This window comes from Pseudonocardia sulfidoxydans NBRC 16205 (assembly GCF_007989085.1).
In the GTDB taxonomy this organism is placed as follows: domain Bacteria; phylum Actinomycetota; class Actinomycetes; order Mycobacteriales; family Pseudonocardiaceae; genus Pseudonocardia; species Pseudonocardia sulfidoxydans.
The window spans coordinates 1-55,747 of the sequence record NZ_BJVJ01000021.1; the positions used below are offsets into that span (position 1 = coordinate 1).

The following is a 55,747-nucleotide window of genomic DNA, read 5'->3' on the forward strand; positions in this document are numbered from 1 at the left end:
ATCGGGCCGGTGACGGCGAGTCGATGCCGTACCCGGGAACGATCCGCGCCGCCCCGCCGCCCTCTCACTCAGGGGCGGCGGCCTTCCGCACCGCCGCGGCGAACACGTCCGGCGCCTCGACCGGCACGAAATGCCCCACACCGTCGACGGGCCGGACCTCGACCGCAGCGAACCACTCGCCGACCCGGTCCGACCACGCCCGCGGGAACAGCGGATCGTGCTCGGGCCACAGGACCGTCGTCGGGGTCGCGACCCGGACCTCCGGCGGCTGCTCCACCAGCGCCCGCGCCGCCGTCCCCGACCCGCCGCGGTACCAGCCGATCGACGCCGTGAACGCGCCCGGCACCGCATACCGGCCGGTCAGATGGTCGAGCCGGTCCGGGGTGGGGGTGAACGCCGGCCCGCTCCAGTGGTTCCAGAAGTGCGCGAGGTAGGCGCGGACCGCGTCGGGGCTCCCGTCGACGAGGCGCTCCGCCAGGTCGAGCTGATGGAACGCCTGGTACCAGAACTCGCGCTGGGCCTCCGGTTCCAGGACGCGCCGCCCCGCCCCGGGCAACGGCGGCGTCACGACGAGCGCGCGCACCCGCTCGGGATGCTCCACCGCGAGCTGTTGCGCCACACGGCTCCCCACGTCGTAGCCGCCGACCACGGCATCGGCGAGCCCGAGCTCGTCCATCAGCTCGACGACCGCGCGCACCTGCGAGGCCATCGCGTGGTCGCCGCCCGGGTCGCGATCGGACTCCCCGAACCCGCGCAGGTCGGGCACCACCACGTCCGCCGTGTCCGCGAGCAGCGGGACGACGTCGGCGTAGTCGGTGCGGTCGCCCGGCCAGCCGTGCAGCAGGAACGCAGGGGTGCCGGTTCCGGCGCGGTCGTGGGCCAGCATCATCGCCCTCTCGTCAGCAGAGCCTTCTGGACCTTGCCCATCGCGTTGCGCGGCAACGACTCCACGACCCGCACCTCGCGCGGGCGCTTGTGCGTCGACAACCCGCCCGCGACGTGCCCGATCAGCTCGGCGGGCACGACGTCGTCGCCGACGACGTAGGCGACGATCCGCTGCCCGAGGTCGTCGTCGGGCTCCCCGACGACCGCGCACTCCCGCACCGACGGATGGTCGAGCAGTGCGGCCTCGATCTCCCCGGCGCCCACGCGGTAGCCGCCGGTCTTGATCAGGTCGACGGAGATGCGGCCGACGATGCGGTGCCGCCCGTCCTCGGTGATCACGGCCGCGTCGCCGGTGCGGAACCAGCCGTCGTCGGTCCACGACGCGGCCGTCGCCTCCGGCAGGCCGAGGTAGCCGTCGAACATCGTGGCGCCACGAACCTGCAGGTCACCGACCGTGAGACCGTCGTGCGGGACCGGGTCGCCGTGCTCGGTGCGCAGCCGCGACTCGACGCCCGCCACCGGCGTCCCGACCCACCCGGTGTGGACGGGCGCGTCCGCCCGCGCGGCCACGGTGATCAGCGTTTCGGTCATCCCGTAGCGCTCGACGGGCGACTTCCCGCTCAGCGCCGTCAGGGTCTCGGCGACCCGGTCGGGCAGCCCGGCGCTGCCGGACACGAGCAGCCGTGCGCCGGAGAGCGCGCGGGCGGCATCGGGGGAGTCGGCGACGCGGGACCAGACCGTCGGGACGCCGAAGTAGAGGGTGCCGCCCGCGGCCGCGTAGGCCTCGGGCCTGGGGCGCACCGTGTGCACGAGCGGGGAGCCGTGCCGCAACGCCCCCACCATGCCCAGGACCAGCCCGTGCACGTGGAACAGCGGCAGGCCGTGGACCAGGGTGTCGTCGGCCGTCCAGGCCCAGGCGTCGGCGAGGGCGTCGAGGTCGGCCGCGATGGCGCGCCGCGACATCACGACGCCCTTCGGCTTCCCGGTCGTCCCCGACGTGTACATGATCAACGCGGTGGTGTCGGGGTCGGGTTCGGCCTCCTGAACACTGCCGCTCGCGGTGACGTCGACCGCGACGCGCTCCAGCGTGACGCCCTCGGTCGGGGGCCCGAGCCACAGCGTCGCGCCCGAGTCCGAGAGCACGTGCGCGCGTTCGAGTGTCCCGGAATCGGACGGCACCGGAACGACCGGCACACCCGCCAACAACCCGCCCACGACGGAGACGATCGTCGCCAGGCTCGCGTCGCCGTGCACCGCGACCGCCGGCGCCCCCGCGATCCGCTCGGCGACCGCACCCGCCGCCGCCCACAGCTCCTCACGGCGCAACGACGTGTCGCCGACGGTGACGGCGGGCCGGGCGTCGTCACGGGCCGTTCCGAGGAGGGGCGGGTGGGCGGCATCGTCGCGTGCAGGCACGGAACCAGCATGCACCCCGCGCTAGGGTCGGCCGGTGGCCACCACCGACACGCAACCGCGCTGTTCCTTCTGCGGCAAGGGTGCCGACGAGGTGCACCGGCTCGTCGTGGGTGTCGACGTCGCGATCTGCGACGACTGCGTGCGCCTCGCCTCCGACGCGGTCGACGAGGCCGACGCCAACCCCTGTGAGTGGCGATAGTCGCTATAGCGACTATCGCCACTCACAAGGTCTGAGCTGCTGCGCCGCCGGTCCGGCCCGAGGTCGGTCAGCGGCGGCCGGCGGGCTTCACAGCGGTCATGCGCGGGCCGGGGTCTCGTTGCCGACGCGGCTCATGTCCGGGTACCGCTGGCCCGCCGGGCGGATCGCGTCGAGGCGGGCGAGGTCGTCGTCGGTCAGCGTGACGTCGACCGAGGCGGCGTTCTCCTCCAGATAGGAGATCCGCTTGGTGCCGGGGATGGGGACGACGTCGTCACCCTTGGCCAGCAGCCACGCCAGCGCGACCTGCCCCGCCGTCGCACCGTGCGCCTGTGCGACGTGTGTGACCGTCTCGACGGCGGCGAGGTTCTGCGTCAGGTTGTCGCCCTGGAACCGGGGCATCGTGCGCCGCATGTCCTTGTCGCCCAACGCCGTGTCGCCGGAGACGCGGCCGGTGAGGATCGCGCGGCCCAGCGGGCTGAAGGGGACGATTCCGACGCCCAGCTCGCGGGCGGTGGGCACGACGTCGTCCTCGAGCTCGCGGGTGAACAGCGACCATTCCGACTGCAGGGCCGCGATCGGGTGTTCGGCGACGGCGCGGCGCAGCGTGGGCGCCGTGGCCTCCGACAGTCCGAGGTGGCGGACCAGGCCGGCCTGTACGAGCTCGGCCATGGCGCCGACGCTGTCCTCGATCGGGACCCGCGGGTCGGGGCGGTGCAGGTAGTAGAGGTCGACGTGGTCGACGCCGAGGCGACGCAGCGACGCCTCGCAGGCCTCGCGGACCCGCTCGGGGCGGCCGTCGATCCCGCCGGGCCGACCGTCGGCCCCGGCGACGAGGCCGAACTTGGTGGCGAGGACGACCTCGTCGCGACGGGTGCGCAGGACCTCGGAGAGCAGCTCCTCGTTGTGGCCGCTGCCGTAGACGTCGGCGGTGTCGATGAAGGTCACCCCGATGTCGATGGCGCGGTTGACGGTGGCGAGGGAGGTGTCGCGGTCGGCGTCGCCGTAGGCCGTGCTCATGCCCATGCAGCCGAGGCCGAGGGCGCTGACGGTCAGAGGGCCGAGTTTGCGGGTGGGAAGGGCCACGTCCCACGACGTTAGACCCGAGCACCCGGCGCGCACCCTCGGCCGCCCCGGAGCCGGTTACGCTTACCCATGCTCGTCGACCGGCCGGCGGAGGACGCTGCGTGACACCGACCGTCCCCTCCGACGACGGTGAGCCCGGCGGTCGCCGGATCGTGCTCAGGCTCGATCGTGCGCAGGTCCGCGGGCACGTCGTCGACGCGAACGACGGCATCATCGCCACCGCGGGGGTCGTGGAGGGTCTGCTCGGGGCCGGGGCTGCCGGCAGCACGGTCGTCCTCGGGTCACTCGCCGCGATGGTCGGCGGCGCCATCGCGCTGGGCGGCATGAAGTACTCCGAGGCGGCCGACGAACGCGACGCCCGATCGGCCACCATCGAGGCCGAACGCCACCAGCTCGACAGCGCGCCCGAGGAAGAGCTCGCCGAGCTCACCGGCATCTACGAAGCCAAAGGACTCTCGCCCGACCTCGCCCGAGCGGTCGCCGAGCAGCTCAGCGAACACGATGCCCTGGCCGCGCACGCCGAGATGGAGCACGGTATCGACGTCGGTGGCCGTGACCTCACCCCGCTGTTCACCGCGACCCTCGCCGGGGTGGCGTTCGTCATCGGCTCGGCCGTGCCGCTGCTCATGATCCTGGTGGCGCCCGCGGGGGTGCGGATCCCGGCGACATTCGTCGCCGTGGTCCTCGCGCTGGGCATCACCGCGACGATCGTCGCCACCCTCGGCGGCGCCAGGATGTGGCGCACCATCGTGCGCACCGTCTCCCTCGGACTGGTCACGATGCTGCTGACGCTCGTCGGCGGCACTCTGATCGGTCTGTGACCGGCGCCGACGCACGGTACGGACGGCCCGGCGTCCTCGAACGGTTGCACCGACCGGCCGGTCGGGGGTCAGAATTGGACACAGCCGAGGTTCGAGGAGGAGCCACACATGGGGCTGACCACGTTCGACATGCCGCGCATCGACCGGGTCGTGCAGGGCCCCGGCGCCGTGCACGCGATCGGCGAGGAGCTGCGACGCCGCGGGCTGTCGCGGGCCTACCTGGTCACCGGACGGTCCGTCGGGTCGAGCGCGCACTTCCGCGACCTCGTCGACGAGCTGGGCGACTCCGTGGCCGGCGTCTACGACCGCGTCCTCGCGCACAACCCCGTCGACAGGGTCGTCGAACTGATCGGTGAGGCCCGCACGTCCGGCGCCGACGTCCTCATCGCCGTCGGCGGCGGATCGCCCATCGACGCCGCGAAGCTCGCCGCACTCGGTGTGGCGCACGGGATCACGACGACCGCGGGCCTCGCCGAGTTCGCCGTCGTCTTCGAGTACCCCGACACCGTGAGGATCCGCCCGCTCGACACTGCGCCGCTGCCGACGTTCGCCGTCCCCACCACGCTCTCGGCCGCCGAGTGGGACGGCTTCTGCGGCTCGGTCGACCACGCCCGCGACACCAAGGACCTCACCGCCTACCTGGAGCTCACCCCGCAGGTCGTGTTCCTCGACCCCGAGTTCGCCGCCCACACCCCGCGCGACCTCTGGGCCCAGACCGGCGTCCGGGCCCTCGACCACGCCATCGAGATCGGCTACGCCAAGAACGCGCACCCGTTCTTCTCCGCACTCACGACGGGCGCGCTGCGGCTCCTCGCCGCGAACCTGCCCCGCTCCGTGAAGGACCCGCAGGACCTCGACGCTGCGCTCAACTGCCAGATCGCGGCCTGGATGTCGATCATCGGCGTGCACAACGTGTCGCTCGGCCTCTCGCACGCCATCGGTCACCAGCTCGGCGCGCTCGGCATCCCGCACGGCGTGACCTCGTGCATCATGCTGCCGCACGTCATGCGCTTCCTCGAGCCCGTCACGAAGGACGCTCAGGCCCGCATGGCGACGACCCTCGTCGAAGCCGGCGTCGCCGGCCCCGGCGAACCCGCCGCCGACGCCATGGACCGGCTCCTCGACGACCTCGGCGTGCCCCGGCGCGTCTCCGACTTCGACATCCCGAAGGAGAAGATCCCCGTCGTCGCGGCCTCGTCGATGGGCGACATCGTCGTCCGCGAGTCGCCGCGCCCCGTCGACGAGGCCACGATCACCCGGCTGCTCGAGACGGTGTGGTGAGCGCTCCTGCGTCCAGTTCCAACGCGCGCTCCAGGGCGTCGAGAGCCTGCTGCTCGCCCGTCACCTTGATCGCGAGCATGCCCAACGCGGCCGCGGGCTTGCAGTTGATCCCCAGGTCGTCGAGGTAGACGCACTCGTCGGGCCGGACCCCCAACGCGGCACACGCCAACGTGTAGACGCGGGGGTCCGGCTTCCGGACGCCCACCTTGCTGCTCTCGACGACGTGGTCGAACCGCGCCATCACCGCGGCGATCGCGTCGGCCTTCTGCGCGGTCGGCGACATCTGCGCGCCGTGGCCCGCCGGGACGTTGTTGGTGATGCAGCCCAGCCGGTAACCCAAGGCGCGCAGGCGGTCCAGGGCCTCGACCATCCGCGGGCGCAGATCGCCCGACAGCAACGCCAGCACGTCGCGACCCGGAAGGTCGTACCCCAACTCGCGGGCCTCCTCGGCGAACAACGTGTCGAACCGCGCCTCGTCGATCTCCGCCCGCTCGAACAACGCCCACGCGTTGCCGTCCGGGTTCACGGTGTTGATGCGGCGCACCAGATCGTGGGGCAGCCCGCGTTCGGCCTCCATCCGGTTGAACGCGTCGAACGGGGACGACGTGATCACCCCGCCGAAGTCGAAGACGACGGTCGTGCGGTTCAACCCTGCTCCTTCGCTGCCTGCTCGCGCGCGCGTTTGCGCCGCTTGCCCTCGTGCATCGCCTGCACCCGCGGCACCGGGATCGTGTGCCCCTGCTCGACCAGGTCGGCCGGCAACGGCTGCGGCTCCGGCATCGCATCACGCCACGGGTCCCTCTCACCCAACAGCTCTGCGACGTTGCGCACCGTGAAATCCCGCGGATGCACGTCGTCGAGATCCGACCAGGCCACCGGGAACGACACCGGCAACCCCGGCCGCGCCCGCGGACTGTAGGCCGCGACGATCGTCGCCCCACCCACCCGCGTCGGATCCAGGAACACCCTGCCGCCACGGTCGTCCTTGATGAACGCCGTCGTCGCCGCGCCCGGGTCGACCGCCTCCGCCCGCACAGCCAGCGCCCGCGTCGCCGCGGCCGTGTCGTCGAACTCAGGCTCGCCCGACAGCGGGACGACGACGTGGATCCCCTTGGCCCCGCTCGTCTTCACCGCCGCCGCCAGCCCCGCGTCGGCCAACGCCTGCTCGACGAGCCGCGCCGCCCGCACCACCGCCGCGAAGTCGTCGCCCTCCGGGGGGTCCAGGTCCAGCACCAGCTCCCGGGCCCGCGTGTCCCCGATCCGCATCAGCGTCGGGTGGTACTCCACCGCCCGCTGGTTCGCGAACCACAACAGGCCGCGCCTGTCGTCGACCAGCGCGTACGACACCTCCCGGTGCGACGTCTGCGCCCACACCGTCGTCGACCGCATCCACTCCGGCGCGTACTTCGGCAGGTTCTTCTGCATGAACGGCGGCGACCCCGGCCGCGCGCGGATCACCGACAACGGGCGATCGCGGAGCTCGGGAAGGATGCGGTCTGCGACGGCATCCAGGTGGTCGACGAGGTCGCGCTTCGTCGCCTCCGCCCCGTCGAACAACGGCTGGTCGAGGTTGCTGAGCTCGACGCCCTCGCGCGTCTCCGTCGTGCCCCGGGGCATCGCCGCTCCTCCTGTCTCGGACAGGACTGTCCTACCAGGCGGCCGCCGTCGGGCCGCAGACCTGCCCCGAACAGCGCTCGATCGGGCCGAATCCCGGGTCGGATCCGAACGATTGGGTGCCAGCCCCGATTGTCGACCCTGACGATGAAATGCCTGATCAAGTCTGCACGCTGCCGGCTCCCTTTCCGGGTCCAACGACCCGCCGCCATTCGGATGCTCCACACCGACTGATCGGAGTCTTGGCTGGTCAGGGCGGTCCAGAATGGAGCAGACGTGTGACCGCTGCCGAGGTTGCGACAACTTCCGATGAATCTGTGCAGCCGTACGGCCGAACTTTTCACAGGCTCGTAACAGCTGATTCCCAGGAAACGACCGGCTGGGAACGGAGCAACGCGACTCCTCTCGACTTCCCCGAATCTCATTCGACCCCGGCCCCCGACCGGGCGTCACCTCCGGAAGGAACACCGGTGAACAAGAACCTTCGCCGCGGCGCGTACGTCGTCGCGCTCTCCAGCAGCCTCCTGTTGATGGGTGGCGCGGTCGCTCAGGCCGCCGGCCCCGGCGGACAGGGCGGTGGCGGCAACCAGGGCGGTGGCGGCAACCAGGGCGGTGGCGGCAACCAGGGCGGTTCAGGGCGGTGGCTCGCAGACGCCCGCCCGCACGGGCGGTCAGCACGGGCACGGTCAGCACGGGCACGGTCAGCACGGGCACGGTCAGCACGGGCACGGTCAGCACGGGCACGGTCAGCACGGGCACGGCCAGCACGGTGGCGGTTCGCAGAACCCGACCCGCACGGGCGGGCAGCAGACCCGCCACGTCGTCGACATCAACCACCTCGTCGACGGCATCTTCGGGCACGTCACGAAGGCGGCGGGCAACTTCCGCTTCTGAGCTGTTCCGGTGACGCCCGCGGCCCCCGTCTTCTCGAGGCGGGGGTCGCGGTCATCGCTGGACCGTTGCGGGGCGGGGCGTCATCCTGGGGCGAGCCGACACGGAGGAGCGACGTTGACCCTCGCCGAGAAGCCCACGCCGTCCGATGCCGCCGCGCTCGGCCGTTCCGCCGCCGACCACCTGTGGATGCATTTCTCGCGGATGGGTCGGTACGCGGACTCGCCGGTCCCGGTGATCGTTCGCGGGGAGGGCGCGTACGTCTACGACGACCGTGGTCGTCGGATCCTGGACGGGCTGTCGGGCCTGTTCGTGGTGCAGGTGGGGCACGGTCGTCGCGAGCTGGCGGAGGTGGCAGCCCGGCAGGCGGAGACGTTGGCGTTCTTCCCGGTGTGGGGGTATGCGCATCCGTCGGCGATCCAGCTGGCGGAGCGTCTGGCGGATCTGACGCCCGGCGACCTGAACCGCGTCTTCTTCACGACGGGTGGTGGTGAGGCGGTCGAGACGGCGTGGAAGGTCGCGAAGCAGTATTTCAAGCTGCGGGGCAAGCCGGCGAAGCACAAGGTGATCAGCCGGATGTCGGCGTACCACGGGACGACGCAGGGGGCGTTGTCGATCACGGGGCTGCCGGCGATGAAGCAGGATTTCGAGCCGTTGACGCCGGGCGGGCACCGGGCGCCGAACACGAACATCTTCCGCGCCTCGGTGCACCGTGACGACCCGGAGGCGTTCGGCCGCTGGGCCGCGGACCGGATCGAGGAGGCGATCGTGTTCGAGGGGCCGTCGACGGTGGCGGCGGTGGTGATCGAGCCGGTGCAGAACTCGGGCGGGTGTTTCACGGCGCCGCAGTCGTACTTCGCGCGGGTCCGGGAGATCTGCGACCGGCACGACGTGTTGCTGGTGTCGGACGAGGTGATCACCGGGTTCGGCCGCCACGGCACGACGTTCGCGTGCGAGAAGTTCGGGTTCGTGCCCGATCTGATCACGTGCGCGAAGGGCATGACGTCGGGGTACAGCCCGATCGGCGCGATGATCGCGACGGACCGGGTGATGGAGCCGTTCCTGGCCGACAAGGTGACGTTCCCGCACGGCTACACGTTCGGCGGGCACCCGGTGTCGTCGGCGGTGGCGCTGGCGAACCTGGACATCATGGAGCGCGAGGGGCTGAACCGGCGGGTTCTCGACAACGAGGGCGCGTTCGGGGCGACCCTCGACGGGTTGCGCGATCTGCCGATCGTCGGTGACGTCCGTGGTGACGGGTACTTCTGGGCGGTGGAGCTGGTCGCGGACGCGTCGGGGACGACGCTGGACGCCGACCAGCGGGAGCGGATCGTGCGTGGTTTCCTGCCGTCGGCGCTGTTCGAGGCGGGTCTGTACTGCCGCCCGGACGATCGTCAGGACCCGGTGGTGCAGCTGGCGCCGCCGTTGACGTGCGGGCAGGCGGAGTTCGACGAGATCGAGCAGGTCCTGCGGGGTGTGCTCGCGGAGGCGTGGTCGCTGCTGTGACTCGCGATCCGTTGTTCGACGATCTCGACCTCGCCGACCTGGCCCGCCGGCCGGGCATCAAGTGGCGTCATGCCGGGCCGGGGAACGTGGCGGCGTGGGTGGCGGACATGGACTTCGCGCCGCCGCAGCCGGTGACCGACGCGATGGTGAGGTTGATCGAGGGCGGGGACCTCGGCTATCCGGAGTGGCTGCTGGTGGGGACACCGTTGCGGGAGGCGTTCGCGGCGCGGATGGGGGCCCGGTACGGCTGGGACGTCCCGGCCGGCGAGGTCCGCGAGCACACCGACCTCATCCAGGGCGTGCAGATGGTGCTGCACCTCGCGACGTCGCCGGGGGACGGTGTCGCCGTCCACACCCCGTGCTATCCGCCGTTCCTGGCGACGGTGGAGGAGATGGGGCGCAAGCGTGTCGACGTCCCGGTCCGCCGCACGGCCGATGGCTGGGATCCGAACCTCGCCGCGCTCGACGACGCCGCGTCCGGCTGTCGGGTGCTGCTGCTGGTCAACCCGCACAACCCGACCGGGCGCGTCCTGACCCGCGACGAGCTGGCCGCGGTCGCGGACATCGCGCACCGGCACGACCTGCTGGTGATCTCCGACGAGATCCACGCCGAGCTGGTCCATGCGCCGCACCTGCACGTGCCGTTCGCGTCGCTCGGCGCCCACGTCGCGGCACGGACGGTCACGCTGAACTCGGCGAGCAAGGCGTTCAACCTGGCGGGGCTGCACTGCGCGGTGGGGCACTGGGGTCCGCCGCAGCTGCGGGCGAGGTTGGATGCGCACCCGTCGGAGCTGTTCGGTGGGGTGTCGTCGCTGTCGGTGGTGGCGACGTTGGCGGCGTGGGAGCACGGTGACGAGTGGCAGCGCAGGCTGCGGGAGGTGTTGCGGCGCAACCGGGACCGGGTCGCCGCGTGGCTGGCCCGTCGTGGTGGCGACGATCCATTGCCCGAGGCCACCTACCTGTACTGGTTCGCCGCGCGCACCCTCGAGCTGCGGGCCGACGACGTCGTGGGGGTGGTGACGCGTGACGCCCGGGTCCGGCTCGACGGCGGTCCCGGGTTCGGGTCCGGGCACGAGGGGATGCTGCGGCTGAACCTGGCGACGGCCGAGCCGGTCCTCGACGAGCTCTTGCGCCGCCTCGACACCCTGCGTGGCTGACGAGAGGTCGTGAGCGGCAATAGTCGCTATAGCGACTATTGCCGCTCACAGGGTTTCGGCACCTGCGAGGAACTGGGCGTTGTAGAGGCGGAAGTACGCGCCCTGGGCGGCGAGCAGCTCCTCGTGGGTGCCCTGCTCCACGATGTGGCCCGCCTCCATGACCAGGATCAGGTCGGCGTCGCGGATCGTCGAGAGGCGGTGCGCGATGACGAAGCTGGTCCGGTCGCTGCGCAGGGCGGCCATGGCCCGCTGCACCAGCACCTCGGTGCGGGTGTCGACGGAGCTGGTGGCCTCGTCGAGGATCAGCAGGGACGGGTCGGCGAGGAAGGCGCGCGCGATCGTCACGAGCTGCTTCTCGCCCGCGCTGATGTTGCTGCCCTCCTCGTCGATGACGGTGTCGTAGCCGTCGGGCAGGCTGCGCACGAAGCGGTCGACGTAGGTCGCGGTGGCGGCGGCGAGGATCTCGTCCTCGGTGGCGCCCGGGCGGCCGTAGGCGATGTTGTCGCGGATCGTGCCGTTGAACAGCCAGGTGTCCTGCAGGACCATGCCGATGCCGGAGCGCAGGTCGGCGCGTTCCATTTTCGCGATGTCGACGCCGTCGAGGGTGATGCGGCCGCCGTCGAGCTCGTAGAAGCGCAGTACGAGGTTGACGAGCGTGGTCTTGCCGGCACCGGTCGGGCCGACGATGGCGACGGTCTGCCCGGGCTCGGCGACGAGGGACAGGTCGTCGATCAGCGGGGCGTCGGAGACGTAGCGGAACGACACGTCCTCGAACGCCACCCGGCCGCGACGCTCGGTGCGCCGCAACGGGTTCGCCGGGTCGGGGGACTGCTCGTCGGCGTCGAGGAGCTCGAACACCCGCTCCGCCGACGCCACACCCGACTGCAGCAGGTTGGCCATCGAGGCGACCTGCGTGAGTGGCTGGGTGAACTGGCGCGAGTACTGGATGAAGGCCTGGACGTCGCCGAGGCTCATCGCGCCCGACGCGACCCGCAGTCCGCCGATGACGGCGACCAGCACGTAGTTCAGGTTCCCGATGAACATCATCGACGGCATGATGATCCCGGACATGAACTGCGCCCGGAAGCTCGCCTGGTAGAGCTCCTCGTTCTTGGCGCTGAACGAGCCCTCGACCTCGCGGCGGCGCCCGAAGACCCGCACGAGCTCCTGGCCGGTGAAGGCCTCCTCGATCTGCCCATTGAGCGCGCCGGTGTGTTTCCACTGGGCGACGAACTGCGACTGCGAGCGCTTCGCGATGACCTTGGTGAGCCACAGCGAGACGGGGATCGTGATGAGCGCGATCACCGACAGCAGCGGCGAGACCAGGAACATCATGATCAGCACGCCGACGACCGACAGCAGCGACACGAGCAGCTGGCTCATCGTCTGCTGCAGGGACTGGGAGATGTTGTCGATGTCGTTGGTGACGCGCGAGAGCACCTCGCCGCGCTGCTGGCGGTCGAAGTAGCTCAGCGGCAGCCGGTTGAGCTTGTCCTCGACCTCGCGACGCAACACGAACACGGTGCGCTGGACGATCGTGTTGAGCAGGTAGCCCTGGACGTAGCCGAACACCGACGAGCCCAGGTAGATTGCGATGACGCCGAGCAGCACGAGGCCGAGGGCGTGGAAGTCGATACCCACGCCCGGGATGACGTTCTGTGCCTCGATAACGTTGGCGACGGTGCCGTTGCCCCGCTCGCGCGCGGCGGCCGCGGCCTGCTCGGTGGTGAGACCGGCGGGGAGCTGGCGGCCGATGACGCCGGCGAAGATCAGGTCGGTGGCGTGACCCAGGATCTTGGGGCCGATCACGTTGAGTGCGACGCTGATCACGCCGAGGGCGACGACGACGGCGACGCCGACCCGGTGCGGCACGAGCAGCCCGGCGAGGCGTTTGGCCGACGGCCCGAAGTTCGACGCCTTCTCCGCGGGCATGCCGGCGCCCATCCACGGCGGACCGCCGCCGCGGCGTGCGTTGGCCATGCCGCGGGCGGCCTTCCCGGTCTCGGCGTCCTGCTTCGGCTTGCCCCCGGGGGCGCCCGGGGTGGGGGTCGTGGTGGTCATGCGGCCGCCTCCGCGGACAGCTGCGACTCGACGATCTCGACGAACGTCGGACAGGTCTGCAGCAACTCGTCGTGGGTCCCGCTCCCGACGACGACGCCGTCCTCGAGGACGAGGATCTGGTCGGCGTCGGCGATCGTCGACACCCGCTGGGCGACGATGACGACGGTCGCGTCGGCCGTGACCGGGCGCAGCGCGGTGCGGAGCCGGGCGTCGGTGGTGAGGTCGAGGGCGGAGAAGGAGTCGTCGAACAGGTAGATCTCGGGTCTGCGGATGAGGGCGCGGGCGATGGCGAGGCGTTGCCGCTGACCACCGGAGACGTTGGTGCCGCCCTGCGAGATCGGCGACTCGAGCTGCTCGGGCATGGCGCGGACGAAGTCCTCGGCCTGCGCGATCGCCAGGGCGTCCCAGAGCTCGTCGTCGCTCGCGTCGGGGTTGCCGTAGCGCAGGTTGGTCGCGACGGTGCCGGTGAACAGGTAGGGGCGCTGCGGGACGATCCCGATGCGTCCCCAGAGGTCCTCGGGTTCCATCTCGCGGACGTCGACGCCGTCAACACGGACGACGCCACCGGTCGCGTCGAACAGCCTGGGCACCATGGAGATCAGCGTGGTCTTGCCGGCGCCGGTGCTGCCGATGATCGCCGTGGTGCGGCCCGGCCGCGCGGTGAACGTGATGTCGCGCAGGACGGGGGAGGCGGCACCGGGGTAGGCGAACGTCGCGTGGTCGAACTCGAGGACGCCGGCCCGGTTGTCGGGGGTGACCGGTGCGGACGGCGGGGCGACGGACGACTCGGTGTCGAGGACCTCGGTGATGCGCTCCGCGCAGACCGACGCGCGCGGGATCATGATCGCCATGAACGTCGCCATCATGACGGCCATGAGGATCTGCAGCAGGTAGGCGAGGAACGCGGTGAGCGCGCCGATCTGCATCTCGCCGGCGTCGATGCGCCCGGCGCCGAACCACATGACGGCGACGCTCGACAGGTTCAGCACGAGCATGACGATCGGGAAGATCAACGCCTGCAGCCGGCCCGCGGCGATGGCGACGTCGGTGACGTCGGTGTTGGCCCGGCCGAACCGTTCGGTCTCGACGGGCTCGCGCACGAAGGCCCGCACGACGCGGATGCCGGTGATCTGCTCGCGCAGCACACGGTTGACGGTGTCGATGCGGGTCTGCATCACGCGGAACTTCGGGACCATCCGGACGATGACCAGCCCGATCGCGACGATCAGGACCGGCACGCACACCGCCATCAGCCACGACAGGCCGACGTCCTCGTTGAGCGCCATGATCACGCCGCCGACGCACATGATCGGCGCGGCGACCATCATCGTGCAGGACATCAGGACCAGCATCTGGACCTGCTGCACGTCGTTCGTGTTGCGCGTGATCAGCGACGGCGCGCCGAACCGGTTGACCTCGCGCGCGGAGAACTCCCCGACGCGATGGAACACGGCGGTGCGCACGTCGCGGCCGAAGCCCATCGCGGTGCGCGAGCCGTACCAGACGGCCGCGATCGAGCAGGCGATCTGCACGAGCGTGACCAGCAGCATCCAGCCGCCGGTGCTGAGGATGTAGCCGGTGTCGCCGAGGGCGATGCCCTTGTCGATGATGTCGGCGTTGAGGCTCGGCAGGTACAGCGAGGCCATGGTCCCGATCAGCTGGAACAGCAGGACGAGCAGCAGCGGCCGGGAGTAGGGGCGCAGGTGCGTGCGCAGGAGGCGGACGAGCATCTTGTCAGACCTCGATCGTTCGGGCGTGGTGGTCCGCGGCAGGGGTGCCGGCCGGGTCGTCGTCGGGGTTCGCGGGGTGGCGTGGGCTGCGCATGCCGTCGAGGACGACCGCGACGATCGCCTCCGGTGTCATCGGCATGCCGTCGGAGATGCGTGGGTGGGTCGCCGAGAAGGTGAGCAGCCGCAGGACGCGGGCGAACTCGGCCGCGTCGACGCGCAGGAGATCGGCGTCGGGCGCGACGATGTCGGCGATCGCCGCCCGGAACGCGTCGTTCATCTGCTCGTTGCGGCGCTTGTGGTCGTCGGTCGGTTCCGGCGGCTGCTGCAGGCCGAGCGCGCCGATCAGGCCGAACGCGCCGCGCAGCCGGTCCTGGAGCACGGCGACGACCGCGACGAGCCGCGCCCGCAGCGGCAGCTCACGGTCGACGGCGGCGAGGGCGTCGAGGGTGGCCTGCGGGTCGAAGCCCTTCTCCAGGACGGCGCGCATGAGCGCGTCCTTGTCTCCGAAGACGCGGAAGATCGTCCCTTCGGCCACACCGGCGGCCTCGGCGATCTGCCGGGTGCTCACCGAGGGGCCGTCGCGCAGGACCAGGGGCAGCGTCGCCGCGACGATCGCCGCGCGGCGGTCGTCGGGTGCCATTCGGCCGGCGCGGCCGGACCTCGTCACGGCGCCGGACACTAACTGAGTGGCGACTCATTAACAAACGAGTTTGCGTGCGGCGGAACCCGCCCAGGTCAGGCCGTGGACACCGCCAGACGTCGCGGCTTCTCCGCCGGGATCAGCTCCTTGGAGCCGACGACCGGCAGCCGGTCGAGCAGGCCGTCGACATCGTGCGGCAGCAGCGCGCGACGGCCCTCGAGCCTCGTCAGGCACAGGCCGACCCCGGCGGAGCGCGCCCGGCCGTGCGCCCGGCGCAGTGCCTCCACCCCGTCGGTGTCGAAGGACCGGATCTGTGCCAGATCGATGACGAGCGCCCGCGGGCCCGCCGGGCGCGGCGTGCCGTCGACCAGCTTGTCGACGAGCCGGACCAGTCGTCCGCCGGTACGTGCGCTCAGCTCCCCGGCGGCCCGCACGACATGTCCGCGCGGTGACCGCTCGACGGCGAGCTGGATCGTGAACGTCGAGTGCATGCCTCCCCCGTCTCGGGTGGCCGCCCCCGATGGCGGTCTCCCGGGGCATCGTCGCCCGCTCGGGTGAACGCCTCGACGCTAAGAAGTGAGCGGTGCGCACGAGGGCCGAAGGTCCCGCCGTCCGGCCCGGATCGCCCCCTCGGTGACCCGGACCGCACGTGCTCGGGAGCCGGCGACGACGGACCGGGTGCGGGCCCGACCTCCCGCACCCGGACCCCCCGGATCACGCCGCAGGTCCCGAGTCCCGTGCGGTGCCGCACGACTGGGTCGACCATACCCCACTCACTTCGCGTGACCGGCCGCTCGTCCTGGGGTCTGCGTCCGATCAGTCGCGGGCCGGCTGCTCCTGCACGGCCCAGGAGTTGCCGTCCGGGTCGTCGAAGAAGCAGAAGGAGTTCCACGGACCGCCCTTCCCGGACGCCCACGTGCCCGTCTCGTCGACGTGACGGACCTCGGTGACGTCGACCCCGCGCTCGACGAGGAACGCATGCGCCTCCTCGATGTCGGCGACGACGAGCTGCAGGCCCTTCACCGAACCGGGCTCCGACTCGCTCAGACCGGTACCGAACGTCACCGAGCACGCCGACCCGGGCGGGGTCACCTGCACGATGTGCGTGCCCTCGCGGACCTCCCGGTCGACGTCGACGGTGAAGCCCAGCCCGTCGGCGTAGAACTTCCGGCTGCGGACGACGTCGGCCACCGGCAGCACGATGACCTCCAGTTTCCAGTCCATGACGGGTCCCTCCTGGTCTCGGCGCCGCACCGCGCGACACACACAGGAGAACGACGGCGGCGGCCGGAACTCATCGATGCCCGCGAAGTCCTTCTGAGCGGGGCGTGAACCCCGGGTCGCGGCCGATCGCGCCGAGGAGACGGTCCTGCAGCGACGCGTCGGCGGGCACGAGCACCTGCGGCCCGAACACGACGATCCCCGGCCCGAAGGCGCCGGGCGTGCGCATCGCCTCGGGCATCGTCGACACCTCCGGCCACAGGCGCGCCACCTCGTCGGGGTCGATCGTGTCGTCCTGGCCGGTCGCGCGGGCGAGGTCCCAGCGGTGCAGCACCATGTCCTGGCTGACCACCCCGTCGACGTGCGCGGCGGCCGTCGACCTCCCCATCGGGGTGTCGACGACCCGCTCGGCCACGTCGTGGTCGGCGAGCATCGCCTCGACGTCGGCGCGGGCGGCACGGAACGCGGCGAGCGGGTCCTCGCCGACCGACGGGGCGGGGGACAGCGCACGACCGACCGGCCGGAGGACGGCCTGATGCATGTCGACGACGTGCCCGACGACGTCGCGCGCCGTCCACTCCGCACACGGCGACGGATCGGCCCAGCGGCCCGGCGGCACCCCGGCGACAGTGGTGTCGAACGCGTCGGCGCGGCGCCGGAAGCGGGCCGCGATCTCGTCGACCTCGATCACGTCGTACACCTCGCTCGTCGGTCTCCTCGGATCGACGCGCATGGTGCCACCTCCCGGCCGCTGCGCGGAACGGGTCGGACGGCCCGGGGCGACCCGCCGCCCCGCCCGCGGACTCGGGCACCATGGATCGCGACGGCCCCGTCCCGCGGGCCGATCCGTCGAGACGAACCGGGAGCGCGAGTGCGGAAGGGCCCGGCGGTCCTGCTGGTCGTCGTCCTGGTGATCGTCGTGGGGATCGGTGTCGTGGTCTGGCAGGCGGTGAACAAGCCGAAGCCCGGCTGCATCGTCTCGGGCGACCGGGAGATCACGCTGTCGATCGAGCAGGCGGAGAACGCGGCGACGATCGCGGCCGTCGGCTACGCGGAGGGCCTGCCCGAGCACGCGGTGACGGTCGCGCTCGCGACGGCGTTGCAGGAGTCGGGCCTGCGCAACCTGCAGGGCGGCGACCGCGACTCGGCGGGCCTGTTCCAGCAGCGGCCCAGCCAGGGCTGGGGCACGCACGCGCAGGTCACCGATCCCGTGTACGCGGCGACCGCGTTCTACCGGGTGCTGCACGAGCAGCCCGACTGGCAGGACATCAGCGTCACCGAGGCCGCGCAGGTGGTGCAGCGGTCGGCGTTTCCCGAGGCGTACGCGCAGTGGGAGCCGCAGGCGCGGTCGATCGCGATGGCGCTGACGGGCCAGTCGCAGGCCGCGCTGCGCTGCCAGGACGTGCCGCTGCGGGTCCCCGGCGACGACGTCGCGACCGTCGCGGCCCGCGAGCTCGGCACCGCGAAACTGTCGGGACCGCAGCCGCAGCAGCGGGGCTGGGCGATCGCGTCGTGGCTGGTGGCGCACTCGGCGCGGTTCGGGCTCGACACCGTGACCTACGACGGCCGCACCTGGACCGCGGACTCGGGGGAGTGGAAGTCGACCGGTACCCCCGACGGCCGGCTGGCCCTGCGCCGCGCGACGAGCACCGAGTAACCCTGTGAGTGGCAATAGTCGCTATAGCGACTATTGCCACTCACGAGGTCTCGGTCGGCCACATCCCGACGGTCAGCGCCAACCGGCGCGGGGCGCCGACCCAGGGGCGGAACCCGGGAGGATTCCGGGTGGAGGCGCTCAGTGCCGGATCAGCGTCGTCACCCGCACGACCGACGGTCCCGGCGGGGTGGAGCCGAACCCGAACCGCACCGGCGGGTCGACGGGGGCGAGCGCGCCCTGGCCGGCGCCGTCCCAGCGGACGTCGCCGCTGCTCACCCGGTGTATGTCGCGGGCACAGTAGAACTCGTCGCGGCCGTTGCCGGCGCTGCCGCGGGTCCGGACCGCGGGCAGCACGCGGCGGGCGACGACGTCGATCGCCGAGACCCAGGGGATCGACGTCGCGACCCGGCCGGGGACGGCGGCGAGCAGCAGACCGAGCGGGGGGCGGCCCCCGGTGCGGAAGGTCGCCTCCAGCGGGCCCGCGCGCACGGTCCAGCGCGGCCCGTCGACGGCGGCGAACACCGGCAGGATCCGCACCTCGTCGAACGTGTACGTGGCGGAGACGAACTCGGCGACCGCGGGTGTGGGCGCGAGCAGCAGGCGGTGGCCGTCGGGGCGTTCGGCCATGACGTCGGTGAAGGTGCCCAGCGGGGAGCGTTCCCAGCGGCCCACCACGACGCGCAGTCCCGCGGCGGTGCCGAGACCGGCGATGTGGCCGTCGAACCGGTCGATCACGTGTCTCCGTCCGTCAGGCGTTCGACGCCGTCGAGCAGCAGTCCCAGTCCGAATTCCCAGGCCTCGTCGGAGTACTCCTCGTCGAAGCCGCCCTGCTCCCAGATGCGCGTCATCGTCGGGAAGCGTTCCGGGGAGTAGTAGGTGCCCCAGAAGCCGGCCCGGGACTCCCAGTAGTCGTCGTAGCCGACGCCGGTGCGGGCGGAGACACTGGTGTCGGTGACGGCGGAGCGGGCGGCGCCGAACACGTGGGACTCGACGAGCCCGGCGACCCGGCTGACGGTCCCCGCGGGCAGCCCGGTGAGGGCGACGGCGCGGTAGAGGTCTTCCTGGGCGTCGAGGACGTGCGGGCCCAGCGGCATCCGCCACAGGTTGGAGCGAATCAGCCACGGGTGGGCCTGGTACATCCGCCAGGCCTCGCGGGCGTGGTACTCGACCTGCGCGCGCCACGGGAGGTCGGGGTCGGGCATGGCCCGGCCGGCCCAGGCGCGGTCGATCATCAGCTCGAACAGTTCGTCCTTGCCGGGGACGTAGGTGTAGAGGCTCATCGCGCCGACGCCGAGGTGTTGGGCGACCTTGCGCATCGACAGCTCGTCGACGCCCTGGGTCGCGGCGACCTCGATCGCGCCCGTCACGACCTGGTCGAGCGTGAGCTTCTGCCGTGGGCCGCGCGTGGGTGGCGGGGGTGGGTCCCACAGCAGCCGGATCATGGCGCGGCCCTCGGCCGTGCCCCACTCGGCGCCCGGCTCGCCGCCTGGTCCGCCGCCTGGTTCGTCCATTTCGCCGCCTTCCTGGCGAGACTCTCTCCGTACGGTGTACTGTATCGCTCGCCAACGTGGTACGCCGTACGGAATTCGGAGGACGGATGATCCACACCGAGTCGCTCGCCAGGACCTTCACGGTGGGCAAGGAAAGGATCGAGGCGGTGCGCGGCATCGACCTCGACGTGGCCGAGGGTGAGCTGGTCGCCTTCCTCGGCCCCAACGGCGCCGGCAAGTCGACGACGCTGCGGATGCTCACCAGCCTGCTGCCGCCCACCTCCGGCTCCGCGAGCGTCGCGGGTATCGACGTCCTGGCCCGGCCGGCCGAGGTCCGCAGGCGCATCGGCTACATCGGCCAGAAGGACGGCGCCGGCCACAACTACCGGGTCTGGGACGAGCTGCTCATGCAGGGCCGCTTCTACGGCATGAGCAAGGCCGACGCCGCCGAGAGCGGGGAGGAGCTGTTGCGCACGCTCGACCTCGACGCGTTGCGCATGCGCAAGGTCAGCTCCCTGTCGGGCGGACAGAAGCGCCGGCTCGACATCGCGCTCGGCCTCATCCACGCCCCCGGCCTGCTGTTCCTCGACGAGCCGTCCACCGGGATGGACCCGCAGAACCGGGCCAACCTGTGGGAGCACATCATGCGGATCCGCGAGCAGCGCGTCACCACGATCGTGCTCACCACCCACTACCTCGACGAGGCCGACGCGATGGCCGAACGGGTCGTGATCATCGACCACGGCACGATCATCGCCGACGACACCGCCGAGACCCTCAAGGCCAAGCAGGCCGGCGACAGGCTGACCGTCGTCGTCCGCCCCGCCGACGCCGCGGCCGCGCGCACCCTGCTCGGCACCGAGGGCAGCGAGCTGTCCGAGCGCCCGGACGACGACGGCACCGCCCTGTCGATCCGCGTCGACGCCGCCTCCCACGCCATGCCCGGCGTCCTCGCCCGGTTGCGCGACGCGGGTGTCGACGTCGTCGCCGCGGCCGCCCGCCGCCCCACCCTCGACGACGTGTTCCTCAACCTGACCGGTCGCTCGTTGCGCGAAGGAGAGTCCTGATGGCGGTCCTGACCCTTCCGGCACCGGCGCGGACCAACGTGGTCACCGACGTCGGCCACGTGTGGTGGCGCGAGACGCTGACCATCCTGCGCGACCCGTTCTCGCTGATCTTCTCGCTGCTCCAGCCCCTGGTCTTCCTGGGACTGTTCGGGCCCCTGCTCTCGGGTCTCGCGGGCAACGGCGAGCTGTTCGGCGGGTCGTCGCTGCAGTGGTTCCTGCCCGGTGTCGTCGTGATGATCACGATGTTCGGGACGTCGATGACCGGGTCGACGCTGCAGTTCGAGATCATGACCGGCGCGTTCGAACGCATCCTGGCGACGCCGCTGTCGCGGTCGGCGCTGATGATCGGGCGGGCGCTCAAGGAGCTCACCCCGCTGGTGGTGCAGGCGGCGATCATCACGCTCGTCGCGATCCCGTTCGGGTTCGTGCTGTACCCGCTGCACGTGCTGGTGGGGCTGCTGATCCTGGGGGTCTTCGGCGTCGGGGTCGGGGCGCTGTCCTACGCGCTGGCGATCGCGGCCCGCAAGAGCGAGTGGATCTTCTGGGCGGTGCAGCAGGCGTTGCTGTTCCCGCTGCTGATCCTGTCCGGGATGATGCTGCCGCTCGAGACGGGTCCGGGCTGGATGCAGGTGGTGTCGAAGTTCAACCCGCTCACCTACATCGTCGACGCGGAGCGGGTCCTGTTCGCCGGTTCGTTCGGCGACGTGACGATCCTCCGGGGCCTGGTCGCGGCGCTGGTCACCGCGGCGATCGGCCTGTGGGTCGGCATCCGGTCGATCCGCCGCGCCACCCTGTGAGTGGCGATGGTCGCTATAGCGACCATCGCCACTCACGACCGCTCACAGCGCCAGCGCCGCCCGTGCTGCGACGGACGTGAGACCGGATCGGGCGGCGCGGGCGGTCGTCCAGCCGCGCGCGTCCCACTCCGGTCCGGCCAGCGAATCGGCGGCCAGCAGCAGCTGGGCGAGGCGGATACCGCGGAACCGCGCGACCGCGATGAACGCCGACGCCTCCATGTCGACGGTCACGCATCCCTCCTCGCGGCGCCGCGCCACCCGGGCGCGGGTCTCGCGGTAGACGGCGTCGGTGGTCCAGGTCCGGCCGGTGACGTGCGGCAACCCCGCGGCGTCGAGCGTCCGCCGCAGGACCTCGGCGCCCTGCGGGTCGGCGTCGACGACCCGGCCCGGACGCAGGTAGTGCGCCGACGTGCCCTCGTCGCGCAGCGCGCTGCCGACGACGACCGCGTGCCCCATCACCAGGTCCGGCACGAGCACCCCCGCCCCGCCGACGGCGACGACCTGCGTCACGCCCATCGCGATCAGCTCCTCCAGGGTCATCGCCGCGAGCGGAGCGCCGATCCCGGGGTGGACGATCGCGAGCGGCCGGCCGTCGACCTCGATCTCCCACACCACGGACTCGCGTTCCGACGACAGCCGTGCGAGCCGCCGGGCCCCGGCCTCGACGAACGCGGCCACGACCTCGGGGAAGAAGCACAACACCGCGGCCTCGGGCAGCCGTGCGCGGCGGGCGTGCAGCGCCGGGTCGAGGACGCCGGGATCGGCGAGGTCGTCCTCGTGCAGGGGTTCCACGGAATCGTGCAGGGGGTCCACGGGGTCGATCATGCACACAGTCACTCGAACGTGTTCCACGTGGAACCACCGCGGTCGTACGGTGGGTGCCCCGGGTGCCGCCCGGGACGTCGAGGCAAGGAGCCGACCGTGCCACAGCCCACCGGAGCCGAACTGGACGCCGTCCGCGAGCGGCGGAAGAAGCTGCGCGACACGTACCTGCGGCCCGCGGCCGACCGGCCGCCGACGACCGTCCGCGGCGTCCACCACCTCGCGCTCGTCTGCAGCGACGTCGAACAGACCATCCGGTTCTACCAGGACACCCTGGGGTTCCCGCTGGTCGAGCTCGTGGAGAACCGCGACTACGCCGGCTCCGGCCACTTCTTCTTCGACATCGGGAACGGCAACCTGCTGGGGTTCTTCGACTTCCCGGGCCACGACCACCGCGACTGGGAGGAGACGATCGGCGCCGTCCAGCACCTGGCGCTCTCCACGTCGCCGGAGGAGTTCGACGCGGCCAGGGCCCGGCTCGACGCCGAGGGCATCGACTACCTCGGTCCCGACCGCGGCGTCGACAACAGCCTCTACATCCGCGACCCCAACGGCGTCGGTATCGAGTTCTACCGCGAAGAGCTCGGCAAGTTCGAGGGCGAGCCTCTGTTGTAGACGCGGGGGGCTGCCCCTACCGACCTCTTCGCCCGGCCCGTGGCACTCTGGTCCGAGGTCTGCAGGGCCGTACGGAGCACGCGTCGACGGGGTGAGAGCACAGCATGGACGGTGGGTACCAGGGGCCGACGCGTCCTGTCGGCCGGGGCGGCCCACCCCCGCCGCAGCAGCAACGTCGTGGTCCCGCCCAGGGGCCCGGCTGGGGCCAACCCCAGCGGCCCCGGCAGAACGTGCCGCCGCGCCCGCCGCAGGGAGGTCGTCGACCACCGCCCGCACGCACCTCGGTACTCCCGACGACGCCCGCGGGCGACCGGCCGCCGGTCCGGTTCGACCCGCCGGGCGGCGGTCCGCCCCGGCGGAGCCCACGTCCGCGCCGCAGGGGCAGCTGGCGGCGTCGGATCCTGGCCTTCGTCGCCGTCCTGCTCCTGCTGGTCATCGGCTTCGCGGTCTACCTCGACGTCAACCTCCAGCGTGTCGACGCCCTGCCCGCCGACAGCGCCACGACGTCCGACGGCACCAACTGGCTGATCGTCGGCTCCGACAGCCGCGCAGGCCTCACCGACGAACAGCAGCAGGAGCTGGCGACGGGCGGTGACGTCGGCCAGCGCACCGACACGATCATGCTGCTGCACAGCGGCAGCTCGGGCCCCGTGCTCGTGAGCATCCCGCGCGACTCCTACGTGCCCATCCAGGGCCACGGCAGCGGCAAGATCAACGCCTCGTACGCGATCGGCGGCCCACAGCTGCTGATCGAGACCGTCGAGGCCGCCACCGGCCTGCACATCGACCACTACGCCGAGATCGGCTTCGGCGGGTTCGTCGGCGCCGTCGACGCGGTGGGTGGCGTCGACATGTGCATCCCGCAGGCCATCAAGGACCCGAAGGCGGGCCTCGACATCAAGGCCGGCTGCCAGGAGCTCGACGGCGGCACCGCGCTCGGCTACGTCCGCACCCGCGCCACGGCCGGGTCGGACTTCGACCGCGTCGCCCGCCAGCGCGCGTTCCTGTCCGCGCTGATCAGCAAGGCCACCAGCCCGGCGACGCTGCTCAACCCGTTCCGCATCGTGCCGCTCGGCACCGCCATGACCGGGACGATCACCGTCGACAGTTCCGACCACATCTGGAACCTGGCGAGCCTGGGCCTGTCGATGCGCGGGGTGTCGGGTGGCGACGGCGTCGCCACCACCGTGCCGGTCGGGGGCACGCCGACGATCGGCGGCGAGTCCGTCGTCCGCTGGGACAGGACGCGGGCGCAGGCACTCTTCGGCGCGCTGGCCAAGGACGAGGCACCGCCCAAGAACGCCCTCGGGCCCTGATCCGTCAGGCGGGCTTTCGGGTCCGCCTGCGTGGGGCCGCGGCCTCCTCGGGCGAGTCGTCCTTCGCGGCGTCCTTCTTCGTGGTGCGACGGCGGGTCTTCGGCTTCTCGGCCTTCTCCTCGGCAGGCTTCTCCGGCGCCTTCTCGGCCGCCGTGCCCGAGGACCCGCGCGCCGCCTCGACGCTGCGCTGCAACGCCGTCAGCAGGTCGGTCATGCTGTCGCCGTCGTCGGACGGCTTCTCCGGCGCCGGGGCCGGGCGGCTGTCGCCGCTGGTGCGCTTGCGCTCGATCATGTCGGCGACGGCGTCGCGGTACTCGTCGTGGAAGTCCGACGGGTCGAAGTCGGCCCCCAGGCTCTCCACCAGCGACGCCGCCATCTGCAGCTCCTGCGGACGCAGCTCGACGTCGAGGTCGAGGATGTCGAACTCGGGCTCGCGGACCTCGTCGGGCCACAGCATCGTCTGCAGCACGATCGCCTTGCCGCGGACACGCAGCAGCGCGATGCTCTCCCGCTGCCGCAACGCCACCTTGACCACGGCCATCCGGTCGGTGTCGGTCAGCGCCTCCCGGAGCAGGGCGTAGGGCTTGGCGGCCTTCGTCTCCGGCTCGAGGTAGTAGCTCTTGTCGAACAGCAGCGGGTCGATCTGGTCGGACGGCACGAACTCGATGACGTCGATCTCGTGGCCCGTCGCGACCGGCAACGAGTCGAGGTCGCCCTCGTCGAGCGTGATGAGCTCGCCGTCCTCGGTCTCGTAGCCCTTGACGATGTCGGCGTACTCGACCTCCTCGCCGTCGATCGAACACGTCCGCTTGTAGCGGATCCGGCCACCGTCCGTGGCGTGCACCTGATGGAACCGGATGTCGTGGTTGGTCGTCGCGGAGTACAGCTTGACGGGCACGCTGACCAGCCCGAACGAGACCGCACCGCTCCACATCGCTCGCATGGTGCTCTTGTACCCAGCCTTCCCCGTCTGCCGTCCGGTTCGCGCCGACCCGCCCCGTACGGCGCAGCGTGACGACTTCTGGTGACAGCATGGCGGCGTGCAGCCCATGCTCGCCACCCCCGGCGCGCTCCCGACCGGCCCCGGATGGGTGTTCGAGGTCAAGTGGGACGGCATGCGGCTGCTCGCCGACGTCCGCGACGGCGCCGTCCGGCTGCACACCCGCAGCGGCCGCGACGTCACCGGCAGTTTCCCCGAGCTCGCCGGTCTCGACGCTGTCGCGCCCGACCTGCTCCTCGACGGCGAGGTGGTGATCGTCGACCGCGGCGTCCCCAGTTTCGCCGCCCTCGCCGAGCGCATCCACGGCACCGTCAGCGCCGCCCGCGCGGCCGCGCGACCCGTCACCTTCATGACGTTCGACGTCCTGCGCCTCTACGGCGTCGACCTCACGGCGCGGCCCCTGCTCGAACGCCGCGCCACCCTCGAACGCCTCGACCTGTCCGGGGTGCCGGCACTGTCGCTGTCGCCGTCCTACACAGACGGCGCGGCCCTGCTCACCGCGACGGCCGAACAGGGCATGGAGGGTGTCGTCGCCAAACGGGCCGACGGCCCGTACACACCGGGGCGCCGCGGCGCGTGGATCGAGGTGACGCACCGGACGTCGACGCCGTGCCTCATCGCCGGCCGCCGGGCCGAACGGTCGACGGCCTCGCGGATCGCGGCGCTGCTCGTCGGTCTCCCCGGGCCCGGCGGGCTGCGGTTCGCCGGGCGGGTCACCGCGGGCCTCTCCGGAGACGCCGTCCAACGCGTCCTGCACAGCGCACTCGACGGCCTGACCCGGATCGCCCCTCCGTTCGGGGAGGACATCCCGCGCGTCGACAGCGCAGGCGCCCAGTGGTGCGAGCCGGTCGTCGTCGCCGAGATCGCGCACGCCGGCTGGTCCGACGACGGCCGGATGCTGCGCCCCGAGTTCCGCGGCCTGCGCGACGACCTCGCTCCCGGCGACCTCGATCCCGCCCCGGTGACCCGCCCCGGCGGGGGTTGAGCCCACCCGGGTGCTGACACCTGATCGTGTCACGGGCCAGGATGTCTCCCGACAGCTCGAGAAGGGGGCTCAACATGGTGGACTTCGACGCACTCAAGGGCAAGGCCGAGGAACTGCTCAATGAGCACGGCGACAAGATCGAGGACGGCGCCGAGAAGCTCGGGGAGGTCGTCAAGGACAAGTTCGGCCACGACGAGCAGGTCGACATGGTCGTCGGGAAGATCAAGGACTTCGTGCCCGACCCCGAACAGCCCGCGCCCGGTCGGTGACCAGGCGTGATGACGTGACGGTGACCGCTCCTGCCGGGTTCCCCTCGGCAGGAGCGGCCGCTCCTCACCGACTACCGTGTTCACGATGAGCGAGCCTCGGCGAGCGATCTCCCGACACAGCGCCTGCGCGCAGCGCCGACCGAGCTCAGGCGAGGGAGTGCGAGTGCGATGAGCGGCATGGTGACGTGGCAGGCCGAGGACGAGGTCGGCCTGGAGGGTGCCCGGGTCCTGATCGGACAGACCGGTTTCCGCGCCCTCGGCCGGATCGTGCGGACCGGCCCGAACGGTGAGCTCACCTCGTCGTACCGGTTGGCCGTCAACGAGGACCGGGTCGTGGAGCGGCTGTCGGTCACGGCGGCGACGGCCGACCGGGAGCGGCACCTCACGATGAACCGCACCGAGGACGGCTACTGGCTGCTCGACGACGGCTCGGGCAGCACCCGGTCGGACTACGACGGCGCGGTGGACGTCGACCTCCAGCGCAGCCCGCTGTTCAACACGCTGCCGATCCGCCGGCTGAACCTGCACCTGGAACCGGGCGACCACGTGATCCCCGTGCTGTTCGTGTCGTTGCCGTCGTTGTCGGTGGAGCTGGTCGACAGGCGCTACCGGACGGTCTCGGTGTCCGACGGGACGTCACCCGCTGTGGTGAACGTCAGCTCGGGTGACTTCAGCGCCGATCTCACGGTCGACGCCGACGGCATCGTGGCGCACTACCCGGGGCTGGCCCGCCGGGTCGGGGCGATCGAGCCGGTCGCCTGAGAGATCAGGCCCAGCCGACGATCACGTCGCCGCGCCGGCCGAGCTCCCGCAGCTCGGGAAGGATGCCGGGGCGCAGCGTCACGTGCTCGGTGAGCGGCTCGCGCGTGGCCGACCAGCGCTGCCGCGCGAGGTAGCCGGCCTGCACGGTGGCGGCGAGCCCACCCGTCGACGCCAGTGCCCCGCGCATGGCGCCGAGCCGGCCGAGGGCCTCGTCGACCGCGGCGAGCAGGGCGTCGCGGTTGCCCTCGCACATGGCGAGCACCAGCTCGGGCCGGGTGCCGGCGACGCGGGTGCCGTCGGCGAACGAGCTGGCCGACAGCGCGAGGGGCAGGTCGTCGTCGGGTTCACCGGCGCCGACGGCCGCCAGCACCGCGGCGAGCAGGTGCGGCAGGTGGCTGATCCGGGCGACGGCGAGATCGTGCTCGTCGGCCGCCGCGGGGACGACGTGCGATCCACACGCCCAGGCGAGCTCGGCGACGTCGGCCCACACGTCGAGGTCGGCGCCGTCGTCGGAGACGACGACCCACGGGGCACCGGTGAACAACCCGGCCGTGCCGGCGGCCCAGCCCGACTCGGCGGTGCCGGCCATGGGGTGGCCGCCGACGTAGCGGGCCCGCGGCGCGTACCGCGCGACCTCGTCGGCGACCGCGACCTTGACGCTGACGGCGTCGGTCAGCCGCACCGTCGGAGCGACCTCACCGACGCGGCGCAGCACGTCGGGAAGGGCGGGCAGCGGGGTCGCGAGCACGACGAGCGCATCGGCCTCGGCGGCCCGGCGAAGGGCGGCGTCGAGGTCGGTGGTGACGTCGTAGCCGTCGGCGCGGGCCTGCTCGGCCGTACCCTCCGACGCGCTCGTGCCCCACACCGTCCGCCCGGCCTTGTCGGCGGCCCGGATCAGCGAGCCGCCGATGAGCCCGGTCCCGATGACGCACAGCGCACGCTCACCCATGCGGCGGAACGGTACGCGGGGGGTCAGGCGCGCTCGATCGCGGCCGCCACCCGCAGCACGCCGCGCTCCTCCAGCCGGACGCCGACGACCTGGACGCCCACGGGCAGGCCCGCGAACTGCCCGTCGGTGGCCGGCGACGGGCCGGGGACCGACACCGCGGGCCAGCCGGTCACGTTGAACGGCAGCGTCAGTTCGAGCAGCCCCATCCGGACGGGCGCGTTCTTCCCCTCGATCTCCACGGTGGTGGCGTGCAGCGGGGTGGCGGGCTGGCGGGTCGTCGCCAGGACGAGGACGTCGACGGCGTCGCACGCCTGCCGCATCGCGGTGGTGAGCCGCAGCCGGGCGCGCTGCGCGTCGACGTACTCCGACGCGGTGATGTGGTCGTTCGGCTCGAGCCGCTCCAACGTGGCGGGCTGGTAGTCGCCGCGGCGCGTCGCGAGCCAGGCGCGGTGCGTCGCGTAGGCCTCTGCGTTGCAGATGTCGAAGTAGGTCTTGGGGATCCGGTCGATCATGGGCGTCGAGATCTCGGTGACCTGGGCGCCCTGCTTCTCCAGCAGCGCCACCGCCTCGGCGACGTTGGCGCGGGTGTCGGGGTCGGCCGCCTGCCAGTACGGGTCGGTCAGGACGCCGACCCGCACACCCGACACGCCGGGCAGCTGGATGCCGCCACCCGTCCCGCCGGAGCGGCTCAGCACGTCCCACGCGACGCTCGTCGAGTGCGTGTCGCCCGCGAGGAGCCCGACGTGGTCGTAGGTGTCCGACAGCGGGAACACGCCCTCCGTGGGCAGCACCCCGCGGGTCGGCTTGAGGCCGACGACCCCGCACAGCGCCGCCGGGGTGCGGACGCTCGCGCCCGTGTCGGTCCCGACCGTCAACGCCAGGTGTCCGGCCGCGACGGCCGCCGCCGGGCCCGACGACGACCCGCCGGTGATGCGGGTCGGGTCGTGCGGGTTGAGCGCCGGGCCGGACGCCGAGGTGTCGCCGGTGGGCCCGTAGGCGAACTCCTGCGTGTGCAGCTTCGCGACGACGATCGCACCGGCCTCGCGCAGCCGCGTCACGATCGGCGCGTCGGCCGCGGCGGGCGGCGAGTCGGCCATGACGTCGGACCCGCACAGCGTCTGCAGGCCCTCCACGTCGACCAGGTCCTTCACCCCGACGGCGACGCCGTGCAGCGGGCCGCGCCACTCGCCGCGGGCGATCTCGTCGGTGGCCGTGGCGGCGTCGGCCAGCGCGCGCTCCTCGTCGAGGGTGACCACCGAGTTCGTGGTGTCGCCGCGGAGCCGCTCCAGCGTGTCGCGCAGGTGCTCGGTCGGGGAGAGCTCACCGGATCGCAGGGCGAGCGACAGGTCACGGATCGAGAGGGCCACCCCGCAAGCTTGCTACTCGGGCCCGCAGGACCCGAGCGGGGGTAGCGCGGGTCACGCGCGGGCCAGCGTCTCCAGCGCGAGGCCGGCGTAGAGCGCGACGCCGGTGGCCATCGCCGCCTCGTCGAACACCACGCGGTTGGAGTGGTTCGACGCCGCCTCCGACGGGTCGATCCCCGGCGGGCAGGCCCCCAGGAACGCCAGCGCGCCCGGCACCTCGCGCAGCACGTAGGAGAAGTCCTCGGCGCCCATGATCGGGTCCGGCATCTCGACGCTCCGCCGCGCCCCCACGAGCCGTCGGCCCAGGTCGGACACCTTCGCCGCCGCCTGCCGGTCGTTCGACGTGACCGGATAGCCCGAGCCGATCCGCACCTCGGCCTCACAGCCGTGCGCCATCGCCGTGTAGCGGCAGACCCGACGGACCTCCTCGTGCAGCATCCGGCGGACGGGCTCGGACATCGTCCGCAGCGTGCCCTCCATCTCGGCGGTCTCCGGGATGACGTTGTTCGTCGTGCCCGCGGTGATCCGCGCGATCGTCAGCACCGCGGGCTGGTGGGTGTCGACGCGACGGGTCAGCATCGTCTGCAACGCCCCCACCATCGCCGCCGCCGCCGGTACCGGGTCGACCGCGTCGTGCGGCGCCGACGCGTGCCCGCCACGCCCCGTCACCGTCACGTGCAGCGTGTCGGCCGCCGCCATGATCGGCCCCGGCCGCGTGTGCACGTCGCCGCTCGGCACCGTCGCGCTCACGTGCAGCGCGAACGCCGACTCCGGCATCCCCGCCGGCCCACCCGGACCCAGCAGCCCCTCGTCGATCATGTGCCGGGCGCCGTGGAAGCCCTCCTCGCCCGGCTGGAACATGAACAGCACACGACCCGCCAGCTCGTCGCGCGACTCCGCCAGCAGCCGCGCCGCCGACGCCAGCATCGCGACGTGCACGTCGTGCCCGCACGCGTGCATCGCCCCCTCGATCGTCGACGCGAACTCCACCCCGGAGTCCTCGTGCAGCGGCAGGGCGTCCATGTCGCCGCGCAGCAGCACCGTCGGCCCCGACCGCGCACCCTCCAGCACCGCGACGACCGACGACACCTCCCGCCCCAGGTGGACCCGCACCGGGAGGTCGGCCAGCGCACCCAGGACGGCCTCCTGCGTCCGCGGCAACCGCAGCCCGATCTCGGGGTGCCGGTGCAGTGCGCGGCGCAACGTCACCGTCCGCGGCTGCACCGCCCGGGCACGCCGGTGCAGCTCGGCGAGACGCGCGTCGGCCGGGGACATGCGCCGATCCTCGCACTGCCGGGACCTGATCGGGTGCACTTCCACCGGGTGACGGAACGGCGAAGATATGGCTGTGGCGTGGACCACACAGGGTGACGCGCCTACCGTAGAGGGATGGCGGTGCAGAGCGTCCAGTCGCGCGACGACACGCGTGACCAGGCACTTCCCGGATACGCGGTCGCCGCGATCCGGGAGGAGGGCCGCTGGCGCTGCGCCCGGCTCGACGCTGCCGCCCTCGTCGACCTCGACGCCGCCATCACCGAGCTGCGCGCCCAGCGCTCCACCGGTGCCGTCGTCGGCCTCCTCGACGTCGACGACGAGTTCTTCGTCCTGCTGCGCCCCGCCCCGGGCGGGGTGTCGCTGCTGGTGTCCGACGCCGTCGCCGCCCTCGACTACGACGTCGCCGCCGACGTCCTCGACCTGCTGCGGATCGACCTGCCCGCCGAGGGCGAGGACGCGCTGTGGCCCGAGGGCGACCTCGGCATCCTCGCCGACCTCGGCCTCCCGGCCGAGGAGCTCGAGGTCCTCGTCGGCGAGCTCGAGCTCTACCCCGACGAGCAGCTCGCCACCATCGCCCGCCGCTGCGGCTTCGCCGATGCGCTCGACGAGGTCGTCGGCGGCCGCTGAGCCCTCCCGGTGATCCCCGCCCCTTCCGACGAGCAGCTCGTCCGACGCGCCCTCGACGTGGCCCGTGGTGCCCTCGCGACCGGTGACGTCCCCATCGGTGCGGTCGTCGTCGACGCCTCCGGTGCCGAGGTCGCGGCGGCCTGCAACGCCCGCGAGGCACTCGGCGACCCCACCGCGCACGCCGAGGTCCTCGCCCTGCGCGCCGCCGCCGCGGCCGTGGGGGAGTGGCGGCTGGAGCAGTGCACCCTCATCGTGACCCTGGAGCCCTGCACCATGTGCGCCGGCGCGATCTGGCTCTCCCGCGTCCCCCGCGTCGTGTTCGGGGCGTGGGAGCCGAAGACGGGCGCCGTCGGATCCCTGTGGGACGTCCTGCGCGATCGTCGGCTCAACCACCGCCCCGAGGTCGTCGCCGGGATCCTGGCCGACGAGTGCGCCGCGTTGCTGCAGGATTTCTTCACCGAACACCGTCGATAGGGTTGCGGGGTGCCCGCCACCCGCGTGCAGCGAGCCGCTGCCTACGTCGTCTGCGTCGAGGACGGGCAGGTCCTGCTCAGCAGGCTGACGCCCCGCCTCGGATCGCGCTGGACCCTCCCCGGCGGCGGTATCGAACACGGCGAACACCCCGCCGACACCGCCGTCCGCGAGGCCGAGGAGGAGACCGGCCTCGATGTGCGCGTCGACGACCTCCTCACCGTCGACTCCCTCCACCTCGTCCGCGACCACGTCACCGGCGCCGAGCTGGACCACCACGCGATCCGGATCGTCTACTCCGGAACCGTCGTCGGCGGGACGCTGCGCAACGAGGTCGGCGGCTCCAGCGACGCCGCCGCCTGGGTCCCGATCGCGGCCCTCGACACCCTCGACCAGGTCAGCCTCGTCAAGATCGGTATGGACGCCTGGCGTGCCACGCAACGGGACCTCCCCGGCGCCGGGGTCGTGGAGGGGGCCGGGTAAGCTCGTCGGCGGTAGCGTGTCCGAGCGGCCGAAGGAGCACGCCTCGAAAGCGTGTGAGGGTTCACGCCCTCCGTGGGTTCAAATCCCACCGCTACCGCCAGCCTGAACAGGCGAAACGCCGGGCCTCCCGCACAGGGAGCGCCCGGCGTTTCTGCGTGCGCCGTCGGCTGCCGCACGCCTTGTGTACGCGCCGCACCCGTTGCAGCCGGTGCGGCGCGTACGAAAGATGTGCGCCGATAGCGTGGGCCGGTGCCGCAGACGCGCCTCGACACCGACCGCATCCGGGCCGCACGCCGGGTGATCGACCCGGTCTTCCTCGACAGCCCGCTCTACCGGTGCGACGCCCTCGAACCCGAACTCGGCTGCGCGGTGAGCATCAAGCTGGAGACGGCGAACCCGGTGCGCAGCTTCAAGGGTCGCGGCACCGAACTGATCGCGGCCGGCCTCGGCGCCGGGTCGGTCGTGTGCGCGAGCGCGGGCAACCTCGGCCAGGCCCTGGCCTGGTCGGGGCGCAAGCGAGGTCTCGACGTCACCGTCGTCGCATCGCGTGCCGCGCCGGCCGCGAAGCTCGACCGCATCCGCGCCCTCGGTGCCCGGCTGGAACTGGTCGACGGCGACTTCGACGCCGCCCGGGAGCGGGCGTCGGACATCGCGCGCCGCGACGGCATCCGGCTGGTCGAGGACAGCCTCGACGTCGAGACCTGCGAAGGTGCGGCGACCATCGGCCTGGAGATCGCGCGGCAGGCGCCGTCGGCGGAGGTCGTGCTGATCGCCCTGGGCGGCGGCGCCATGGCCACCGGCATCGGGCACGTGCTGACCGAGCTCGCGCCCGGGGTCGAGGTCGTGTGCGTGCAGCCCGCAGGTGCCCCGGCGATGACGCTGTCCTACCGGGAGCGGCGCGTCGTCACGACGGAGTCGACGAACACGATCGCCGACGGCGTCGCCGGCCGCTGCCCGATCCCCGAGGTACTCGACGACCTCCTGCAGGTCGCCGACGACGCCGTCCTCGTGGAGGAGGACTCGATCGTCGCGGGCGTGCGGATGCTGTTCGAGCACGCGGGTCTGGTCGTCGAACCCTCGGGGGCGCTGGGCGTCGCCGCGCTCCTGGAGAACAGGGAGCGCTTCGCGGACCGGCGGGTGGTGACCGTGGTGTGCGGCGGCAACGTCGACCCGGCTGCGCACCGCTGCTGGGTCGCGCCGAGACCGACGTGAGTGCTGTTCCCAGGCCTGCGGACAGCCCTCCTGTTGGTCTCGGCGCTCAGCTCGCCAGCTTCAGCCCCACGACGCCGCCGACGATCGCGGCGAGGCACAGGAGCCGGACGGTCGTGGCGGGTTCGCCGAGGACGACCATCCCGTAGAGGGCGGTGCCGACGGCGCCGATCCCGACCCAGACGACGTACGCGGTGCCGATGGGCAGCGTCCGCAACGCCCAGGCCAGCCCGGCCATGCTCGCGATGAGCGCGATGCCGAACACGACGGCCGGCAGCGGCCTGCTGAAGCCTTCGGAGCGGGCGAGCGCCGCGGCCCACACGGTCTCCAGGACGCCCGACACGATGAGCACGATCCACGCCATGACATGCCTCCCCAGGGCGCCGTCTTGTCGTTCCGGGTACGACGCGCTCGTCCGGGGTGGCCGCGGTGGGCGGCTCCGGTTCCAGGGTAGCAACTCCCGTCATCTGGACCGTGGCGACGAACAGGGCCGGTAATGTACGGTCATTCCGTCGGCAGTGAGGGGGCGTCATGGCACAGCGCATGCTCAGCCTCGTCCGGTCCACGGTGGCCGGGCTGCCCCCGATGACGCGCGCCGACGCGGTCCGTGTGCAGGGCGTCGGCGCGTTGGTGCTCGACGTCCGGGAGCCCGCCGCGTTCGCCGCGGGCCACCTCCCGGGCTCGGTGAACATCGCCGCCGACGACGACGTCTGCTTCTGCGTGCTGCGCGACGCGCTGCTCCCGTCGGGGGTCGACGTCGTCGTCGCGGGTCCGGCGGGGATCGCGGCCCGCGCCGCGGAGCTCCTCGCGGACCACGCGCCCGTCGTGGGCCATGTCGCCGATCCGGGTCGCGGTGCGGTCTCGCGTCGGGTCGCCGGCGTCGAACGGGCGGTTGCGCGGCAGGTCCTCGACGTCCGGTCCGAGGGCCCCGTCGTCGACGGAGCGGTCCGGATTCCGGTGGCCGACGTGCTGGGCCGGCTCGCCGAGCTGCGTCCCGACGTCGCGACCGCGGTGCTGGACACCGACGGCCGGGCCTCGTCGGCGGTGGCCTCGTTGTTGCGCGCCTGCGGTTTCGGCGACGTGAGCGAGATCGTCGAGGTGGCGGTGGTGCCGCGCCCGCGGTTGCGCCTGCTCGCCAGCGCCTGACGTCCGTCCCGCAAGCATCCTGGCGTGTGAGCCAGATCCCGTCTGCCCGCGTGGTCCGAAACAGACGACTGTGGCAAGGTCATTGCTTGCGGTGCACTAAATAAACTTGCCCGGTCGCCCGGGCGGGGGACGGACGGTGACGTGACCACGCACTCCGAGCGCCCCACGGAACCCGTCGACCCCGAGCCCCACGACACCGAGCGTTCCGGCGCCGCCGTGCTCTCGCCGCGTCAGCTGCGCCGCATCCTGCCCGCGGCAGTCATGTTCACCTGGCTCGGGCCGTTCGCGATGGACGCCTACAGCCCGGCCTTCCCGGCGATCCAGGCGGAGTTCGGCACCTCCGACGGCCTGGTCCAGGCCACGCTCGCGACGACGTTGATCGGCCTGGCGGTGGGGCAGCTGATCGTCGGGCCGCTCAGCGACCGGTTCGGTCGCCGGCGCCCGCTCGCCGTCGGCCTCACCGGTTACGTCGTCGCGTCCGTGCTGTGCTCGTTCGCGTGGTCGATCGAGGTGCTGATCGGCGCCCGGTTCCTGCAAGGTCTGGCGGCCGCGGCAGGTATCGCCGTGGCCCGTGCCGTCGCCCGCGACGTGCACGCTGGCCCCCAGCTCGCCCGCTTCTACTCGCTGCTCACCGCGGCCACCGCGCTCGCCCCCATGCTCGGGCCGATCTTCGGCGCCGGACTGCTCGAAGCTGGTTTGACCTGGCGGTACATCTTCGGGCTGACGCTGCTGCTCGGCGTCGTCGGCCTGGGGCTCGTGGTGTTCGTCCTGCCCGAGACCCACCCCGACCGCATCGGGGGCCGCACCCCACCCACCCCCGCCGAACGCGAACGCCGCGCCACCGCCGACGGCCCCGAGCTGACCCTGTGGAGCCTGCTGCGGCGCAGGCACGTCGTCGTCAGCGCGCTGGTGCTCGGCTTCGTCGGCGCCGCGATGATCGCGCACCTCGCCGGGCTGTCGTTCTTCCTGCAGACCGAGCGCGGGCTCAGCCCGGCGGGCTACAGCATCGTGTTCGCGGTCGACGCGGTCGGCATGATCCTGGCCAACAACGTCAACCGGTACCTGCTGCGCCGGTTCACCGCGCAGCGGCTGCTGTCGGTCGCGGTCCCCGTGATGCTGGCGCTCACGATCGTCTTCGCGATCCTCCTGCGGTTCGACGCGCCGCTGCCCGCGGTGCTGCCCGCGCTGTTCGCGTTCGTCAGCTGCTGGGGTTTCGTGATGCCCAACGCGATCGCCGTCGGCATGTCGGTCGAGCGGCACGCCGCCGGGCGCGCGTCGGCGGTGCTCGGCGTCGCCCAGTTCGGCTTCTCCGCCTTCAGCGCGCCCCTCGTCGGCATCGTGCCGCCCGCATTCGGGGTGCCGCCGATGGCGACCGTGATCGTCGTCTGCCTCGCACTCGCGTTCGCCGTGCAACTCGTCGCCCGGATCAGGCTCCCGCGCCGCGCGCGCGTCGACTCACCGTCCGCGACGGCGCCGGCGCGCTCCGCCGACGAACCCGGGTGCGGACAGGCGTGTCGCGCCGCGGGGTGATGGGGCCAACCGTTCGCTGCGGGAGTTCTTACCGTCTGTTGGCCTGCGGCACAGGTGGAATCCGTAGCCTCGCGGTCGAGCCTGCGGACGAGGTGAGGAGCCCGCGATGACTGCCAGGACGGCCACCCTCGCGGTGCGCGCCGCCGGGGTCGTCCTCGCACTCGTCGTCTGGTCGATCACCCACACGGTGACGCACCTCGCGATCGTCCACCCCGACGCCGGGGGCACGGTCCTGCCCGGGACGTTCGCCGCCCGGCTGGCGCTCGGCGCCGCCGCGCTCACCCTCGTCGCGTTCGTCGCGGCCGCCGTCGCGGGCCGCCCGGGTGCGGGGATTCCGACCCGGGGCGCATCGCTCGCCGCACCAGTCGCGTTCGTCGGCGCCGAGTTCGTGACGCACATCGGTACCGAACTCGCCGCCGCACGGTTGGCGCTGATCGGCGTCGCGCTGGGGGTGAACGCGCTGGTCGGTGCCGCCTACCAGCAGCTGTGGTCCGTCGGCCTCGGCAGCACCGATCGCATCCTCGCGCTCCTCGCGGGAGTGCCCGTGCCGTCGACCCCGACGGGGCCGGCACACACGGCGTTCCACCGGACCTTCGCCGCCGCCGGCCGCACCGGCCGGGTCACGACCAGGGGACCACCACGCCCACCGTGTGCCCCGTCCCCGTTCCCCACCACGCGGCTGCTCCCACTCCCGGCCTGATCCTGGGATCAGCGCCCCCGCACGCCGCGCGCCCCGAGAGGCCCACCCGTGCTCACGTCGTCCACCACCCGGTCCCGTCCACTCCTGAAGGCCCTCAGGCACAAGCTCTGGGACGCCGTCCACGAGCCCGACACGCCCGGCGAGTCCGGCGTCCACATCGACCCGCTCGACAGGCCCCCCGTCGACATGTCGACGCGCAGTACCTGGCACCGCGAGGCGTTCGCGAGCCCGGAGATGGCGGCGTTCCGGCGCGGCCTCACCCTGGGCGACGCCGACGTCCGCACCTCGATCCTCGACGACCTCGCCACCTGGTACGACACCACCCCCGACGAGGCGCGGCGCCGTGCGCTGCACTGGGAGGAGATCAGCGTCCAGGAGTGGGCCGACGCGAACGGCGACGACGGCGACGACGGCCGCGTCGAGTTCTACCGGACCCAGATCTCCTGGGCCTACGACCTCATGTGGTGGGCCTACCTGCAGTCGGAGGGCCACGGCGACCCGTCGAACGTCGTCGCACTGCGGTTCCTGCAGCAGTGGGCACCCGGGCGCCGCCACCTCGACTTCGGCTCCGGCGTCGGTGTCACCAGCCAGGTCTTCCTCGAGACGGGCTGGACCTCCACGATGGCGGACCTGTCGTCGACACTTCTCGACTTCGCCTGCTTCCGCCTCGAACGCCGCGGCCAGTCGGCGACGACGATCGACCTGCTCGACCACGGGCTGCCGGCGGGTGCCTACGACGCGGTCACCGCCATCGACACCCTCGCCCATGTCCCCGACGTGCACGATGCGGCCCGCACGCTGCACATCGCGCTGGGTCGCGACGGCGTGCTCGTCGCCAACATCGACGTCCGCTCGGCCGCCCCCGAGACCGTCTGGCACCTGCAGGACGACGAGAAGCGCGCCACCTACGACGTGCTGCGCGCCGGGTTCGTCCACATCGGATCCCTGGGCTACGGGCTGCAGGCCTACCGCAAGGTCCGCGCGTCCGGGCTCCGGTTCCGGGCGCGGACCCTCGCCCAGTGGGTCGTGATGGCCAGCCCGATGCGACGTGTGGCCGCGCGGGCGAGCCGGCGGGTGCTGCGCAGGCTGTGGAGCGTGCGCGAACGCCTGCGCTGACCCCGGTGCAGGCGCGGCCGTCGCGGGAAATGCTCGGCGAGATCACCGTCGACGGGGCGCAGCCGCCTCACATCAGGTGCCTGCCGAAGAACCGACCCGCGTCGTCGCCCTCGAACCCGGGGACGCCGGTGTGGCCGCCCGTGTTGGCGTGCAACGTCTTCTCCGTCGAGCCGAGAGCGTCGAACAGGTCCAGCGCCAGCTGCCGGTCGTTGCCCTCGTCGTCCCACTGCAGCAGCATCAGGAGCGGGATCGTCACGTGCCGGGCGTCGTCGAGGATCGCGCGCGGCACGAAGCTCCCGGCGAACAGCAAGGCGGCCGCGATGCGTGACTCGACCAGCGCCAACCGGACCGCGACGGAGACGATCCCGCCCGAGAACCCGACCGGGCCTTCGATGCCGGGCAGTGCGAGGAGGGCGTCGAGGGCGGCGCGCCACTCCGGGACCGCCGTCTCGACCAGGGGGAGGACGAGCCGGTCGACGACCTCCGCCGGGACCGGCTCGGCGGCCTCGATCGCCCGCCGCAGATCGGCGCGGGCCTGTTCGGCGGGAGCCGACCGCGGCCGGTCACCGGCGCCCGGGAGCTCGATCGTCGCCGTGGCGAAACCCGACGCCGCGCAGTGCCGCGCCCGGCCCAGCAGGCGCGGGTACATCCGGTCGAGCCCGCCGGGGTGCCCGAGCAGGATCAGTGGGGTCGCGGCGGGCGGGTTCTCGGGCGTCCACAGGATGCCGGGGATGCCGTCGAGGGTGAACCGGCGTTCGAGGACGTCGTCGTCGAGACAGTGGTCGGAGGTGAATGTCAACGTCATGGTCGTGCCTCTCGGGAGTCCGCTGAACGGCGCTCCCGGACGACCTACCGCCCGACCGTGACCCCTGAGGGGAGCACCCACGTCGAATCGTCCACGGGTCCCACCTCCTCGATCACCTGCACGGTTGCCAGGAGGCTAGCGCCGGGCCCCGGCGGGCCGCCAGCGGTTTTCGCGGCCGGGACGACGAACGCCGGGCCTCCCACGAGGGGCGGCCCGGCGTCGCGGGTATCGGGTGGCGGAGGATAGGGGATTCGAACCCCTGAGGGATTGCTCCCAACACGCTTTCCAAGCGTGCGCCCTAGGCCACTAGGCGAATCCTCCGTCGACGAGCATAGCGACCACGTTCTGCCCGCCCCGCGGCGGGACCGTCGTCGTGGAAGGGGCTACACTCGTCCACGGACTCCGCGCGGCGCGCATCCTGTGAACTCCCCCAGGGCCGGAAGGCAGCAAGGGTCAACGGGCTCTGCCGGGTGCGCGGAGTCCCCTTTTTGTCCGGATGCCGGTCCGGACGCCCGGGCTCCCGCGTTGTCGGTCGTGGTGGGTAGCCTCGCGGGCGTGGCGCTGGCTCTGTACCGGAAGTACCGCCCGGCCAAGTTCGCCGAGGTGGTCGGCCAGGAGCACGTCACCGAACCCCTCGGCGTCGCGCTCACGGCCGGCCGGGTCAACCACGCCTACCTGTTCTCCGGGCCCCGGGGCTGCGGGAAGACGTCGTCGGCACGGATCCTCGCGCGGTCGCTGAACTGCGAGCTGGGCCCGACTCCCGACCCCTGCGGCGTCTGCCCCTCGTGCATCGCGCTGGCCCCCGAGGGCCCCGGCTCGATCGACGTCGTCGAGCTCGACGCTGCGTCCCACGGCGGTGTCGACGACGCCCGCGAGCTGCGCGACCGGGCCTTCTACGCGCCCGCCGAGTCGCGCTACCGCGTGTTCATCGTCGACGAGGCGCACATGGTCACCACGCAGGGCTTCAACGCCCTGCTCAAGATCGTCGAGGAACCGCCGGACCACCTCGTCTTCGTCTTCGCGACGACGGAGCCCGAGAAGGTGCTGCCGACGATCCGGTCCCGCACCCACCACTACCCGTTCCGGCTGATCCCGCCCGGCACGCTGCGCGCCCTGCTCGAACGCATCTGTGCCGACGAGGGCGTCACCGTCGCGCCCGCCGTGTACCCGCTGGTCATCCGCGCGGGCGGCGGCTCGGCGCGCGACACGCTGTCGGTGCTCGACCAGCTGCTCGCCGGCGCCGGCGACGAGGGCGTCACCTACGAGCGGGCCGTCGCGCTGCTCGGCGTCACCGACGTCGCACTGGTCGACGACGTCGTCGACGGTCTGGCCGCGGCCGACTCGGCGGCCGTCTACGAGGCGGTCGACCGGCTCGTCGAGGCCGGGCACGATCCGCGCCGATTCGCCGCCGACCTGCTGCAGCGCCTGCGCGACCTCACGCTCCTGCAGGCCGTGCCCGGCGCGGCCGGCCAGGGGCTGGTCGAGGCCTCGGCCGACGAGATCGACCGGATGGTCGAGCAGTCCGGCAAGCTCGGCGCGGCCACACTGGCCCGCTACGGCGACATCGTCCACACCGGACTCACCGAGATGCGCGGGGCCACGGCGCCCAGGCTGCTGCTCGAGCTGCTCTGCGCCCGCATGCTGCTGCCCGCGGCCACGACCTCCGACGCCGCGCTGCTCGAACGTCTCGAACGGCTGGAGCGCAGGGCGTCGATCGAGGGGCCGCCCGAGCCGGGCGCCTCGTCCGAGCCCGCGACGGGCGGCGGGGCGAAGAAGTTCGAACGGCCCTCGCAGCGTCGCGGGGACGCGCCGGCCGCACCCACTGCGTCGGCGCCGCCTGCCCCCGCGCCCGCTGCGTCGGCGCCGGCCGCGCCCGCTGCGTCTACGCCGGAGGCGCCCGTCGAACCGGCGGCCGATGCGGCTGCGGCCGCCGAGCCGGCTCCGGTGCCGGTCGCCGACGAGCGGCCCGCGCCTCCCGTCGAGGAGCGCACGGAGCCCGCGGCTGCCCCCGAGCGCCCGGAACCTGTTGCGCCGCAGCGCCGCGCACCGGCCGCGCCGCCGCGTGAACCCGCCGCGCCCGCACCCTCGCGTGAGGCTGCCCCGCGTGAGCCCGCCCCGGCGCGTGACCAGGCCAGGCCGCCGCGGCGTCCGGAGCCCGAGCGCGCCGAACCGGCCGCGCCGGCGCGTCCGACCCGTCCAGAGGCCCCGGCCACGAGCAACGGACGACCGCCTGCCGACCCGCCTCCCGCCGAGCCCCCGGCCACGGAAGCCCCCGCCGCGCCCGCGGCGCGCGGCCTCGACGCCGCCGCGGTCCGGCGGGTGTGGCCCGAGGTCCTGTCGGCCACCAAGCAGCGCAAGATGCGCACGCACGCGCTGCTGGTCACCGCCACGGTGCGGACCGTCGCCGACGACACTCTCGTCCTCGCCGCCGGTACCGCAGCCCTGGCGCGGCTGCTGTCGGAGCAGAGCAACCTCGACATCATCGCCGACGCCCTCAACGCCGTCCTCGGCGTGCGCTGGCGGGTCCGCTGCGAGTTCGGCGACGCCGCACCGCCCGCCCAGGCCGCTGCGCCGCGGCGGGAACCGGCCGCACCGCCGGCCCGTCGCGAGCACACCCGGCCGTCGGCCGCCGAGCGTTCGGCGCCGCCGCGTCGACGTTCCGCCCCCGACGACGGCATCCCGCTCCCGCCCGAGCCGCCGTCGGACGAGCCTCCACCTGACGACGAGGAGGCGATGATGGCCGAGGCCGCCGCCGACTCGAGCAACGGACCGGTGGAGCGTCGCGACCCGGAGGAGGCGGCGATCGAGCTCCTCGCCGCGGAGCTGGGTGCCAAGACGATCGACCGACCCTGAGAAACCCTGAGTCGGGAAAATGGGTGAATCGGGCGTGATCGGGGTGCTGGCACCCGGGTACACGGGTCCCAGGGCTGCGTAGGCTCCGCCGACGTGAGCACCATCGAGTCGCCGCCAACCGACGTCACGACGGGGCTGACGGCCGCCCAGGTCGCCGAACGGGTCGCCGCCGGCCGAACCAACGACGTCCCCGCCCGCGCCAGCCGCACGGTCGGCGAGATCGTGCGCGCCAACGTGTTCACGCGGTTCAACGCGATCGTCGGCGTGCTGTTCGCGATCATTCTGGTGATCGGCCCGATCCAGGACGGCCTGTTCGGCTTCGTGATCATCATCAACACGGGCATCGGCATCTTCCAGGAGCTGCGCGCCAAGCGGACCCTGGAGCGGCTGGCGATCGTCGGCGAGGCCCGGCCCCGGGTGCGGCGCGACGGGACGACGGCGGAGCTCACGCCCAGCGGCGTGGTGCTCGACGACGTCATCGAGCTCGGCCCGGGCGACAAGATCGTCGTCGACGGGATCGTGCTGGCCGCCGACGGGCTCGAGGTGGACGAGTCCCTGCTGACCGGCGAGTCCGACCCGGTGCACAAGCAGGTCGGCGACCAGGTGCTGTCGGGCAGCTTCGTCGCGGCGGGCGGTGGCGCGCAGCAGGCCACGAAGGTCGGCCGGGAGGCCTACGCGGCGAAGCTCGCGGAGGAGGCCAGCAAATTCACGCTGGTCAACTCGGAGCTGCGCTCGGGCATCGACAAGATCCTGAAGATCATCACCTACCTGCTGGTACCGGCGGCGGCGCTGATCATCTGGAGCCAGTTCCGCACGGTCGGCAACGACCTGCCGGAGGCGTTGCGCGGCATGGTCGCCGCCCTGGTGCCGATGGTCCCCGAAGGTCTCGTGCTGCTCACCAGCATCGCGTTCGCCGTCGGCGTCATCCGGCTCGGGAAGCGCAACTGCCTCGTGCAGGAGCTGCCGGCGATCGAGGGCCTCGCCCGCGTCGACACCGTGTGCGCGGACAAGACCGGCACCCTCACCGAGAACGGGATGCGGCTCTCCCGCGTCGCAGCCCTCGGCGGCCACGCCGAACAGGACGCCCGCGTCGCCCTCGGCGCGCTCGGCGTCTCCGACAAGCGTCCCAACGCCAGCCTCGTCGCGATCGCCGAGGCCTGCCCGTCGCCGGCGTGGACGGTGTCGGCGACGCAGCCGTTCTCGTCGGCACGCAAGTGGAGCGGCGCGAGCTTCGGTGACCGCGGCAACTGGGTCCTCGGCGCCCCCGACGTCCTGCTCCCCGAGGGCAGCCCTGACGCCGTCGAGGCTGAGCGCATCGGATCCGAGGGCCTGCGCGTCCTGCTGCTGGGCAGCTGCACCGGCCAGGTCGACGACCCCGCCGGCCCCGGCGCCATCGACCCTGTCGCCCTCGTCGTCCTCGAACAGAAGGTGCGCCCCGAGGCCGCCGGCACGCTGGCCTACTTCGCCGAGCAGGACGTGGACGTCAAGGTCATCTCCGGTGACAACGCCCTGTCCGTCGGCGCGGTCGCGTCGTCACTCGGGCTGACCGGCGCCCACGCCCCCATCGACGCCCGCGAGCTGCCCGAGACCGACAAGGAGCTGCTCGCCGACGAGGTATCCGGCGGCACCGTGTTCGGCCGGGTCACCCCGGCGCAGAAGCGCGCCATGGTCGGAGCGCTGCAGTCGAGGGGGCGCACCGTCGCCATGACCGGTGACGGTGTCAACGACGTCCTCGCCCTCAAGGACGCCGACATCGGCGTCGCCATGGGCTCCGGCAGTCCCGCCACCCGGGCTGTCGCCCAGATCGTGCTGCTCGACGACTCCTTCGCGACGTTGCCGCACGTCGTCGCCGAGGGCCGGCGCGTGATCGGCAACATCGAACGCGTCGCCAACCTGTTCCTGACCAAGACCGTCTACTCGGTGCTGCTGGCCATCGCGATCGGCGCCATCGGGGTGCCGTTCCCGTTCCTGCCCCGGCACCTGACGTTGATCGGCTCGCTGACCATCGGCATCCCGGCGTTCTTCCTCGCGCTGGCGCCCAACACCGAGCGCGCCCGCACCGGCTTCGTGAAGCGCGTCCTGCGGCTCGCGGCGCCGTCGGGGATCATCGCGGGCGTCGGGACGGTCGTGACCTACCTGATCGTGCGCACCGACCCCGGGGCGACCGAGATCCAGCAGAAGACCGCTGCCGTCCTGACGCTGTACCTGATCGCGACAGGTGTGCTCGCCGTCGTCGCGCGGCCCTTCGCGATGTGGAAGGTCGCGTTGATCCTGGCCTCGCTCGCCGCCTTCGCCTACGCCCTGCTCACGCCGCTGCCCTTCGGCCGCGACTTCTGGCAGCTGGACGCCGGCGACACCCGGACGATGCTGGTCGGCCTCGCGGTCGCCGTCGTCGGCATCGTGCTGGTGGAGATCGCGAACCTGGTGATCACCCGGCGCCTGGCCCGCGCCACCCCGGAGCACTGACCCACCTCACCGGACGCAACCGCCCGACACCGAGCGTGTGATCAGTGCTGTGACGGCGCGCTGATCACACGCTCGGCGACGGGTTCGGGTTCGAGGGAACCGGGCAGCGCTCGGCGCCGTCCAAGCGCCCGTGGAGATCGGGAGCACGCCGTTCCGCGGATCGAGCGCGGTCGCGGCCGGGCACGTCGGCAAGGGTGCGTTGCGGGGGCCGCGGTTCGTGAGGCTGTTCCCGGACGTGTACGTCGGTGCGGGTGTTCCGCTCGACCTGCGGGCACGGGCGACCGCGGCGTACCTCAACGCCGACGGCAAGGGCGTCGTCGCGGGCTGGGCAGCCACCGAACTGCTCGGGGCGTCGTGCTCGCCGGCCGACGCCGCAGCCGAGATCGTCCTGCCCGACAGCGACCGACGTCCACGACCAGGGCTGCGGGTGCACCGGTTCCGGCCGCACGTCGGCGAGGTCCGCCAGGTCGACGACATCGCTGTCACGTCACCGCTGCGGACCGCGTACGACCTCGCGCGCAGGGAACCGCTGACTCGTGCGGTGACGGCGGTCGACGCACTGGCCCGCATCGGCAGCTTCACGCGGACGCGGTGCTCGCGCTCGCGCGCCGCCACCCCGGGGTGCGGGGGACGCGCCGGCTCCCGCGGGTCGTCGCGCTCTCCGATCCGCGGGCCGAGTCGCCGGGGGAGAGCCGCATGCGGCTGGCGATCGTGCTCGCGGGTCTCCCGGCTCCGGTGCCCCAGTTCCGGACGGGCCGCTACCGGCTGGACCTCGCCTATCCCGATGCGATGCTCGGGGTCGAGTACGACGGCGCCCACCACCTGACCCCGGGCCGGGCCAGGCGCGACCTGACGCGCGAGGCCGAGCTGACACGCGCGGGCTGGGAACTGGTGCACGTCGGTGGCGACAACTCGATGAGGGAGATCGCGATCCTGGTCGGCCGTGCCCTCGCCGCGCGCGGCGTCCCCACGCCGAACGTGTCATCGGAGTCGATCGCGGCGCTCCCCTGACACGTTCGGCGTGGACCCGTGTGCCGAGCGTGTGATGAGAGTGGCCGACCAGCTCGGATGACACGTTCGGTCGGGCGGTGTCCGGCCTCGGCGGCGGCCTCACCTTCCGAACGTGTCGTGAGCGTCAGCCTGGCGCGCTCAGCACACGCTCGCGGGCGGGGTGCGGTCAGGCCGGAACGGCCACGCCGGAAGGCGCCTCGGCCCGGCGGGACAGGCGGGCCGCGATCGCAGCGCACGCCATCAGCTGGATCATGTGGAACAGCATGAGCGGCAGCACCAGCAGGCCGACCTGGTCGCCCGCGAACAGCACGCCCGCCATCGGCAGGCCCGTGGCCAGGCTCTTCTTCGACCCGCAGAACATGATCGTGACGCGGTCGGCCCACGGGAAGCGGCGCGGCACGAACCAGGTGATCGCCAGGACAGCGGCGAGCAGGACGACGCAGACGCCCGCCAGGATCAACAGCGAGCCCGCCGACAACCGGCCCCAGATGCCCTCGGCCATGCCCTCGCTGAACGCGACGTAGACGACCAGCAGGATCGAGCCGCGGTCGACGACCACCAGTCGCTTCTTGTGCCGGGCCACCCAGCCACCGATCCAGCGCCGCGCGAGCTGCCCCGCCACGAAGGGAGCGAGGAGCTGCAGGGCGACGTCGAGGACCGCGCCCCCGGTGATGCCGCCGTGCGAGGACAGCAGCAGGGCCGCGAGCAGCGGGGTGACGACGATCCCCAGCAGGTTGGACAGCGACGCCGCGCAGATCGCGGCCGGGACGTTGCCCCGGGCGAGTGAGGTGAATGCGATCGACGACTGGACCGTCGACGGCAGACAGCACAGGAAGACGACGCCCAGGGCGAGGTCGCGAGGCAGGACCGACGTCGGCAGCAGGGTCACCGCGAGGCCGAGCAGGGGGAACAGCACGTACGTCGCGGCCAGGACGGTGCCGTGCAGCCGCCAGTGCCGCAGCCCGTCGATCGCCTCGCGGGTCGAGAGCCGCGCGCCGTAGAGGAAGAACAGCAGTCCGATCGCGACGGTCGTGGCGTGGCCGAAACCGGTCGCGACGACGCCACGCGCCGGCAGCAGCGCGGCGATCCCGATGACGACGAGCAGCGCGACGATGAACAGGTCGGGCCGGATGCGGCGGAGACGGTCGAGCACCCGTCCATGGTCACCGGGGCCGTCGTCATTCGGAAACATGCGTACCGCGCTGTCTGTGATTGCACTCTATGATGACCGACGTGCTAGAACCCGTGTTGCTGCGCTCCTTCGTCGCCGTGGCGCAGACGCTGAGCTTCACCCGCGCCGCCGAGCGGCTCGGGGTGCGGCAGGGCACGGTCAGCCAGCACGTCCGCAAGCTCGAACAGGCCGTCGACAGGACGTTGTTCACCCGCGACACCCACACCGTCGCGCTCACCGCCGACGGCGAGGCGATGGTCGAGTTCGCCACCACCATCCTCGACGCCGGCGACCGCGCATTGGCCCATTTCCGCAGCGTGCAGGTACACGGCCGGTTGCGGATGGGACTGTCGGAGGACCTCGTCGTGACCAGGTTGACGACGATCCTCGGCGGTTTCCGGCGTCGGTATCCCGGCGTCGATCTCGTCCTGACCGTCGGGCTGAGCGAGGCCCTGGAATCGGCGCTCGACACCGGCGACCTCGACCTGATCTTCGCCAAACGCTCGCCGGGACGGCCGCGGGGGACGACGGTGTGGCGCGACCGCTTCGTGTGGGTCTCGGCGCCGGGGTTCCGGCTCGACGGCGGCCCCGTTCCGCTGATCGCCTACCCGCGGCCCAGCCTGTCGCGGGCATCGGCGATCGCCGCGTTGGAGGGGGCCGGGATGCAGTGGCGGATGGCCTGCACGAGCTCGTCGCTGTCGGGGCTGCGGGCGGCCGCGCTGGCCGGGCTCGGGGTGGTGGCGCACGCCGAGACGCTGGTACCGGACGGTCTCGTTCCTGTCGCGGGCCTGCCCGATCTCGATGCCTTCGACTTCACGCTCCAGACCTCACGTCGCTCGGCGTCACCGGCCGCCGACGCGATGGCGCGGGCGATCCTCGACTCGGCGGCGACCCTCAGGTCGGGCACCTGACTCCCACTCGGGGTGTCACCAGAATCTCCGAGCGGCGCTGACGACACGTTCGAGGTCGAGCGGGCACGCGGGACGGGGCCGCGGCCGTCGAACGTGTGATCAGAGCTTCTCGTCGGCGCTGGCAACACGCTGGACAGTGCAGGAGCTGGCGAACGTGTCACCAGAGTTCGAGGGCAGCGCTCACGACACGTTCACGGGATGGAGTTGGGGGCGGGCCGGGCGCGGCGGGTCTGGTGACCGAGCGTGTGATCAGGGTTGGCGGCCGACGCTGACGACACGCCGGACGGCGGGGACGTCGGCCAACGTGTCGGCAGAGTCCGTGAGGAGCGCTGATGACACGCTCGGCGGCGGACGGGGTCAGCGCGACAGGAACGTCTCGATGCCGGCGGCGATGGCGGTGGCGTAGCGCTCGCGGCCGTCGGCGGAGGTCATCAGGGCCGCCTCGCCCGCGTTGCGCATGTTCGCGCACTCGACGAGGGCCGTCGGCCGGGTCGAGTGGTTGAGCCCGGCCAGGTCGCGGCGGGGGGACAGGCCGTCGCGACCGATGTAGTCGGAGACGGGGAAGCCGCCGGTGCGCAGGGCGTCGCGCAGGTCGGCCGAGAGCACGAGGGCGGGGCCCGCCTGGGCTGGGTTGAGCGGTGGCTGCGAGTAGGCGACGTGGAAGCCCGTGTTCGTGGGCGCGGAGCCGTCGGCGTGCAGGGAGATCACGGCGTCGGCGTTCGCCTTCTCACCCGCGGCGCCGCGGACGTCGACACAGGGTCCGACGCCGGTGTCGCTGTCGCGCGTCATGACGACGGTGACGCCTTTCGCGGTGAGCTTGTCGCGTACCCGCTCGGCGAGGTCCCAGGTGAAGGCGTGCTCGGTGTAGCCGGCGTCGGTCTGGGTGCCGGTGGTGTTGCAGGGTTTGGTCCCGCCTCGGCCGTCGGGCACAGGTTTGTTGACGGCGGCGAGGTTCCGGGAGTTGCCGCCGTTGTGGCCCGGGTCGAGGACGACGACCTTCGCGCGGGCCGCGGGCGCGGTCGTCGGCACAGGGGACGCCAGGGCGGCGGGCGTGGTCACCGCGGGAGGGGTGCTGCTGACCGGCGCGGCGGTGGCGCACGCGGTGAGCACGGCTGCCGCCAGCACCAGGAGTGCGCTGCGGCTCGGGGCGGACACGGCCGACAGCTTCGCACGGCTACCCTGGCGACCGGGCGCGGTCCGCAGCGGACACGCGGCGAAGCGACGGGAGAGCGCTGTGCAACCGGGTCAGCCCGACATGTCGATGATTCTCCAGCAGGCGCAGAAGATGCAGGAGCAGCTCGTCGCCGCGCAGCAGGAGCTGCAGGTCCTCGAGGTGACCGGCCAGGCGGGCAACGGTCTCGTCGAGGTCAGGATGACCGCGGCCGGCGAGGTACGCGGCGTCACGATCGACCCGAAGGTCGTCGACGCCGACGACGTCGAGACCCTGCAGGACCTGGTCGTGGGCGCGTTCCAGGACGCGAGCGCGGCGGCGTCGCAGGCGCAGGCCGAGAAGATGGGCCCGCTCGCGGGTGGTCTCGGCGGTGCGGGCGGCGGCCTGGGCCTGCCCGGCTTCTGACGAGCGGGACGCAGTGTTCGAGGGGCCGGTCCAGGACCTGATCGACGAGCTGGGCCGGTTGCCGGGTGTCGGGCCGAAGAGCGCCCAGCGGATCGCGTTCCACCTGCTCGCGGCGGATCCGGCGGACGTGACGCGGCTGCAGGAGGTCCTGCAGCGGGTGAAGCAGGGTGTGCGGTTCTGCGACGTCTGCAACAACGTGTCGGAGAACGAGCGCTGCCGCTACTGCGCGGACGCGCGTCGCGACCCGACGGTGTTGTGCGTCGTCGAGGAACCCAAGGACGTCCTCGCGGTCGAGCGGACCCGGGAGTTCAAGGGCCGCTACCACGTGCTCGGTGGCGCGCTGGACCCGTTGGGGGGCATCGGCCCCGACTTGTTGACGATCCGCGAGCTGCTCGCCCGCCTCGGTGGGACGGGTCCGGCGCCCGACGAGACGGACATCGCCGAGGTCATCATCGCCACCGACCCCAACACCGAGGGGGAGGCGACGGCGACGTACCTGGTGCGGCTGCTGCGCGACTTCCCGGGCCTGACGGTGACGCGGCTGGCGTCGGGGCTGCCGATGGGTGGCGACCTCGAGTTCGCCGACGAGCTCACCCTCGGCCGGGCGCTCGCCGGCCGCCGGGCTCTGTAGGAGGCACCGGCGGGCGGGGTGGGCCGCCGCGCGGTGCGCGGCGGCCCGTCCGGTGTCGACCCCCCGTCGGTACCGGACCGTTCAGTCGTCCTCGTCGCCCCAGCCGGACGCCGTTGCCGAGGCGCGGCGGTGCTGTTGGCGACGTTCCCATGCGAGGCGGCGTTCGGACGCGACGAAGCGCCGGTCCGCGGCGCGGGCGGCGTCGACGATGCCGACGACGACCGCGATGACGACGAGTGCGCCGAAGCCGATGAGCAGCAGGGTGATCATGGCGACCACCTGCCGTGACGGCGGGCGGCGCGGACCGTGCGGTCAGCCGTGCGTGTCTTCTTCTTCATGGTGAAGCCCTTTCCCGTTGTGTCCTGACCCGGCCGGTTGCCGGGAGGTCGGTGTGCCCGGCAGGTGCCGGGACGGGTGCGGAAGCCGGGACGCCCGGTTTGCGGGCGCGGTTCCGTCAGGCTGGTGAGGCGCGAGTCGGGAGGCGCTCCGGTCGTTCTTCACGACGCCTCCTCTCCCCGGCACGGGTTCCGCGGGAGCGGAACCGGATCGTGCGGGCAGAATGAGAATGCCGCATGAGAGCCCCTCATGCAATTGCAAGCCGATGAGATTGCACCGCGAATTCTCATGTCGTACCCTTCCCCGGTCGCGCCACGTCCCCCGCCTGCCCAGCCCCGCACTCCCAGGAAGCCTGTGATGGCCGAAGCGCATGGTCCCGCCGGTCCGAGGCGTCGCCTCGGCGCCGAGCTGAGACGACTGCGGAACAAGTCGGGGCTGCACCTGGACGACGTCGCCCGCGAGATGTCGTGCTCGACGTCCAAGATCTCGAGACTCGAGAACGGCAAGGGGATACCCAAGCTCCCCGACGTCCGGGAGCTGATGCGCATCTACGGCGTCACCTCCGACACCGAGCGCGACATGCTCCTGCGCCTTGTCCGGGACGGACGCCGGCAGGGCTGGTGGGAGCCGTACACGGAGGGTGTTCAGGCGGAGCGGTTCGTGCTCGACGATCCGGGCCGCTACCCCGCGTTGGAGACCGAGGCGGTCGCCGTTCGGCTGTTCACCGGGATGATCATGCCCGGCCTGCTGCAGACGGCCGACTACGCACGGGAGATGCTGCGCGCGCTGCTCCCGCACCGGCCGCGTGGTGACATCGAGAGCTTGGTGACGCTGCGCCTGGAACGACAGAAGGCGCTGTGTCGCGAGGTGTCACCGCTGCAGTTGTCGGCGGTGCTCGACGAGGCTCTGCTCCGGCGTGTCGTCGGTGGACCGGAGCTGATGCGCGAGCAGCTGCACGCGGTGCTCGACAGGTCTGATCTGTCCACTGTGGATGTCCGCGTGCTGCCGTTCGCAGCGGGGTTCCACCGGGGGCACCTCGGCCAGTTCACCCTGCTGGAGCTGCACGAACCCCTCGGCGATCTCGTGTTCATCGAGGGGCACGGCGGAGACTCCTACCTGGACTCCGCTGACGACGTGACACTGTACAAAGAGGTCTACGCCGATGTGGTGTCCAAAGCGTTGTCACCCGCGACGTCGGCGGAGCTGATCCGTGAGTATCTTGTGCGCTACGAATCCGGGGAGGGTGGGCTGTGATCGAGTTCGTCACGAGTTCTTTCTGCAACTACGGCGACTGTGTCGAGATCGGGCGCGGCCCCGACGGCGCGATGCTCGTGCGGGACACCAAGAACCGTGACCACGGGACCCTGGAGTTCACCCGCGAGGAATGGGACGCCTTCGTGAAGGGCGTGAAGGCCGGAGAGTTCGACCCCGCCTGACGGCAACCCGACCGTCACACGGAGTCACCACAGACATACAGCGGCCCGGGAGGGCGGACCGATCGTCCGCCCCTCCCGGGCCGTCGGCCGTTCCGGGTGAGGTCGTCACCCGGCGCTCGGCCGTGGAGGACCGCCCGCCCCGCGGATCGCGCGGGGTCGGCGGCCACGTCAGGGGGTCAGCGCATGGCCCGGTTCACGGCCGAGACGACGGCCTTGAGCGAGGCGCTGACGATGGAGCTGTCGATCCCGACGCCCCAGAGGACCTTGTTCTCGATGGTGCACTCGACGTAGGCGGCGGCGCGGGCGTCGTCGCCGGAGGAGAGCGCGTGCTCGTGGTAGTCGAGGACGCGGACGTCGAAACCGATGCCGGCGAGCGCGTCGACGAACGCGGCGATCGGGCCGTTGCCGCTGCCGCTGATCTCGTGGACGTCGGACTCGACGCGCACGGTGGCGACGATCTCGTCGCGGCCCTCGCCGTCGCTGGTCAGCTTGTGGCGCAGCAGCTTCAGCGGCGTGGCGCGGTCGAGGTACTCGACGTCGAACGCGTCGCGCATCTCCTTGGGGGAGACCTCGCCGCCCTCGGTGTCGGTGTAGTTCTGGATGACCTTGGAGAACTCCATCTGCAGCCGGCGCGGCAGGTCGAGCTGGTGCTCGGCCTTCATGATGTAGGCGACGCCGCCCTTGCCGGACTGCGAGTTGACGCGGATGACGGCCTCGTAGCTGCGGCCGATGTCCTTGGGGTCGACGGGCAGGTAGGGGACCTCCCACCGGTAGTCGTCGACCGGGACGCCGGCCTCGCCGGCGTCGGCCTCCATCGCCTGGAAACCCTTGTTGATGGCGTCCTGGTGGCTGCCGGAGAAGGCGGTGTAGACGAGGTCGCCGCCCCAGGGGTGACGCTCGGCGACGGGCAGCTGGTTGCAGTACTCGACGGTGCGGCGGATCTCGTCGATGTCGGAGAAGTCGATCTGCGGGTCGATGCCCTGGGTGAAGAGGTTCATGCCCAGCGTGACCAGGTCGACGTTGCCGGTGCGCTCGCCGTTGCCGAACAGACAGCCCTCGATGCGGTCGGCACCGGCCTGGTAGCCGAGCTCGGCGGCGGCGACACCGGTGCCGCGGTCGTTGTGGGGGTGCAGCGACAGCACGATCCCGTCACGACGGGCGAGGTTGCGGTGCATCCACTCGATCGAGTCGGCGTAGACGTTGGGGGTCGCCATCTCGACCGTCGCGGGCAGGTTGACGATCATCGGCGACTCGGGGGTGGGCTGCCAGATCTCGCTGACGGCGTTGCAGACGTCGACGGCGTACTGCAGCTCGGTACCGGTGTAGGACTCGGGGGAGTACTCGAAGCGCCAGTCGGTGCTCGGGTACTTCTCGGAGAAGCGCAGGACGTCCTCGGCGCCGTCGGTGGCGATCTTGGAGATGCCGGCGCGGTCGGAGCGGAAGACGACGCGGCGCTGCAGGATCGACGTCGAGTTGTAGAGGTGGACGATGGCGCGGGGCGCGCCCTCGCAGGCCTCGTAGGTGCGTTCGATGAGCTCGGGCCGGGCCTGGGTCAGCACCTGGATGGTGACGTCGTCGGGGATGGCGTCGCCCTCGATGATCTCGCGGACGAAGTCGAAGTCGGTCTGGCTGGCGGCGGGGAAGCCGACCTCGATCTCCTTGTAGCCCATGCGTACGAGCAGGTCGAACATGCGGCGCTTGCGCGTCGGGCTCATGGGGTCGATCAGGGCCTGGTTGCCGTCGCGCAGGTCGACCGCACACCACAGGGGCGCGGTGGTGATGCGGGTGTCGGGCCAGGTGCGGTCGGGCAGCGAGACGGGCTCGACCATCTCGTGGAAGGGCCGGTAGCGGTGGAACGGCAGATGGGATCCGCGCTGCGGGTTCCACGGGGCCTGCTCGTCGGGCGCGGGGTTCGACGGCGTACGGATGCGGCTCGTCGTGGACGAGGTGTACGCGTCGGGGGAGATGCTCATGGTGCGGGGTGCTCCTCTGTGCCGGGGCGTGGTGACCGGCAGGCACGCCAAGACCCCGCGACGAGGGGCCGGTCGGTCAGACCCCGCCGCGGCGGCGAAGGAGCAGGTGCGCCATGACAGCGACTGTAGACCCTCGTGCGGCCCCGACGGCAGGTCCCTCCCGCATCGCGGGATCCGACTCACAGCGCGATCGGGACGGCGTCGGAGTGCGAGCGGGGGCGGCGCGCGGCCCCCGCACCCGATCGGTCGGCCGCGCCGCCCGGTCCGCGGGACGTGATCGTGTCAGGATGGCCGGGCGGTCACCGAGCGGGCGGGGGGACGATGGTGGTGGGCACCTCGGCGCGTCGGGGCGCGGGCATGGTGGCGACGGTGCTGCGGATCGTCGGCATGGTCATCGTCGCGTTCCTCGTGCTGCACATCGTGCTGACGCTGCTGGACGCGAACCCGGCCAACGGGCTGACGCAGTTCGTCGCCGACGTCGCGGGCCGGTTGACGCTGGGCCTGGACGACCTGTTCCTACCCGCCGAGCCGAAGCTGCGGGTGACGTTGAACTACGGCGTGGCGGCAGCGATCTGGTGGCTGATCACGGCCGTCGTCGTGCGACTGGTGCGCCGAGTCTCCTGACAGACGCCGGGCTCAGATCGCGCCGAGCTCAGATCGCGGCGGGCTCAGATCGCGGCGGGCTCAGATCGCGGCGGGCTCAGATCGCGGCGGGCCAGATCGCGACGGCGTACCCACCGAACCACGCCGACGCCAGCACCACCCCGACGACGATCCCGGCCGCCGCGACGCGGCGCCGCCCAGCGAACTTCGCCAGCGCGACGGCGACCGGGACGAGCAGCGTGAACGCGGGCAGCAGCAGCCGCGCCTTGGACACCATCACCCCGGCGCTGCCGACGTCCATCGCGACGACGATCGCGCCGTAGCAGTAGAGCGTCCACGGCAGGGCGGCCGCGGCGGCGTCGCGCAGCCCGACGACGAGCAGGACCGCGGCGCCGGCGAGGGCGACGATCGTCCCCACCTCGAAGATCGACGGTCCGGACGCCAGGACGGACCCGGCCCAGCGCAGGGTGGCCTGGCCGCCGTCGACGCGGGAGCCCCAGCCAACGGCCTGCACCGTGAACCAGCCGGTGGGCGACCCGGTGCGGGCGCCGACCCAGGCGAGGTAGCCGAGCAGCCCGACCGGCGCGAGGGCGATCGCGGCCCAGGGCCGGGTGCCGTCCTCCCGTTTCCAGAGGGCGACGGCGGCGGCCGCGACGACGACGATCAGCAGCGCCCACGCCGTCGGCCGCACGAGGCCCGCGGCGAGGCAGCACACTCCGGCGGCGACCCAGCGTCGTTCGAGCAGGAACACGAGGCACCAGGCGGCACCGGCGCAGAACAAGGCCTCGGAGTAGGCCATCGAGAGCACGACGGCCATCGGTGCCGACGCGAACAGCGCCACCAGCACCAGCCCGGCCCGGGCGGAGCCGCCGGGGACGGCCCGGCCGAGCCGCGCGATGCCGTAGGCGGCGACGACACCGGCACCGACCGTCACGAGGACCGCTGCGGTCAGCATCGGCATGCCCGTCACGAACCGGACGGTGGCCACGACGGCGGGGTAGCCGGGGAAGAACGCGAGCGGGGTCGCGGCCGTGCGGGCGCCGCCGGCGTCGACGAGACCGAGCGGGACGTCGGAGTACCAGCCCTGGGCGATGCCGAGGAACCAGTGGCCGTCCCAGGCGTCGAGCCGGTCGTCGAGGCGGCCGCCGTTGGCATCGGCGAGGAGCACGAGCACCGCGGTGGCGAACGCCCGGACCGAGAGATAGACCGCGGCGGGGGCGAGCGCGGCACGCACGACGGGGGCCGCCGGGAGGGCGGGGAGCGGGATCGTCGTGACCCCACGACGCCCCCGGGAGGCGTACGTGTCCGGACTCACGGCGGGCCCCCGCACACCCTGCGAGCGGGGGAGAGGCTCGTCGCGAGTCTGTGGCATCGGTCATCGAGGTTAACGTCGCTGCTCGGCGCCGGTAGGCTGGCGTCCCGACCAGCCCCGCGGGCGGTCGGGAGAACCTGCCGACCGGTCCGGGCCCGAGCCGAATCCAGCGTCGTCGTCGAGCGGCGCGGGGACAGGAGGACGGCGTGGCCCTCGTCGTGCAGAAGTACGGCGGATCGTCGGTTCAGGACGCCGACCGCATCAAGAAGGTCGCGGAACGGATCGTCCGGACGCGTAAAGAGGGCCACGACGTCGTGGTCGTCGTCTCCGCGATGGGAGACACGACCGACGAGTTGACCGACCTCGCCGAGCAGGTCTCGCCCGCGCCGCCGGCCCGCGAGATGGACATGCTGCTCACGGCCGGTGAGCGCATCTCCAACGCGCTCGTCGCGATGGCGATCCACTCCCTCGGCGCGGAGGCCCGTTCCTTCACGGGCTCGCAGGCCGG

The 55,747-nt window shown here is 72.4% G+C and carries 57 protein-coding genes, 2 tRNA genes, 1 other RNA gene and 1 riboswitch (1 of these 61 cut by a window edge); of the genes, 34 read left to right on the forward strand and 26 right to left on the reverse strand.

From position 1 onward, the window contains the following. Positions 1-64 precede the first annotated feature (64 nt). On the reverse strand, positions 65-889 hold the full coding sequence (locus tag PSU4_RS12525; protein WP_147106871.1) for an alpha/beta fold hydrolase: 825 nt from the start codon (positions 887-889) through the stop codon (positions 65-67). Next, positions 886-2,301 carry an acyl-CoA synthetase gene (locus tag PSU4_RS12530; RefSeq protein ID WP_147106874.1) on the reverse strand — a complete coding sequence of 472 codons (1,416 nt, stop codon included), beginning with the start codon at positions 2,299-2,301 and terminating at the stop codon, positions 886-888. The genes PSU4_RS12525 and PSU4_RS12530 overlap by 4 nt, the downstream gene beginning before the upstream one ends. Before the next feature lie 34 nt (positions 2,302-2,335). Here PSU4_RS12530 and PSU4_RS12535 point away from each other — a divergent pair, with 34 nt between their 5' ends. Beyond that, a complete protein-coding gene (locus PSU4_RS12535; RefSeq protein WP_147106876.1) occupies positions 2,336-2,500 on the forward strand; it encodes a ClpX C4-type zinc finger protein in 165 nt (54 codons plus the stop codon). 96 nt (positions 2,501-2,596) lie between these two features. On the opposite strand, the gene PSU4_RS12540 is transcribed toward PSU4_RS12535, so the two are convergent. Continuing rightward, a complete protein-coding gene (locus tag PSU4_RS12540) occupies positions 2,597-3,583 on the reverse strand; it encodes an aldo/keto reductase (protein WP_246115076.1) in 987 nt (328 codons plus the stop codon). A 101-nt stretch (positions 3,584-3,684) separates the two neighbouring features. Here PSU4_RS12540 and PSU4_RS12545 point away from each other — a divergent pair, with 101 nt between their 5' ends. Together PSU4_RS12545 and PSU4_RS12550 are read left to right on the forward strand one after the other, a co-directional pair. Beyond that, positions 3,685-4,404: a VIT1/CCC1 transporter family protein gene (locus PSU4_RS12545; protein WP_147106879.1), complete on the forward strand. Its 720-nt coding sequence runs from the start codon at positions 3,685-3,687 to the stop codon at positions 4,402-4,404. Between the two features lie 108 nt (positions 4,405-4,512). Beyond that, positions 4,513-5,685 carry an iron-containing alcohol dehydrogenase gene (locus PSU4_RS12550; protein ID WP_147106882.1) on the forward strand — a complete coding sequence of 391 codons (1,173 nt, stop codon included), beginning with the start codon at positions 4,513-4,515 and terminating at the stop codon, positions 5,683-5,685. Here PSU4_RS12550 and PSU4_RS12555 read toward each other — a convergent pair. Next, positions 5,657-6,334: an HAD-IA family hydrolase gene (locus PSU4_RS12555; RefSeq protein WP_147106885.1), complete on the reverse strand. Its 678-nt coding sequence runs from the start codon at positions 6,332-6,334 to the stop codon at positions 5,657-5,659. The genes PSU4_RS12550 and PSU4_RS12555 overlap by 29 nt on opposite strands. After that, positions 6,331-7,302 (reverse strand): non-homologous end-joining DNA ligase, encoded by a 972-nt coding sequence (ligD, locus tag PSU4_RS12560; RefSeq protein WP_147106888.1) that lies wholly within the window; start codon positions 7,300-7,302, stop codon positions 6,331-6,333. The genes PSU4_RS12555 and ligD overlap by 4 nt, the downstream gene beginning before the upstream one ends. Positions 7,303-7,875: 573 nt before the next feature. Here ligD and PSU4_RS12565 point away from each other — a divergent pair. From PSU4_RS12565 to PSU4_RS12575, 3 genes are all read left to right on the forward strand, one after another. Next, entirely contained in the window at positions 7,876-8,193 is a 318-nt protein-coding gene (locus PSU4_RS12565) for a hypothetical protein (protein ID WP_147106891.1), read from the forward strand. Positions 8,194-8,307: 114 nt separating this feature from the next. Continuing rightward, a complete protein-coding gene (locus PSU4_RS12570) occupies positions 8,308-9,696 on the forward strand; it encodes an aspartate aminotransferase family protein (RefSeq protein WP_147106894.1) in 1,389 nt (462 codons plus the stop codon). Next, complete coding sequence (locus PSU4_RS12575; protein WP_186816903.1) at positions 9,693-10,853, forward strand: MalY/PatB family protein; 1,161 nt, start codon at positions 9,693-9,695, stop codon at positions 10,851-10,853. Before PSU4_RS12570 ends, PSU4_RS12575 begins: the two co-directional genes overlap by 4 nt. A 45-nt stretch (positions 10,854-10,898) precedes the next feature. Here the strand turns inward: PSU4_RS12575 and PSU4_RS12580 are convergent, their stop codons facing one another. The 6 genes from PSU4_RS12580 to PSU4_RS12605 all read right to left on the reverse strand — a co-directional run bounded on the left by PSU4_RS12580 (position 10,899) and on the right by PSU4_RS12605 (position 17,238). Next, the gene (locus PSU4_RS12580; RefSeq protein ID WP_147106896.1) at positions 10,899-12,914 is read right to left on the reverse strand and encodes an ABC transporter ATP-binding protein; all 2,016 of its coding nucleotides are present in this window, start codon (positions 12,912-12,914) and stop codon (positions 10,899-10,901) included. After that, positions 12,911-14,644: an ABC transporter ATP-binding protein gene (locus tag PSU4_RS12585; RefSeq protein WP_147106899.1), complete on the reverse strand. Its 1,734-nt coding sequence runs from the start codon at positions 14,642-14,644 to the stop codon at positions 12,911-12,913. Before PSU4_RS12585 ends, PSU4_RS12580 begins: the two co-directional genes overlap by 4 nt. A 4-nt stretch (positions 14,645-14,648) precedes the next feature. After that, complete coding sequence (locus PSU4_RS12590) at positions 14,649-15,311, reverse strand: TetR/AcrR family transcriptional regulator (RefSeq protein WP_222596239.1); 663 nt, start codon at positions 15,309-15,311, stop codon at positions 14,649-14,651. 68 nt (positions 15,312-15,379) lie between these two features. Further along, positions 15,380-15,775 carry an STAS domain-containing protein gene (locus tag PSU4_RS12595; protein WP_147106902.1) on the reverse strand — a complete coding sequence of 132 codons (396 nt, stop codon included), beginning with the start codon at positions 15,773-15,775 and terminating at the stop codon, positions 15,380-15,382. 325 nt (positions 15,776-16,100) lie between these two features. Then, the gene (locus PSU4_RS12600) at positions 16,101-16,508 is read right to left on the reverse strand and encodes a VOC family protein (protein ID WP_147106905.1); all 408 of its coding nucleotides are present in this window, start codon (positions 16,506-16,508) and stop codon (positions 16,101-16,103) included. A gap of 70 nt (positions 16,509-16,578) precedes the next feature. Next, positions 16,579-17,238, reverse strand: a complete 660-nt coding sequence (locus tag PSU4_RS12605) for a TIGR03086 family metal-binding protein (RefSeq protein WP_147106908.1) — start codon at positions 17,236-17,238, stop codon at positions 16,579-16,581. 138 nt (positions 17,239-17,376) lie between these two features. On the opposite strand from PSU4_RS12605, the gene PSU4_RS12610 reads away from it, so the two are divergent. Further along, positions 17,377-18,162, forward strand: coding sequence for a VldE C-terminal domain-containing protein (locus PSU4_RS12610; RefSeq protein ID WP_147106911.1), 786 nt, complete (start codon positions 17,377-17,379; stop codon positions 18,160-18,162). A 138-nt stretch (positions 18,163-18,300) separates the two neighbouring features. Here the strand turns inward: PSU4_RS12610 and PSU4_RS12615 are convergent, their stop codons facing one another. Both PSU4_RS12615 and PSU4_RS12620 read right to left on the reverse strand, forming a co-directional pair. Next, positions 18,301-18,897 (reverse strand): hypothetical protein, encoded by a 597-nt coding sequence (locus tag PSU4_RS12615; protein WP_147106914.1) that lies wholly within the window; start codon positions 18,895-18,897, stop codon positions 18,301-18,303. Further along, positions 18,894-19,673: a TetR/AcrR family transcriptional regulator gene (locus PSU4_RS12620; protein WP_246115077.1), complete on the reverse strand. Its 780-nt coding sequence runs from the start codon at positions 19,671-19,673 to the stop codon at positions 18,894-18,896. The genes PSU4_RS12615 and PSU4_RS12620 overlap by 4 nt, the downstream gene beginning before the upstream one ends. A gap of 86 nt (positions 19,674-19,759) precedes the next feature. Here PSU4_RS12620 and PSU4_RS12625 point away from each other — a divergent pair, with 86 nt between their 5' ends. Next, a complete protein-coding gene (locus tag PSU4_RS12625) occupies positions 19,760-20,719 on the forward strand; it encodes an ATP-binding cassette domain-containing protein (RefSeq protein ID WP_147106918.1) in 960 nt (319 codons plus the stop codon). Next, entirely contained in the window at positions 20,719-21,516 is a 798-nt protein-coding gene (locus PSU4_RS12630; protein WP_147106921.1) for an ABC transporter permease, read from the forward strand. The genes PSU4_RS12625 and PSU4_RS12630 overlap by 1 nt, the downstream gene beginning before the upstream one ends. Before the next feature lie 42 nt (positions 21,517-21,558). Here the strand turns inward: PSU4_RS12630 and PSU4_RS12635 are convergent, their stop codons facing one another. After that, complete coding sequence (locus PSU4_RS12635) at positions 21,559-22,329, reverse strand: nucleoside phosphorylase (RefSeq protein WP_246115078.1); 771 nt, start codon at positions 22,327-22,329, stop codon at positions 21,559-21,561. Between the two features lie 108 nt (positions 22,330-22,437). Here PSU4_RS12635 and PSU4_RS12640 point away from each other — a divergent pair, with 108 nt between their 5' ends. Continuing rightward, positions 22,438-22,953: a VOC family protein gene (locus PSU4_RS12640; RefSeq protein ID WP_186816905.1), complete on the forward strand. Its 516-nt coding sequence runs from the start codon at positions 22,438-22,440 to the stop codon at positions 22,951-22,953. A 104-nt stretch (positions 22,954-23,057) separates the two neighbouring features. After that, positions 23,058-24,269: an LCP family protein gene (locus PSU4_RS12645; protein ID WP_147106926.1), complete on the forward strand. Its 1,212-nt coding sequence runs from the start codon at positions 23,058-23,060 to the stop codon at positions 24,267-24,269. A gap of 4 nt (positions 24,270-24,273) precedes the next feature. On the opposite strand, the gene ku is transcribed toward PSU4_RS12645, so the two are convergent. After that, on the reverse strand, positions 24,274-25,212 hold the full coding sequence (gene ku, locus PSU4_RS12650) for a non-homologous end joining protein Ku (RefSeq protein ID WP_147106928.1): 939 nt from the start codon (positions 25,210-25,212) through the stop codon (positions 24,274-24,276). Between the two features lie 106 nt (positions 25,213-25,318). Here ku and PSU4_RS12655 point away from each other — a divergent pair, with 106 nt between their 5' ends. From PSU4_RS12655 to PSU4_RS12665, 3 genes are all read left to right on the forward strand, one after another. Continuing rightward, positions 25,319-26,254: an ATP-dependent DNA ligase gene (locus PSU4_RS12655; protein WP_246115088.1), complete on the forward strand. Its 936-nt coding sequence runs from the start codon at positions 25,319-25,321 to the stop codon at positions 26,252-26,254. A gap of 74 nt (positions 26,255-26,328) precedes the next feature. Then, complete coding sequence (locus PSU4_RS12660) at positions 26,329-26,523, forward strand: Rv0909 family putative TA system antitoxin (protein WP_186816906.1); 195 nt, start codon at positions 26,329-26,331, stop codon at positions 26,521-26,523. A gap of 168 nt (positions 26,524-26,691) precedes the next feature. Next, positions 26,692-27,285, forward strand: coding sequence for a putative glycolipid-binding domain-containing protein (locus PSU4_RS12665; protein ID WP_147106935.1), 594 nt, complete (start codon positions 26,692-26,694; stop codon positions 27,283-27,285). A 4-nt stretch (positions 27,286-27,289) separates the two neighbouring features. Here PSU4_RS12665 and PSU4_RS12670 read toward each other — a convergent pair whose 3' ends face one another. The 3 genes from PSU4_RS12670 to PSU4_RS12680 are packed head-to-tail and all read right to left on the reverse strand — an operon-like array spanning position 27,290 to position 30,873. Further along, positions 27,290-28,234 (reverse strand): prephenate dehydrogenase, encoded by a 945-nt coding sequence (locus tag PSU4_RS12670; protein WP_147106937.1) that lies wholly within the window; start codon positions 28,232-28,234, stop codon positions 27,290-27,292. 23 nt (positions 28,235-28,257) lie between these two features. Continuing rightward, on the reverse strand, positions 28,258-29,601 hold the full coding sequence (locus PSU4_RS12675) for an amidase (RefSeq protein ID WP_147106940.1): 1,344 nt from the start codon (positions 29,599-29,601) through the stop codon (positions 28,258-28,260). A gap of 51 nt (positions 29,602-29,652) precedes the next feature. Continuing rightward, positions 29,653-30,873, reverse strand: coding sequence for a M20 metallopeptidase family protein (locus PSU4_RS12680; protein WP_147106943.1), 1,221 nt, complete (start codon positions 30,871-30,873; stop codon positions 29,653-29,655). A 114-nt stretch (positions 30,874-30,987) separates the two neighbouring features. Between PSU4_RS12680 and PSU4_RS12685 the strand changes: the two genes are divergently transcribed. From PSU4_RS12685 to PSU4_RS12705, 5 genes are all read left to right on the forward strand, one after another. Next, the gene (locus PSU4_RS12685; protein ID WP_147106946.1) at positions 30,988-31,500 is read left to right on the forward strand and encodes a tRNA adenosine deaminase-associated protein; all 513 of its coding nucleotides are present in this window, start codon (positions 30,988-30,990) and stop codon (positions 31,498-31,500) included. A 9-nt stretch (positions 31,501-31,509) separates the two neighbouring features. Continuing rightward, the gene (gene tadA / locus PSU4_RS12690; RefSeq protein WP_147106949.1) at positions 31,510-31,974 is read left to right on the forward strand and encodes a tRNA adenosine(34) deaminase TadA; all 465 of its coding nucleotides are present in this window, start codon (positions 31,510-31,512) and stop codon (positions 31,972-31,974) included. A 9-nt stretch (positions 31,975-31,983) separates the two neighbouring features. Beyond that, entirely contained in the window at positions 31,984-32,454 is a 471-nt protein-coding gene (locus PSU4_RS12695; RefSeq protein ID WP_246115080.1) for an NUDIX hydrolase, read from the forward strand. A 10-nt stretch (positions 32,455-32,464) separates the two neighbouring features. Next, positions 32,465-32,554 (forward strand) — tRNA-Ser (locus PSU4_RS12700). A gap of 149 nt (positions 32,555-32,703) precedes the next feature. After that, complete coding sequence (locus tag PSU4_RS12705) at positions 32,704-33,666, forward strand: threonine ammonia-lyase (protein ID WP_147106952.1); 963 nt, start codon at positions 32,704-32,706, stop codon at positions 33,664-33,666. Between the two features lie 46 nt (positions 33,667-33,712). On the opposite strand, the gene PSU4_RS12710 is transcribed toward PSU4_RS12705, so the two are convergent. Then, positions 33,713-34,027, reverse strand: coding sequence for a DMT family transporter (locus tag PSU4_RS12710; protein ID WP_147106955.1), 315 nt, complete (start codon positions 34,025-34,027; stop codon positions 33,713-33,715). A 13-nt stretch (positions 34,028-34,040) separates the two neighbouring features. Next, positions 34,041-34,106: riboswitch (guanidine-III (ykkC-III) riboswitch) on the reverse strand. 88 nt (positions 34,107-34,194) lie between these two features. Between PSU4_RS12710 and PSU4_RS12715 the strand changes: the two genes are divergently transcribed. From PSU4_RS12715 to PSU4_RS12730, 4 genes are all read left to right on the forward strand, one after another. Next, positions 34,195-34,809: a rhodanese-like domain-containing protein gene (locus PSU4_RS12715; RefSeq protein ID WP_147106957.1), complete on the forward strand. Its 615-nt coding sequence runs from the start codon at positions 34,195-34,197 to the stop codon at positions 34,807-34,809. A gap of 141 nt (positions 34,810-34,950) precedes the next feature. After that, entirely contained in the window at positions 34,951-36,339 is a 1,389-nt protein-coding gene (locus tag PSU4_RS12720; protein WP_147106960.1) for a multidrug effflux MFS transporter, read from the forward strand. Between the two features lie 106 nt (positions 36,340-36,445). Then, on the forward strand, positions 36,446-37,039 hold the full coding sequence (locus PSU4_RS12725) for a hypothetical protein (protein ID WP_147106963.1): 594 nt from the start codon (positions 36,446-36,448) through the stop codon (positions 37,037-37,039). A 48-nt stretch (positions 37,040-37,087) separates the two neighbouring features. Continuing rightward, positions 37,088-38,155: a class I SAM-dependent methyltransferase gene (locus PSU4_RS12730; protein WP_147106966.1), complete on the forward strand. Its 1,068-nt coding sequence runs from the start codon at positions 37,088-37,090 to the stop codon at positions 38,153-38,155. A gap of 67 nt (positions 38,156-38,222) precedes the next feature. Here PSU4_RS12730 and PSU4_RS12735 read toward each other — a convergent pair whose 3' ends face one another. Beyond that, positions 38,223-38,954 carry a dienelactone hydrolase family protein gene (locus PSU4_RS12735; protein ID WP_147107108.1) on the reverse strand — a complete coding sequence of 244 codons (732 nt, stop codon included), beginning with the start codon at positions 38,952-38,954 and terminating at the stop codon, positions 38,223-38,225. A gap of 239 nt (positions 38,955-39,193) precedes the next feature. Then, a tRNA-Ser gene (locus PSU4_RS12740) sits at positions 39,194-39,281 on the reverse strand. Between the two features lie 73 nt (positions 39,282-39,354). Here PSU4_RS12740 and ffs point away from each other — a divergent pair. The 4 genes from ffs to PSU4_RS12760 all read left to right on the forward strand — a co-directional run bounded on the left by ffs (position 39,355) and on the right by PSU4_RS12760 (position 45,290). Further along, positions 39,355-39,449, forward strand: an RNA gene (gene ffs / locus PSU4_RS12745) — signal recognition particle sRNA small type. A gap of 66 nt (positions 39,450-39,515) precedes the next feature. Beyond that, entirely contained in the window at positions 39,516-41,813 is a 2,298-nt protein-coding gene (locus PSU4_RS12750; RefSeq protein WP_147106969.1) for a DNA polymerase III subunit gamma and tau, read from the forward strand. 93 nt (positions 41,814-41,906) lie between these two features. Then, a complete protein-coding gene (locus PSU4_RS12755) occupies positions 41,907-44,279 on the forward strand; it encodes an HAD-IC family P-type ATPase (RefSeq protein ID WP_147106972.1) in 2,373 nt (790 codons plus the stop codon). A gap of 591 nt (positions 44,280-44,870) precedes the next feature. After that, entirely contained in the window at positions 44,871-45,290 is a 420-nt protein-coding gene (locus PSU4_RS12760) for an endonuclease domain-containing protein (protein ID WP_147106976.1), read from the forward strand. Positions 45,291-45,456: 166 nt separating this feature from the next. On the opposite strand, the gene PSU4_RS12765 is transcribed toward PSU4_RS12760, so the two are convergent. Further along, positions 45,457-46,482, reverse strand: coding sequence for a bile acid:sodium symporter family protein (locus PSU4_RS12765; protein WP_147106980.1), 1,026 nt, complete (start codon positions 46,480-46,482; stop codon positions 45,457-45,459). 32 nt (positions 46,483-46,514) lie between these two features. Between PSU4_RS12765 and PSU4_RS12770 the strand changes: the two genes are divergently transcribed. Continuing rightward, positions 46,515-47,372, forward strand: coding sequence for a LysR family transcriptional regulator (locus tag PSU4_RS12770; protein WP_373866049.1), 858 nt, complete (start codon positions 46,515-46,517; stop codon positions 47,370-47,372). 357 nt (positions 47,373-47,729) lie between these two features. Here the strand turns inward: PSU4_RS12770 and PSU4_RS12775 are convergent, their stop codons facing one another. Continuing rightward, positions 47,730-48,527 carry an N-acetylmuramoyl-L-alanine amidase gene (locus PSU4_RS12775; protein WP_147106986.1) on the reverse strand — a complete coding sequence of 266 codons (798 nt, stop codon included), beginning with the start codon at positions 48,525-48,527 and terminating at the stop codon, positions 47,730-47,732. 100 nt (positions 48,528-48,627) lie between these two features. On the opposite strand from PSU4_RS12775, the gene PSU4_RS12780 reads away from it, so the two are divergent. Both PSU4_RS12780 and recR read left to right on the forward strand, forming a co-directional pair. After that, complete coding sequence (locus PSU4_RS12780) at positions 48,628-48,948, forward strand: YbaB/EbfC family nucleoid-associated protein (protein WP_222596240.1); 321 nt, start codon at positions 48,628-48,630, stop codon at positions 48,946-48,948. Between the two features lie 13 nt (positions 48,949-48,961). Continuing rightward, positions 48,962-49,579, forward strand: coding sequence for a recombination mediator RecR (recR, locus tag PSU4_RS12785; protein ID WP_147106992.1), 618 nt, complete (start codon positions 48,962-48,964; stop codon positions 49,577-49,579). An 81-nt stretch (positions 49,580-49,660) separates the two neighbouring features. On the opposite strand, the gene PSU4_RS12790 is transcribed toward recR, so the two are convergent. Beyond that, the gene (locus PSU4_RS12790) at positions 49,661-49,849 is read right to left on the reverse strand and encodes a hypothetical protein (RefSeq protein WP_147106995.1); all 189 of its coding nucleotides are present in this window, start codon (positions 49,847-49,849) and stop codon (positions 49,661-49,663) included. A 423-nt stretch (positions 49,850-50,272) separates the two neighbouring features. On the opposite strand from PSU4_RS12790, the gene PSU4_RS12795 reads away from it, so the two are divergent. Beyond that, positions 50,273-51,169: a helix-turn-helix domain-containing protein gene (locus tag PSU4_RS12795; protein WP_222596241.1), complete on the forward strand. Its 897-nt coding sequence runs from the start codon at positions 50,273-50,275 to the stop codon at positions 51,167-51,169. Continuing rightward, on the forward strand, positions 51,166-51,351 hold the full coding sequence (locus PSU4_RS12800; RefSeq protein WP_147107001.1) for a DUF397 domain-containing protein: 186 nt from the start codon (positions 51,166-51,168) through the stop codon (positions 51,349-51,351). Before PSU4_RS12795 ends, PSU4_RS12800 begins: the two co-directional genes overlap by 4 nt. Before the next feature lie 176 nt (positions 51,352-51,527). Here the strand turns inward: PSU4_RS12800 and leuA are convergent, their stop codons facing one another. Then, on the reverse strand, positions 51,528-53,324 hold the full coding sequence (gene leuA / locus PSU4_RS12805; protein ID WP_147107004.1) for a 2-isopropylmalate synthase: 1,797 nt from the start codon (positions 53,322-53,324) through the stop codon (positions 51,528-51,530). Positions 53,325-53,645: 321 nt separating this feature from the next. Here leuA and PSU4_RS12810 point away from each other — a divergent pair, with 321 nt between their 5' ends. Beyond that, positions 53,646-53,948 carry a hypothetical protein gene (locus PSU4_RS12810; RefSeq protein ID WP_147107007.1) on the forward strand — a complete coding sequence of 101 codons (303 nt, stop codon included), beginning with the start codon at positions 53,646-53,648 and terminating at the stop codon, positions 53,946-53,948. 76 nt (positions 53,949-54,024) lie between these two features. On the opposite strand, the gene PSU4_RS12815 is transcribed toward PSU4_RS12810, so the two are convergent. Continuing rightward, positions 54,025-55,242 (reverse strand): hypothetical protein, encoded by a 1,218-nt coding sequence (locus tag PSU4_RS12815; RefSeq protein WP_147107009.1) that lies wholly within the window; start codon positions 55,240-55,242, stop codon positions 54,025-54,027. Positions 55,243-55,445: 203 nt separating this feature from the next. Here PSU4_RS12815 and PSU4_RS12820 point away from each other — a divergent pair, with 203 nt between their 5' ends. Next, positions 55,446-55,747, forward strand: the beginning of a protein-coding gene (locus PSU4_RS12820; RefSeq protein WP_147107012.1) for an aspartate kinase. Its footprint extends 964 nt past the window's final position; 302 of the gene's 1,266 nt are visible here — the first part of the coding sequence; it begins with the start codon at positions 55,446-55,448; its stop codon lies off the right edge, out of view.

Coding starts and splice junctions, on each gene's coding strand:
- PSU4_RS12525 (WP_147106871.1), bottom strand. CDS start 889: ATGATGCTGGCCCACGACCGCGCCGGAACCGGCACCCCTGCGTTCCTG.
- PSU4_RS12550 (WP_147106882.1), top strand. CDS start 4,513: ATGGGGCTGACCACGTTCGACATGCCGCGCATCGACCGGGTCGTGCAG.
- ligD (WP_147106888.1), bottom strand. CDS start 7,302: ATGCCCCGGGGCACGACGGAGACGCGCGAGGGCGTCGAGCTCAGCAAC.
- PSU4_RS12580 (WP_147106896.1), bottom strand. CDS start 12,914: ATGACCACCACGACCCCCACCCCGGGCGCCCCCGGGGGCAAGCCGAAG.
- PSU4_RS12585 (WP_147106899.1), bottom strand. CDS start 14,644: ATGCTCGTCCGCCTCCTGCGCACGCACCTGCGCCCCTACTCCCGGCCG.
- PSU4_RS12595 (WP_147106902.1), bottom strand. CDS start 15,775: ATGCACTCGACGTTCACGATCCAGCTCGCCGTCGAGCGGTCACCGCGC.
- PSU4_RS12600 (WP_147106905.1), bottom strand. CDS start 16,508: ATGGACTGGAAACTGGAGGTCATCGTGCTGCCGGTGGCCGACGTCGTC.
- PSU4_RS12605 (WP_147106908.1), bottom strand. CDS start 17,238: ATGCGCGTCGATCCGAGGAGACCGACGAGCGAGGTGTACGACGTGATC.
- PSU4_RS12620 (WP_246115077.1), bottom strand. CDS start 19,673: ATGGACGAACCAGGCGGCGGACCAGGCGGCGAGCCGGGCGCCGAGTGG.
- PSU4_RS12625 (WP_147106918.1), top strand. CDS start 19,760: ATGATCCACACCGAGTCGCTCGCCAGGACCTTCACGGTGGGCAAGGAA.
- PSU4_RS12630 (WP_147106921.1), top strand. CDS start 20,719: ATGGCGGTCCTGACCCTTCCGGCACCGGCGCGGACCAACGTGGTCACC.
- PSU4_RS12645 (WP_147106926.1), top strand. CDS start 23,058: ATGGACGGTGGGTACCAGGGGCCGACGCGTCCTGTCGGCCGGGGCGGC.
- ku (WP_147106928.1), bottom strand. CDS start 25,212: ATGCGAGCGATGTGGAGCGGTGCGGTCTCGTTCGGGCTGGTCAGCGTG.
- PSU4_RS12655 (WP_246115088.1), top strand. CDS start 25,319: ATGCTCGCCACCCCCGGCGCGCTCCCGACCGGCCCCGGATGGGTGTTC.
- PSU4_RS12660 (WP_186816906.1), top strand. CDS start 26,329: ATGGTGGACTTCGACGCACTCAAGGGCAAGGCCGAGGAACTGCTCAAT.
- PSU4_RS12665 (WP_147106935.1), top strand. CDS start 26,692: ATGAGCGGCATGGTGACGTGGCAGGCCGAGGACGAGGTCGGCCTGGAG.
- PSU4_RS12670 (WP_147106937.1), bottom strand. CDS start 28,234: ATGGGTGAGCGTGCGCTGTGCGTCATCGGGACCGGGCTCATCGGCGGC.
- PSU4_RS12680 (WP_147106943.1), bottom strand. CDS start 30,873: ATGTCCCCGGCCGACGCGCGTCTCGCCGAGCTGCACCGGCGTGCCCGG.
- PSU4_RS12685 (WP_147106946.1), top strand. CDS start 30,988: ATGGCGGTGCAGAGCGTCCAGTCGCGCGACGACACGCGTGACCAGGCA.
- PSU4_RS12710 (WP_147106955.1), bottom strand. CDS start 34,027: ATGGCGTGGATCGTGCTCATCGTGTCGGGCGTCCTGGAGACCGTGTGG.
- PSU4_RS12715 (WP_147106957.1), top strand. CDS start 34,195: ATGGCACAGCGCATGCTCAGCCTCGTCCGGTCCACGGTGGCCGGGCTG.
- PSU4_RS12725 (WP_147106963.1), top strand. CDS start 36,446: ATGACTGCCAGGACGGCCACCCTCGCGGTGCGCGCCGCCGGGGTCGTC.
- PSU4_RS12765 (WP_147106980.1), bottom strand. CDS start 46,482: ATGTTTCCGAATGACGACGGCCCCGGTGACCATGGACGGGTGCTCGAC.
- PSU4_RS12770 (WP_373866049.1), top strand. CDS start 46,515: ATGACCGACGTGCTAGAACCCGTGTTGCTGCGCTCCTTCGTCGCCGTG.
- PSU4_RS12780 (WP_222596240.1), top strand. CDS start 48,628: ATGTCGATGATTCTCCAGCAGGCGCAGAAGATGCAGGAGCAGCTCGTC.
- PSU4_RS12790 (WP_147106995.1), bottom strand. CDS start 49,849: ATGATCACCCTGCTGCTCATCGGCTTCGGCGCACTCGTCGTCATCGCG.
- PSU4_RS12795 (WP_222596241.1), top strand. CDS start 50,273: ATGGCCGAAGCGCATGGTCCCGCCGGTCCGAGGCGTCGCCTCGGCGCC.
- leuA (WP_147107004.1), bottom strand. CDS start 53,324: ATGAGCATCTCCCCCGACGCGTACACCTCGTCCACGACGAGCCGCATC.
- PSU4_RS12810 (WP_147107007.1), top strand. CDS start 53,646: ATGGTGGTGGGCACCTCGGCGCGTCGGGGCGCGGGCATGGTGGCGACG.